The organism is Pseudomonas sp. TMB3-21, from assembly GCF_054898145.1.
This window is the reverse complement of the sequence record NZ_CM142718.1, coordinates 3,375,172-3,431,291: the sequence shown is the minus strand read 5'-3', so window position 1 is coordinate 3,431,291 and position 56,120 is coordinate 3,375,172. Positions and strand designations below refer to the sequence as shown.

The window sequence follows — 56,120 nt, the reverse complement described above, 5'->3', positions numbered from 1 at the left end:
TCGTCAGACCCCTCGATGCCGGATGGCAACACCAGTGGGTCATAGTTGATATCGCGGCACTCGCCATTCAGTTGCGGCTGGGTGCTTTCAAGAACAAGGGTCCCGGCATTCAGCACCTTGCGGTCCTGCGGCCAGGTTTTACTGGCGTCGTTGACCGGATCGCCGGCATTGGCCAACGTGAGGTTCAGTTGCCAACGCAACGGGCCGGCGCCCATTCGCTGCAACAAATCTTTCTCGAGGAAATCAGCCCCTTCTGGTGCCGTTGCACCGGCTGCATCGCGCGCCACTGGCACCATGCTCCAGCGCACCGCTTGTTTTTTCCCGGCCGCGTCGACCAGATAAAACGCGTTGACGCTGTTGTAGGTCTCCGTCACATAACTGGCCGATGGTTTGGCGGTTTTGATCCAGGCCAGAAACGGCCCGGCTTCCGGGTGCGATTTAAAGAAAGCGGGCACCGCTGCCGGGTCTGGTTTACCCGTGGCAGGATCCGGCGACTGAGCCTGTTGCAATTGATAGAACGCTTCGGGCGTGCCCACCGGAAACACCGGCATGCTGTTCATCCCGGTGCGCCACTGCTGACCATTCGCCTGAGTGAAGCGCAACGCCAGACTGCGGATCGGCACGCTGCTGTCCGGCGCATAGGGATTACCGGCCGGCAGTGCGAAACGCCCCACCACTGGTGTGCGCGCGTCGTTGAACACCTTAGCAGTGGAGTAGCTGCGGGCCTCGCCACTGCTTTCGAAATGGCCGATCACGCACACTCCTTTGGAGTGGTTGCGCCGAAAACCGGGGTGCACACCATTGTTGGTTTCCAGCACATTGATCAGTTTCGTCGGGGTCAGACGCTGTGGGTCGAATGTGCCGTTGACGTAGGCAAAAGCCCCGGCCACGCCGGCAACAACCACTGCAATGGCCGCCAGGCGCAAGGTCAGGCTCGCTGCACTCAGCGGCGGCCGGGTGGGCGGTGATGAGCGATCTACCATGAAAGACTCCAGGGCCATCGGCCACGAGTGAGAAGAAACAGGCAGACGAACCCCACGCATGTTTATTCCATCGCCGCGTATTTATTTTTTCCAGCGTGGAATAACCTCGAGCGCCGGGCGTCTCTCTAGTCCACAGCGTAGTGACTAGCCTTCATGAACGACATCGACGAACAGCTGCGAGAAATCATTCCCAGACTGCGACGCTTCGCGGTGTCGTTGACGCGCAATTCCAGCAGCGCGGACGATCTCGTGCAGGCGAGCCTTGAGCGTGCATTGACGAGTTGGGGCGACAAGCGTCCCGATGGCGATTTACGCGCCTGGCTGTTTTCGATTCTGTACCGGCAGTTTCTGGATGCGCATCGACGCTCGCGCCGATATGCACGAATGCTCGAATTTTTCACCGGTCGTGACGATGCACAGCCCTCGGTCGAGCGCACGGTGATCGCGCAATCGACCCTGCAAGCGTTCGATCAGCTCAACAGCGAACAACGTGCACTGCTGCTGTGGGTTTCAGTCGAAGGCCTGAGCTACAAAGAGGTAGCGCAAATTCTCAACGTGCCCACCGGCACCGTGATGTCGCGCCTGTCCCGTGCCCGCCAGGCTTTGCGCGAACTCAGCGATGGCGAAATCACCCGCCCTGCCCTGCGGAGACTCAAATGATCAGCATGCCCCCGAGCGAGCGTGACCTGCACGCGTACATCGACCATCAACTCAGCGACGACGACCGACGTCTGGTGGAAACTTTTCTGGCAAACAATGCCGACGTTTCTGCTCAAGTGCGCGCCTGGCAACAGGACGCTCAGCAGTTGCGAGCGGCGTTGAGCGGCGCGTTGCACCAGCCGGCCAATCCGGACCTTGATCCAGCACTGATTCGCCAGCGGCTGAAACAGCAATCGCGGCGCCATCTGGCCAGCGCGGCGATATTGCTGATCGCCGTCAGCGTCGGCGGTTTCAGCGGTTGGCAGGCGCGGGAGATGACACTGCTCAGTGCCGCGCAGCCGATGGGCGATGCGATGCAGGCTTACCGCCTGTTCGCGCAAACAGGCCTGCTGCCCGCCGACTACAAAGTTGACGGCGGCGGCGATATGCAGGGCTGGCTCGACCGCTACTTCACCCAGGCCAATCGCCTGCCGGACCTGTCCGCTGCGGGTTTCAAACCGGTCAGCGGACGGCTGCTCAGCACTGAGCAAGGGCCGGCGGCGATGGTGGTGTATGAAGACCCGCGCGGGCAAAAAATCAGTTTCTACGTGCGTCCACCCGGACCGAAAAACTTTCTGCTGCCCCGGGGCAGTCGCAGTGACGGAGAGTTGCAGGCCGAGTACTGGTCCGGCGCCGGCTACAACTATGCGATGGTCAGTCCGACAGATACACCGGCTGCGCAGATGCTTAAGCAGACCGAGCAATTTTGAACCCACTGCAAATCCCCCTGTGGGAGCGGGCTTGCTCGCGAAGAGCTCATTACATCCGACAGTGATTTCGCCTGACCCACCACTATCGAGAGCAAGCCCGCTCCCACAGGTCTGATTTTGTCAGCTATCTAGCTTTGCCCAAACACCTGCGAGGGCCTGCGCAGCAGCGGATCGAACGGGTTGATTCGCGGCCCGATCAACGCCGCTTCACGCTTGAGCATTTCCACCACGGTCGGCAGTCGATCCGGACCCAGACGATCACTGACGGTGGCGACGCTCAGTGCCGCCACCGCCCGCCCGCCCCGATCGAGAATCGGCACCGCCACCCCGGCCATGCCCTGCAACACACCCGTATTACGCCCGGCGTAACCTAGCGTGCGCACGTTCTCGACTTCCGAACGCAGGAACACTTCGTCGTACAGGTGAAAATCCTTCAGGCGTGGCAGGTTGTAGTGAATCACCGTGTCGCGCTCCTCGTCCGGCAGAAACGCCAAGATCGCCAGGCTGCCCTGCCCCACCCCCAAAGCAACGCGTCCGCCGATGTCACCCGTGAAGGTGCGAATCGGAAACGGCCCTTCACTGCGGTCCAGACAAATCGCATCGAAGCCACTGCGCGCCAGTAAAAACAACGAATCCCCCAGCGACGCCGACAAGCGCAACAAGGCCGGGCGCACCAGTTCGCGCAGATTTCCGCTGTTGCCGGCGCGCGCTGCCAGAGCAAAAAAATCCAGGCTCAAGCGATAGCGTTTGCTGCGCGCATCCTGCTCGACCATGCCCTCGTCCATCAGGCTGCGCAGCAAGCGATGGGTGGTCGGTTGCGACAAACCGACACGTTGAGCCAACTGCGTGACCCGCTCACCTTCCTCGACGGTTTCGCCGAGCGAGCGCAACACCGCAAACAGTCGGGAAACGGCGCCAACGCCCACCTCATTTTTGTTTTCATTCCGCTGAGTGGAATCAGTCATGGATTTTCCCGAAAGTAAATTTACTCAATGAATGAATATGAAAATAGTCATCTATTCAGTGAAATAGGCCATTGAGCCCATCCTAGTCTTCGTCCTAATCTGCGTCCACAGGGGCGAATCGAACAACAGCGGCAGCCGACTCCCGTCGAGCGCCAACGCACCCGCAAGACCTTTCGTATCTGCCCATACAAAAAAAGCACGGCCCTGCGCCGCGCATAACAATCTCAGGTGGAGCGCAGCTATGGCTTTTGTGCAACTTGAAGGACTTGGCAAACGTTACGGTGAAATCGACGCCGTCGTGGCCACGAATCTCTCGGTCGAAAAAGGCGAATTCGTCTCCCTGCTCGGCCCCTCCGGGTGCGGGAAAACCACCACCCTGCAAATGATCGCGGGCTTCGTCGAAGTCACCAGCGGACGCATCGTGCTCGACGGTCGCGACATTACCCACGCCAAACCCGCCAGCCGTGGTCTGGGGGTGGTATTCCAGAGCTACGCGCTGTTCCCGCACATGACCGTCAAGGACAACGTCGCTTTCGGTCTGCGTATGCGCAAAGTACCCAACGCAGAGTTGCAAACACGCGTGGACCGGGTGCTGAAACTGGTGCGCCTGGATCAACATGCCGAGCGTTACCCGCGTGAACTGTCCGGTGGCCAGCGCCAGCGTGTCGCACTGGCCCGGGCTCTGGTGATAGAACCGCCGGTATTGTTGCTCGATGAACCGTTGTCCAACCTCGATGCCAACCTGCGCGAAGAAATGCAGTTCGAGATTCGCCGCATCCAGCGCGAGGTCGGCATCACTACCTTGATGGTGACCCACGACCAGTCCGAGGCACTGTCGATCAGCGACCGTGTGGTCGTCATGCAGGCCGGACGCATCACTCAGATCGACGCGCCGTACACGCTCTACGAACATCCGCGCACCGAATTCATTTCCGGCTTTGTCGGCAAAGCCAATCTGCTGCCCGGCGAACGGGACGGCGCGGGCGTCGTGCAAGTGCTCAGCGGCGGTGACCTGACCCTGAGCCTGCGCCCGGAAAAAATCGATTTGCGCGTAGCGGGCTCGGGTCGGCTGCAAGGCAAAATCGTCAGCCGCTTCTTCCTTGGCAGCCAGTGGTTGTACGGCGTGTCGACGCCGCTGGGCGAACTCAGCGTGGTGCGCCGCAATGACGGCTCGGCACCGATGAACGAAGGCACGCTCGTGGGCCTGGATTGGGACGCGACGCTGCTGCGGGTGCTGAGTGTGGATGAGGTGGCGGTATGAGTCTGACTGACGCGATGCGCCGTGGACGCCAAGGCTATCTCTTATCGGGGCCGGCCTTGGCCTTGTATGTCGGATTACTGGTCATCCCACTGTTACTGACGCTGGTGCTTTCCTTCAACGTGTTCGACTACAGCTCGGGCATCGACAGCAACGCTTACACCACCGGGCACTACACCAGCCTGCTGGGTGATCCTTACTTTTACGAAGTTTTTTTACGCACATTCTGGATCAGCGGCCTGACCACCTTGCTGTGCGTAGTCATTGGCGTGCCCGAGGCCTACATCCTCAGCCGCATGGGCGCACCGTGGCGGTCGATTTTTCTGATTCTGATCCTCACGCCGTTGCTGATATCGGTGGTGGTGCGCGCGTTCGGCTGGAGCCTGTTGCTCGGCGCCGATGGCCTGGTCAACCAGACTCTGCAAGCACTCGGCGGCTCGCCGATCAAATTGCTCTACACCCCGTTCGCGGTGGTGATTGCCCTGGTTCACGTCATGTTGCCGTTCATGATCATTCCGGTCTGGACCTCGCTGCAAAAGCTCGACCCCGCCGCTGAACAAGCGGCGTTATCCCTCGGTGCCAGCCACCTGACAGTCATGCGCAAAGTAGTGCTGCCGCAAATCATGCCCGGAGTGTTGTCCGGGACGCTGATTGTTTTCGGCCTCGCTGCCAGCTCCTTCGCGATCCCGGGTTTGTTGGGCGGGCGCCGGTTGAAAATGGTCGCCACGCTGATCTACGACCAGTACCTGTCGGAGCTGAACTGGCCGATGGGTGCTGCCATCGCGGTCGCGCTGCTGTTGCTCAACCTGCTGATCATGCTGTCGTGGAACCGGATGATCGAAGGCCGTTACAAGAAGTCATTGGGGTAATTAGTCATGTCCAGGAACGGTCCTTTCGCCCTGTTATTTCACGCCTTGGTGGTGGTGTTCATGCTCGCGCCATTGGTGGTGGTCTGCCTGGTTGCGTTCACTCCGGAAAACACCCTGAGTCTGCCGACCAGCGAATTTTCCCTGCGCTGGTTTCGCGCTGTTTTCGAGCGGGCAGATTTCGTCGATGCGTTCTACAACAGCCTGATCCTCGCATTTTGCGCAGCCACACTGGCGACGTTGATAGCGGTGCCCGCAGCGTTGGCAATCACCCGTCTCGAATTTCCGGGACGGGACTTTTTCAATGGCCTGTTCCTGTCGCCGATCATCATTCCTCATTTGGTCCTGGGTGTAGCACTGCTGCGGTTGTTCGCGCTGATGGGCGTCAATGGCAGCTTCGCCTGGCTGATCTTCGCTCACGTGCTGGTGATCACGCCGTACGTCCTGCGACTGGTCCTGGCTTCGGCGATCGGCCTGGATCGCAGCGCGGAACACGCCGCGCAGTCGCTGGGCGCCGGGCGCTTCACGCTGTTCCGGCAGATCACCTTGCCGATGATCCTGCCGGGGGTCGCCGGCGGGTGGTTGCTGGCGTTCATCAACAGTTTCGATGAAGTCACGCTGTCCATTTTCGTCACCTCGCCGGCCACGCAGACGTTGCCTGTGCGCATGTACGTGTACGCCACTGAATCCATTGATCCGATGATGGCGGCGGTCTCGGCGCTGGTGATCGGGCTGACGGCACTGACGATGATTCTGCTTGATCGGGTGTACGGCCTGGATCGGGTTCTGGTAGGTAAACAATGAGGGCGCCATGGCTCTGCTGAAACGACTGGCCGAACACGATCGCCCGGCCCTGGACTTCACGCTCGACGGCCAACCGGCCAGCGGCCTGCTTGGCGACACCTTGCTGACCGCCGTACTGACCTGCGGCGAGCGTCTGCGCGGCAGCGATTTCAGCGCCGAACCGCGTGCCGGATTTTGTCTGATGGGCGCCTGCCAGGATTGCTGGGTGCGACTCGGCGATGGTCGCCGGGTACGGGCATGTTCGACGCCGCTGGAAGCCGGGCAAAACATCAGCCGTGAGCCGGGGCGCATCTTATGAGCACCGTTTCTACCTGTCGAAATGCGATCCCCTATGGGAGTGAGCCTGCTCGCGATGGCGGTCCGTCTGCCGGCTCATTTGTTGAAGGTATCGGCCTCATCGCGAGCAGGCTCGCTCCCACAGGGGGATGGTGGATATGAAGCCCGTGATCATCATTGGCGCCGGCCCCGCCGGGATTCGCGCTGCACAGACTTTGCTGGCGCACGGCGTGCGGCCGGTGTTGCTGGATGAGGCGACGCGCGGTGGCGGGCAGATTTATCGGCAGCAGCCGGCGAACTTCAAACGCTCGGCGGTCAAGCTTTACGGTTTTGAAGCACGCAAGGCCAGGTCGTTGCACCAGACCCTGGATGAACTGCGCGAGCAGATCGATTACCGCCCCGACACGCTGGTGTGGAACGCCGAGGACGGCGCGCTCGACACCTTGCATGATGGTCGCGCCGCCAGGTTGGCCTACTCGCGCATCATCGTCGCAACGGGTGCCACAGACCGGATTCTGCCGGTGCCAGGCTGGACGCTGCCGGGGGCGTACAGCCTCGGCGCGGCGCAGATCGCGCTGAAATCTCAGGGCTGCGCGATCGGCGAACGGGTGGTGTTCGCCGGCAGCGGGCCGTTGTTGTATCTGGTCGCTTACCAATATGCCAAGGCCGGTGCGAACGTAGTCGCTGTGCTCGACAGCTCACCCTTCAGCGCTCAGGCACTTGCGCTGCCCGGCCTGCTCGCGCAACCGGCCACGCTGGCAAAAGGGATTTATTACCGCAGCTGGCTCACCGCTAAGCGCATCGCGGTGCATCAGGGCGCTCGACTGCAAAGCGTGCAAGGCGAACGCTGCGTGCAGTCTCTGCAGTGGACCGACTCAAGCGGCGAGCATCGGCTGGCCTGCGACGCTGTCGCCTTCGCCGACGGCCTGCGCAGCGAAACGCAGCTGGCTGATCTGCTCGGGTGCGCATTCACCTGGGACGCGCTCAACCGCGCATGGTTGCCGCAATCTGACAGTGCCGGACGCAGCAGCGTGGCCGAGGTTTATCTGGCCGGTGATGGCGCCGGAATCATGGGCGCCGACGCTGCGGAAATGGCCGGTGAGCGAGCCGCACTGGCATTACTCGAAGACATCGGCTACCTGATCCCGCCACAACGCGGTGTGCAACTGGAGCAAGCGCTCAAGCGCATCAATACCTTCCGCCACGGCCTGGAACGCGCGTTCGTTTTCCCCGAGCGCTGGGCCGCCGACGCGCCTGACGAGGTGATGATCTGCCGGTGCGAAGAAGTGCGCGCCGCCGACATTCGCCAGGTCGTGCGCGAAGGGCATTGGGAAATCAATCGGGTCAAAGCGTATTGCCGGGTCGGCATGGGTCGCTGCCAGGGCCGGATGTGCGCCGCGTCCGCTGCAGAAATCATTGCCTGCGAGAGTGGGCGAGCGGTATCCGACATCGGCCGATTGCGCGCGCAGGCACCGATCAAACCGCTGCCATTTGGTCTGGAGATCGAGCCGTGATCGAGGTCGACGCTGTCATTGTGGGCGGCGGCATTGTCGGCGCCTCCTCGGCACTTTTCCTGAGCCATTCGGGCCGTCGCGTCGCGCTGCTGGAGCGTGACTTCTGCGGTTCGCACTCCAGCGGGGTGAACTACGGCGGCGTGCGGCGTCAGGGTCGGCCGCTGTCGCAATTGCCACTGTCGCAGCGGGCGCACAAGATATGGAGTCAGCTGCCGCAATTGATCGGTATTGACGGTGAATACCAGCGCAGCGGTCATCTGAAACTGGCGCGTAGTCGTGACGATTTGCGCGCACTGCAGGACTACGCCGTCAGCAGTCGGGGCTTTGGTCTGGACCTGCAAATACTCGAGCGCGATGAGTTGAGAACCCGATTCCCCTGGGTCGGCGAGGTGGCGATCGGCGCGTCATTCTGCCCGGATGACGGTCACGCCAACCCGCGCCTGGTATCCCCGGCGTTTGCCCACGCGGCACGTCAGCACGGCGCGCAGATCCATGAACAATGCGCGGTGCTCAGCGTCGATCACGACGGCTCGCACTTTCGCATCCGCACGCAAAACGGCTTGGAATTTCGTGCACCGTGGCTACTCAACTGCGCAGGGGCCTGGGCCGGAACACTCGCCGAGCAATTTGGCGAAGCCGTGCCGATGCACGCCGGCCACCCGGCGATGCTGGTCACCGAACCGCTGCCCTGGGTGATGAATGCCAGCACCGGCGTCGAGGGCGGCGGCATTTATGCCCGTCAGGTAGCGCGCGGCAATTGTGTGCTGGGCGGTGGTCAGGGCTTCGCCCTCGATGGCGCTCGTGCCCGCCCTGGTCAGAACGCAGTGATCGAGATCCTGCGCCAGGCCGTCGAGCTCTATCCGTTTCTTCAAGGCGCCCAGGCGATTCGTACCTGGAGCGGCACCGAAGGGTACTTGCCCGATCGCCAACCGGTGATCGGCCACAGTGGTACTCAACCCGGCCTGCTGCATGCGTTCGGCTTTGCCGGCGCAGGCTTTCAGATCGGTCCGGCGGTGGGCCAGGCGCTCGCAGAAATCATCTGCACCGGCGCTTGCAGCACGTCGCTGGATGCGTTTTCCATCACCCGGTTTCACTCCATCTCCGATACTTGATAGAGGAAGGTCGCGCCAATGAATAACGTCAAACGTAGTGCACTGCTCGGTTTGTCTTGCCTGGGCGCCCTGCTCACCGTCAGCCAGGCCCAGGCCGAACCAACGCTTTACCTCGGCATGAACGGCGGGACCATGGAACGGCTTTACGCCGACAAGGTGCTGCCGATTTTTGAGAAGGCCAACAACGTCAAAGTGGTAATCGTGCCCGGCACGTCCGCCGACATTCTGGCCAAGGTCCAGGCCAGTAAAGGCAACCCGCAGATGCACGTGATGTTCCTCGATGACGGCATCATGTACCGCGCCATCAACATGGGTTTGTGCGACAAACTCGAAGACAGTCCGACCCTGGCGCAGATCCCGGCCAAGGGCCGCATCAAGGACCAAGCGGTGGCGGTCAGCCTCGGTGTCACCGGGCTGGCGTACAACACGCGGCTGTTCAAGGAAAAGGGCTGGGCTGCGCCAACCTCGTGGATGGACATGGCCGATCCGAAATTCAAGGACAAGCTGGTGTTCCAGTCGATGGCGTCTTCGACCTTCGGCCTGCACGGCTTCCTGATGTTCAACCGGATTCAGGGCGGCAGCGAAACCGACGTCGAGCCAGGCTTCAAGGCTTGGCCAAAAACAGTTGGGCGCAACGTGCTGGAGTACATTCCAAGCTCGGCGAAAATTTCCGAAATGCTGCAGACCGATGAGGCAGCTCTGTTCCCGCTCACGCCGACTCAAGTCACCGCGCTCAAACTCAAGGGGATGCCGGTGGAATATGCGCAACCGAAGGAAGGCGCCGTGGTGCTGAATGTCGCCGAGTGCGCGATCGCCAATAACACTCAACCGGGCCTGGCGCAAAAACTTGCCGCGTTCCTGCTGACGCCGGATGCACAGGCCGCAGCGCTGGAAGATGGCGATCAGATCCCGTCCAACCCGAACACGCCGACCACCGACAAAACCCGTGGTCAGGTCGAAGCGATGAAAAAGTATCTGGAGACGGCGATTGCCGTTGACTGGGACCAGGTCAACGAACAGCGCCCGGCGTGGAATGCCCGCTGGAATCGCAGCATTGAACGGTAGTACTCGACTCGCCGATATGTAGCAGCCATCGAGGCTGCGAGGCTGCGCTCGACCGCGGGCCAAGCCGAACGCAGCCTCATCTTATTTTGCTGGGCCAGCACTCGTTGCATGGAAGTCTGAGCGGTGATGCGATTGATCTGGCGCGTACGCGCAGTCGATTGGGGCAGTTGGTGGACGTGAAAGCATCCTGAAGGAGGCAGCTTTCCCGCTATCATGTCGGCCATTCCCAGGCCCCGCGCCACCTCGATAATCAACAGCGAATCCGTTCATGCACACCCTCGCCCAACTACGCGCCGGCCAATTGTCAGGCATCACTCGCCTGGACCTGTCCTGCGGACTGACCGAGTTTCCCCGGGAAATTTTTGCGCTGGCCGACTCGCTGGAAGTGCTCAATCTCAGCGGCAACGCCCTGAGCAGTCTGCCCGATGATTTGTATCGGCTGACGCGCCTTCGGGTGATTTTCTGCTCGGACAACCTGTTCACCGAACTGCCGGAGTGCCTGGGTCAATGCGCGGCGCTGACCATGGTCGGCTTCAAGGCCAACAAAATCGAAACCGTGCCGGGTGCTTCCCTGCCGACGTTGTTGCAGTGGCTGATCCTCACCGATAACCGCATCCGCGAACTGCCGAGCGAGCTGGGCGAACGCCCGCATCTGCAAAAACTCATGCTGTCGGGAAATCGTCTGCAGCGTTTGCCGGAAACCCTACGTCAGTGCCATCGGCTGGAACTGATTCGCGTCGCCGCCAACCGCCTCACCGAGCTGCCGAACTGGCTGCTGACCCTGCCGAGCCTGAGCTGGCTGGCCTACGCCGGTAATCCGCTGGAAACCGAAGCCGATGCCGCCGCGCTTGACGCGACGCCCGTCATTGCCTGGTCCACGCTGAGCCTGCAGGCGCAACTGGGCGAAGGCGCCTCGGGCGTTATTTACCGGGCGGCATGGCAACGACCGGACCAACCCGTCGCTGAGGTCGCGGTCAAACTGTACAAAGGCGAGATGACCAGTGACGGCTCGCCGCTGCACGAAATGAATGCCTGCATCACCGCCGGGCTGCATGCCAATCTGATTCGGGTTGAAGGCCGTATCGCCGGGCATCCTGAGGGACAGGCGGGTCTGGTGATGGAGCTGATCGATCCAAGCTTTGGCAACCTTGCAGGACTGCCGAGCCTGGCGTCGTGCACTCGGGATGTATATGCCAACGATGCGAGCTTTGGCGCAGAGGTGGCATTGCGCATCGCCTCCGGCATCGCGTCGGTGGCCGAGCATCTGCACCGGCAAAGCATCACCCACGGCGACCTGTATGGCCACAATATTATGTGCAACGAGCGCGGTGATTGCCTGCTCGGGGACTTCGGTGCGGCGTCATTCCATGCCACGGCGGACAGCCTGGAAAGCCGTGCCTTGCAGCGCATTGAAGTGCGTGCGTTCGGGGTTCTTTTAGGGGAATTGCTGGAGCGGATTGATTCGGGGTTGAGCGATGTGGCGCGCGTTCGATTGGAGGCGTTGCAGCAGCGTTGCTGTCAGCCTGATGTGCTGGCTCGGCCGGGGTTTGGCGAGATTGAGCGGGAATTGGCTGCGTTCACGGGTTAGTAGTTGGATGCAAAATCTGTGGTGATGGTGGCAAGCCTGGCTCGTGTGACAAAGCTGGCATCTATGGCATGGCTGGCTTGTGTGGCGAGGGGATTTATCCCCGTTCGGCTGCGCAGCAGTCGTCGCTTTTGGAGGGGACGGCTTCGCCGTCCAACGGGGATAAATCCCCTCGCCACAGATAAATGATCAGGCCCAAAAAATCACCTGGCCACAGATAAACACCTTCCACTAAAGGCCCACCTCGCCACAAACTCAGTGAGACTCAGCCCGCCAGGCCAACAAACATATCCTGCACGTCATCATGGTTATCAAGGCCTTCCAGAAACGCCTCGACTTCAGCCATTTGCTCGTCACTCAAGCCGCTGACCGGGTTCTTCGGCTTGTAACCGAGCTTCGCCGACAGCACCGTGAAACCCTGCTCTGGCAAGGCTTTCTGCACGGCGTCGAGGTCAGCCGCTTCGGTGACGAACAGGGTCGCGCCATCTTCAGCCGGTTCGAAATCCTGCGCGCCCGCTTCGATCGCCGCCATTTCCGGATCGGCATCCGGGCTGTCCGGCGACGCTTCGATCATGCCGACATGGTCGAAGTCCCAGGCCACCGAACCGGAAGCGCCGAGTTGGCCCTTGCGGAATGCGACGCGGATTTCGGCAACGGTGCGGTTGATGTTGTCGGTCACGCATTCAACGATCAGCGGCACCTGATGCGGTGCAAAACCTTCATAGGTAACGCGGTGATATTGCACGGTTTCGCCGAGCTGGCCCGAGCCTTTCTTGATCGCACGTTCCAGGGTTTCACGCGGCATCGAAGCCTTTTTGGCCTGCTCGACCACCAGACGCAGGTGGGCGTTGGTGGCGGTGTCGGCACCGTTGCGCGCGGCGATGGTGAGTTCCTTCACCAGCTTGCCGAAGATTTTGCCTTTGGCGTTGGATGCCGCTTCTTTGTGTTTAACCTTCCACTGTGCGCCCATTACTCACTCTCTTGTCTGTGGCGCCGAGACATCTATTGGCCGACGCTTTGCGCAAGTTTATACGGCCTAAAGTTGGCAATCGACCAAAAATTCGAGTCGCTCACCGGCATGCCTGATCGACTTATTCACCCGAGCGTGTAGGGCGATTCTGAAATGTGCGTTCAAGGTGCCCCAAAACGCCTACGTTTTCGTACCCTCAGCGTCCGTCCCCATGGCAGAAGCGTGTTCCATGCACAATGACAAGGAAAGTTCCTACAGCCTGACCCTGCTGGACGCGGATCTGAGCCTGCAAGTCCTGCAGTTCAGCGGCCAGGAAAGGCTCAACCAGCCTTATCGATTCGAGATTGAAGTGACCGGCCAGGCCTCGGCCCTGGACCTGGAGTGCTTGCTGCATCAACCGGCGTATCTGCGGCTGGAAGGTGAATCGATCATCCATGGGATCGTACAAAGCGCCACGCGCGAACATCGCCATCAGCAACCGCACAGCTACAACCTGGTGCTGGTGCCGCACCTGCAACACCTGGACGGGATGCGCAACCGCCGGGTCTTTCATCAACTCGATGTGCCAGCGATTCTGCTTCGATTGCTGCAGGAAAACGCCCTGCCCGCCAGCAGCTACCGCTTTGAGTTACCGGCAGCGCGCTATCCGCTCCGGCCCTTTTGCATTCAGTTCGATGAGAGTGATCTGGCGTTTCTGCAACGGCTCTGCGAAGAAGAAGGCATCCATTATCACTTCGAGCACCAGCGTGACGGGCACGTGCTGGTCTTTGCCGATGACAGCCTGAGTTTTCCTCAGGAACCGCTGCTGATAGCGTTTTGCGCCGACGCGCCGCACCCGGCAAAAATCCCCGTGATCAGCGAACTGTTCCAGCGCCACACCGCTGCCCCCGTCATGGCCCACCGCGCCGCTGATTATCTTGATCGAGCGCAGTTGAGCAGACGGGTCCTTGAGCGCCTGCGCTGCGTGCATCGGCAGATCCACGGACAAAGCGAGCACAGCGAAATGCGCAGCGGCCGCATCGTGCAGATATCTGAGCATCCGATGGCGAATTTCAATGATCAGTGGCTGCTGACTGAAGTTCAGCACCATCGGGAACCGCCAGCGTTGTTTGCCGAGAACAGCACCGTGGACGCCAGAGCTTACAAAAACAGTTTCACCGCCATTCCCTGGTCCACTGAGTTCCGACCACCGTTAACCCGGCGACGGCCCGCCATCCCGGGCTATCAGCCCGCGCGGGTGCTGGGCCCCATCGGCCAGCCTGCCTGTGTGGATGAGCAAGGACGGATCGCCGTCAGATTGTGGCCCGTCGGCGCCTGCGATGGGGATGAATCCTGCGGCGTGTGGCTGCCTGTGGTCCTCGCCGCGCAGATGGATGAAATCGATCCCGCCAGACTGCCTGTCGGTGGTACCGAGGTGCTCGTCAGTTTCCTCGACAGCGACCCCGACCGCCCGGTGTTATGCGCCATGGCAAGCGCGCCGCCGCCCACTGTACGGCGAGCGGGCGGTGATGACCGTCTGTTGCTCGACTGGCTGATCAACCGCTAGCCTTTGTCGGCCTTGCCCGCCGCCGCCGCGAATTTTGCCAGACGTACGTCCAGATGGCGCGGTCGGCGCCCGTGGTCTTCGGCGCGCTCCTTGCGGCGGATGGCGTTGCGCACCATCAGCGAGCCGAGGTAACGAATCGGCTCCGGCGGGAACAGGCCCAACGGCCCGTTGACCAGCGGCGAGCGCGTCCAGGCATTGTCCAGCCCCTGCACCATCGAGGCGAGAATCTGCCCGCCCATGTGACACGGCCCGACGCCGCTGCCGGAATATCCAAAACCGTAGAACACGTTACCGCTGGTGCTCATCTGGCCGAAGAATGGCAGCCCCGTCACCGATCGATCCGAAGGCCCGTTCCAGGTTGCCTCAACCTTGGCATCGGCAAAGGCCGGAAAGAAATCGCCAAGGCTGTGCTTCAGTAATCCGGCATAGGGCGATGGCTGATCGAACACTGGCAGCATTCGTCCGCCGTAAGCGAAAGTATTGCCGCCCTTGCCAAGCATGATCCGGCCGTCCGGAGTGTTGTGGTAGTAGTGCACGAAAATCCGTGAATCGAGCACCGTGACGCCGCTGGTCAAACCGATTTCGTTGAGCAGGTCCGGCCGCGGCTCGGTGATCAGCATGTCGCTGGAAACAATCGCAACGCTGCGTTCGAACTGCGGGAAGGCGCGGGCCATCCACGCGTTCATCGCCAGCACGACGCGATCGGCGCGGATGACGCCGTGCAACGTATGAATCGCCGCCGGTTTACCCTCTTCCAGCCCGGTCATCGCTGTGTGCTCATGAATCTTCACGCCCAGCTGCAAGGCCACGCGACGCAGGCCGCGCACCAGTTTGCCCGGCTGCACGCTCGCGGCGGCTGGCGAAAACCAGCCTTCCAGATGCTTGCCGGACCCGGCCATGCGTTGCACATCCGCCAGCGGCCGCTGGGTGAACGAGTTGATGCCGTTGCGCTCGAGTGCGGCGATCACGGCGTCGGTCGAGCCGCATTGCGCGCGGTTGGTCGCGGTGTACAGCGTGCCGTCGAGACGGTAATCGGCGTCGACGCCATACTGCTCGCAGAACGCGCCGATCGCATGAATGCTGCGTTCGGATTCCTGGACCAGACGCACCGCTTCCTCGACACCAAACAACCTTTCCAGGGTGAAGAATTTCGCCGACCAGGACAGCGCACATCCGCCGTTGCGCCCGCTGGCCCCGGCACCGCAGATGTCGGCTTCGATCAGCAGCACATCCAGCTCCGGGTTCTGCTCCTTGAGCATGATCGCCGTCCACAAGCCGGTGTAGCCACCGCCGACGATGCAGACATCGGCGCGGGTATCGCCACGCTGTGCCTCGCAAGGCGCGCAGGCCTCGGCAGCCAGCGCCTGTTCCAGCCAGAAAGGTCTCATGGGGCATTCCTTATGTACGCAGGGTTTTCACGCTCATCGGCCGATTGGGCACGAACGCGGTATCGGTAAGCAGGCCAGTCGGGCGGCTGTTCCAGTGCGGGATCAACACCAGGGCCGAAAACATCGCGCAGCCGGCGAAGACGATGAACACGGTGACCGTATCGAAATAGCCGGGCAGCAAGCCGCCAAGAATCGCCCCGACCGAGCCACAGCCATTGACGAATCCAGCTGACGTGGCGCCGGCCTTGGCGGTGCCGAAATCGATGGCGGCCGCGCCGCTGATCATCGAGTCCGGGCCGTACAGGGTCAGGCCCATGACGAACAACAAAGCGACCACCAACAAAACGCTGCCAGTCTGCAAAGCGGCCATGAACAACGCCAGGGTCACGGTCAACGCCAACAGGCTGAGTACGCAGGCCGGCATGCGTCGGGCGCCGAACAGTTTGTCCGACGCCAGACCCAGCAGGATCGGCCCGAGCAGACCGGCCAGTTCAAACGCAGTCGGAATAATCGCCGCGCCAACCTTGCCCACGCTGGGCATCTGCTCGAAGACAATCACCGGGCCCCACAACAGAATCGCGTAGCGTGCCGGTTTCAACAGAAAGTACGCCAGGCCGAGCACCAGCACCGTGCGGTTACGAAGGATTTCCCGCAGCGGTGCCAGCACACTGATCTTGCTTCGGGCGTAGGTTTCTTCAGCCGTCAGTTCGGGCTCCGGCTCGACCGCAGGCAAGCCGACATCCTCCGGTTGGTTACGCTGAAAGATGAAAAACAGCACGGCCACCAGTGCGACCACCGCCGCGCTGGAAATGAATGCCGCGTGCCAGGTGCCAACGAGTGTGTACGCCCACCAACCGGCAAACGGCGACGCCACCAGACCACCAAAGGCGTAGCAGGAACTCCACAAGCCGAGCACTCGCCCGCGCTGCTCGGCGGGGAAAAAACTGCCAAGGTTCTTGCACAGTCCCGACCATCCGGTGGACTGCGCCAGGCCCTGGATCAACATGCACGTGGCGAAGATCGGCAAGGTCGCGAAACTGCCCATCACTAACGCCGCGGCTGCGGAAATGATCAACCCGCCCAGCACCACAACACGCGGGCCAAAGCGGTCGGCCAGAATGCCCCAGGTGAATTGTCCGATGGCGTAAGCGGCGAGGTAGATGGCGTCCAGGTTGGCCATGGCCATTTTGTCGAGGGTGAAATCGGGGTCTTCGGCGATCCCCAGTTTGGCCACGGAAAACGCTTTGCGGGTGAAGTAGAAAGCGGCGTAGGCGAGCCAGGTGATCGCGAAGATCTGCACGCGCCAACGCTTGATGGTGCCGATATGATTGTTCATTGTGGTTCTGACCTCAGGGTGTGAGTGTGCCGGCAGAAATTGAGAAATAACGCCTGTGTTTTTATTGTTGAGCACTGCGATACCGCTGCTTCCCTGAGGCGATACCGGTCAGATGAGGCCTGCTGTTGCACGCACAGGCTCATGGCCACCGCTGCTGTTCGACCGAGCAGTCAGCGGGGCTGAGGCCGATAAAAACAATTACTGATTAATAAGTGAAATCGATTTATCGTATTTCCAATATAAGCTCAGCTTGTTACTGGAGGTTTCGATGTCGGTTTCCCACGCCCAACTCAAAGCCTTCCACGCCGTGGCCGTACACGGAAGCTTTACCAAAGCCGCCGAGCGACTTTTTCTCACCCAACCGGCCATTTCCGACCAAGTGCGCAAGCTCGAAGAACGCTTTGGCGTGCTGCTGTTCCATCGCAATAAACGCTCGGTGCGCCTGACGGATCTGGGTGAGCGTTTGCTCAGCATTACGCAGCGGTTATTCGTCATCGAAGCCGAGGCTCAGGATCTGCTGCAGGATTCGCAAGCGATGCAGACCGGCAGCCTGATTCTGGCGGTGGATGCGCCGGTGCACGTGTTGCCGCAGATTGCGCGGTTCTGCGAGCGCTACCCGGGAATCAGCGTGAAAATCGAGACTGGCAACACCGATGAATCGCTGTTTCGACTGTTCAACTATCAGGCGGATCTGGCGTTGTTGGGGCGTGATGTCAGCGATGAACGCTTGATCTCTTTGCCGCTGCGCAATGACCCGATGGTGGCGTTCGTTTCGCGCAATCATCCCTGGGCGGATCGTGAATCGATCTGCCTGGCCGACCTGGATGACACGCCGCTGGTATTGCGCGAAATCGGCTCGGTCACGCGGCAGACGCTGGAAGAGGAAATGGCCCAGGCCGGATTTCGCATTCGCCCGGCGATCCAGGTCGAAGGCCGGGAAGCGGCGCGTGAGGCGGTGGTGGTGGGAATTGGCGTTGGCGTGGTGTCCGCCGCCGAATTCGGCGCCGATTCGCGGGTCTGCGCGTTACCAATCACCGACTGCACCCGGCGCCTGACCGAGACATTGGTGTGCTTGCGCGAACAGAGTTCGCGGCGGGTGGTGGCCACTTTTTTGCAGATGGTGCGCGAGAGCCTGGTGTAAACAGGTCCGGCCCCTTCGCGGGCAAGCCACGCCCCCACAGATTCTATGCTGGTCTTCGATGCTGAGTACGACGCAAAACCTGTGGGAGCGTGGCTTGCCCCGGGCGGCGATCCGACGAAGGCCGCACCTCGGTCTACCTATCTGGCGCCAACCCAAAAAAAGCCTGAATCAAACGCAAATCCCGCCGCCGTTCCATACACCCCATCATGTGCCGATTGACCAACCCATCACCAATAATCGGCACCGCCACCACCCGCGGGTCATGGCTGACCTCCACCGATGACACCACACCCACACCCAGTTCTGCGGCGACCGCTTCCGTCACCGCTTCCCGGCTGTCCAGTTCCAGCAGCACCCGCGGACTGACGGTGGCCTGCGCACACGCCTCATCGAAAGTGCGCCGGGTGATCGAACTCGGTTCACGCAACACCATGATCACCTGGTCCAGTTCCTTGAGCTGCACCCCCTTCGATTTCTGCGCCCAGGGATGACCGTGCGGCACCAGCGCGCAAATCCGCGACTCGCTCAGCGCCTGCAAATGCAGGCCCTTGCGCGGCTCGACTTCAGTCAGCACCGCCACATCGGCATGCTCTGACAGCAACGCCGCCAGGGTTTCCTGAGCATTGCCCAGGCGCAGATTGACGGTGATTCCCGGATAACGCGCGCGCAAACTTGCCAGCATCGGCATGACCATGTGCGGACCGTCCGCCGCCACTTCCAGCCGACCGGTCAGCAACTGTCGATTCGCTTCAAGCATCACCTGCGCCTCTTCCGCCAGGCCGAACATCGCCCGGGTGATCGCCGCCAGTTTGGTGCCCTCCTCCGTCAGCTCGACCCGACGCGCGGTGCGCCGCAGCAAAGTGATCTGGTAATGCTCCTCCAGCGCCTTAATGTGCCCGGTGACCGCCGGCTGACTGATGAACAGCCGCGCAGCCGCCCGGGTAAAGCTGCCTTCGCGCGCCACCGCGTCAAAGGCGCGCAGCTGGAACAAATTCATGAATAACCCTCACTGATGGCTGGCATAACAACAAACAATTTGATTGATAGCTCGGCAAATTGCAATTTAAGCCCCGTAGCTTCATCCCATCGATTGCGAGGACAAGAGAATGAGTACCGCCGAACCGATTCTGCTCACCCCTGGCCCGTTGACCACATCGGCGCGCACCCGGCAGGCGATGATGGTTGACTGGGGTTCATGGGATGACCGTTTCAATCAACTCACCGCCAGCCTTTGCGAGCAACTGCTGACGATCATCAACGGCGCCGCGAGTCACCACTGCGTGCCTTTGCAGGGGAGCGGCACCTTCGCGGTGGAAGCGGCAATCGGCACGTTGGTACCGCGCGACGGCAAAGTGCTCGTCCTGATTAATGGCGCTTACGGCAAACGTCTGGCGAAAATCTGCGAAGTGCTCGGCCGTCCTTTCAGCACCTTTGAAACCGCTGAGGACGAACCGACCACCGCCGCCGACGTCGACCGTTTGCTGCACGCCGATACGAGCATCACTCACGTCGCACTGATCCACTGCGAAACCAGCACCGGCATTCTCAACCCGCTGGCGGAGATCGCCGAAGTCATCGCGCAACACGGCAAACGCTTGATCATTGACGCGATGAGCTCCTTCGGTGCACTGCCAGTGGATGCGCAGAAAGTGCCATTCGATGCGCTGATCGCCGCTTCGGGCAAATGCCTGGAAGGCGTGCCGGGGATGGGTTTCGTCTTCGCTCGCAAGGAATCGCTGGCCAACGCCGCCGGCAACTCGCACTCGCTGGCGATGGACCTTTACGACCAGCACACCTACATGATGAAAACCGGGCAATGGCGCTTCACCCCGCCCACTCATGTAGTCGCGGCGTTGCACGAAGCGCTGCTGCAATACAACGAAGAAGGTGGCTTGCCGGCGCGTCATCAGCGCTACGCCGCCAACTGCAAAGTGCTGCTCGATGACATGGCGCAACTGGGCATTCGCAGCTTCCTGCCGGCCGCGATCCAGGCGCCGATCATCGTCACCTTCCACGCACCAAAAGATCCGCGTTACCAGTTCAAGGAGTTCTACGAACGCGTCAAGGCCAAGGGTTTCATTCTGTACCCCGGCAAATTGACCCAGGTTGAAACCTTCCGCGTCGGCTGCATCGGCCACGTCAACCAGAGCGAAATGCATGCAGCTGTGGCAGCAGTCGCTGAAGTGCTGCGCGAGATGGAAGTGCTGGACATTTGATTCACCGCAATCTGTAGCAGCTGCCGAGCCTGCGAGGCTGCGTCCGGGTCACGACTCGATAGCGTCGATCGCGGCGATCGCGGCGATCGCGGCGAAGCAGTCGCCATGTATTTTTCTGAAGCACCTGAAGTGAATGGCTTTACAGCTGCTTCGCTGCCAGACGCAGCCTCGCAGGCTCGACAGCTGCTACAGAGACCTCATTGATCGATAGAGGAATTTTTCAGCATGAACTACGCAAACCCAACCAGACTCCAGGCCGCTATCCTCGACTGGGCCGGCACCGTGGTCGACTTCGGTTCTTTCGCCCCGACGCAGATTTTCGTCGAAGCCTTCGCCGAATTCGACGTCCAGGTCTCCATCGAAGAAGCCCGCGGGCCGATGGGCATGGGCAAGTGGGATCACATCCGCACGCTGTGCGACCAGCCGCAAGTCGCCGAACGCTATCGCAAGGCCTTCGGCCGCACGCCGACCGATGACGACGTGACCGCCATTTATCAGCGCTTCATGCCGCTGCAGATCGAGAAAATTGCGGAGCACTCGGCACTGATTCCGGGTGCATTGGACACCATCGCCAACCTGCGTCAACAAGGCATCAAGATCGGCTCCTGCTCCGGCTACCCGAAACAGGTGATGGATAAAGTGGTGGAACTGGCCGCCACTAATGGCTACGTCGCCGACCACGTGGTCGCCACCGACGAAGTGCCTAACGGCCGCCCATGGCCGGCTCAGGCGCTGGCCAATGTGATTGCTTTGGGTATCGACGATGTCGCGGCTTGCGTGAAAATCGACGACACCTTGCCTGGCATTCTCGAAGGTCGCCGCGCCGGCATGTGGACCGTGGCGCTGATCTGTTCCGGCAATGCGCTGGGTCTGGATTACGAAGGCTATCGCGCCCTCGACAGCGATGAACTGGCCAGCGAGCGCAAGCGCATCCACGCAATGTTCGAAGGCTCGCGTCCGCACTACATGATCGACACCATCACTGATTTGCCGGATGTGATCGCCGACATCAACCAGCGACTGGCGAAAGGCGAAATGCCCCAAAGCAGCTGATTCATCGCCCTTTCGTGGTCGACATGCAGCCCCCTGTGGCGAGGGGGCTTGCCCCCGCTGGACTGCGTAGCAGTCCCAACGTCGCTGAACCCAGTGTCTCATCCGGCAAGTCCCGGATTTTGACAAACTTCAATACGCCTTTCAGGTCCGGGCGATGAACCCTCGACGCCCCTGCAATCCACCGGTGTGAACAAAGATCAGCCGCGCACCCTGTTTGAATGTGCCAGCTTCGACCTGCTGCCTCAGCGCAAAAAGCGCTTTGCCGGTATACAACGGCTCAAACAAAAGGCCACTGGCCCGTTCAGCCTGCTCAATGAATTCGAGCAACAGCGGATCGACTTTGGCAAAACCACCACGACTGGCCTCCAGCAACTCATAAGCCGGTGTGTGCAACCCCGCTTCTCGCACAATTGAATCGACACAATGCGCAACACCATGATCCCCCGGCACAGCCAACGCGCCGTACACCGAATGATCCCCCGCCTCCGCCAGTACCAATCCCGCCAATGTCGTGCCGGTGCCGCAGGCCAGCCACCAGCCGTCGTAATCGCTCCAGCCAAGATCCTTCAGCTGCTCGCCGACCATCGCCTTCAATGGCATACAACCCCGCGCGCCAGGCAAACCGCCGCCACCTTCGGGCACGGGATGAAGGTCGGGATATTGCGCCAGCCATGGCGTCCAGAAACCCGCTTCATGCCGCGCGCGATAACCGCCATAACCCAACCAGTGCAGTTGCATCCCGAACGCCTGCAAGTCCTCCACGGTGGGCGTTATCTGTGCATGTCCACGCAGCAGACCCACGGTGGTAAAACCCAAGCGCTCGCCCGCCGCCGCCAGTGCATGAAGGTGATTGGAATGCGCGCCGCCCAGGCTGATTATGCCTTTCGCTCCGGCCAGATCAGCGGCTTTGAGGTGTTCGATGAGCTTGAACCATTTGTTGCCGCTGATCAGCGGGTCAATCTGGTCCAGGCGCAGGATGGCCACTTCAATGCCTGATCGGGTGAGCCAATCGAGGTGAAGCGGTTGGAGGGGGGCTTTCGGTAGCCAACCGGAGGAGAAAGGCATCAGCTCGGCGCATTCTGCAAAGAGCGAATTCTAACAGCCAGCACACCTTGTAGCAGCCGCCGAAGCCTGCGTGCTTCTTGTAGCAGCCGCCGAAGCCCGCGTGTTTTTTGTAATTGGATGGACTCGCCCAAGCCGAGGCGTCAATGCGCCACGGTGGCAGTCTAAACAGCCATCGACAGCGAGGGCGAGTCCATGAAAAATCATAGTTCGATTGATCAATCCCTGTCTTCTTCCGATTTGCCGGCCTGCACAACTTTGGCGGTCGATCTGGCCAAGCACGTCTTTCAGGTCGCCGGTGAAGATGTCCTCGGCCAGGTGCGTTATGAGCAGCGGATCAAGTCGCGCGAGGCGTTTTATGAGTTTCTCCAACAGCTGCCGGCTCATGTCGTGGTTTTGATGGAGACCGGCCCGGGTGCTCAAGCCTGGGCCCGGCAGCTGCAAGACAAAGGCAATCTGGCGCGGATTCTTCCAGCCGGTTTGGTGGCCACACACCGCAGCGGACCTAAAAATGATCGCAACGATGCGCTGGCGATTCTGCGGGCTGGGCGCGATGAAAAAATCTGCGCAGTACCGGTCAAAAGCGTTGCGGCGCTGGCAATGCAGGCGTTGCACCGTGCTCGTCAGGGTTATGTACGTCGGCGTACGGCAGTAAGTAATCAGATGCGCGGTTTGCTACTCGAGCACGGCGTGGCCTTGGCGCAGGGCGATGTTGCGATCAACCAGAAAATTCCGCGGGTACTGGAAGATGCGACCCAGCCACTGCCCGGCCTGCTGCGTGAACTGATCGACGAACTGTTGGCCGAGTGGCGCCATTTGGGCGAGCGCATCAGCGTGCTGACGGGACGCTTGGAAGTGGCTGCCAACGCCGACATGACGGCGAAGCGACTGATGACTGTGCGCGGCATCGGCCCAGTCATTGCCACGGCAGTGGTGGCCAAGGAAACCAAGCCTGAGCGGTTTCCCAATGCGCGCAAGTTTGCCGCGTACTTTGGCATGGTGCCTGACCAGCACAGCAGCGGGCAGACGGTCCGGCTGGGTGACATGACCAAGCGAGGTGATGTTTATTTACGCAGCCTGATGATCCAGGGAGCCCATTCGGTGCTGCAACAACTACGACCCGATTCCCAGCAACCCGATGACCGCCGCTTGTTGCGCTGGATGAGCCGACTGGGCCGTAAAGAAGCTGCGATCAGGCTAGCCAACCGCAATCTGCGAATCATCTGGGTGCTTCTACAGAATGACCAGACTTATCGTCGCCACGCTGGTGATAGCCAGCAAGAAACGATAAGCCACTGAGCGACAGAGTTCTGCCACCGAGGTACAGACTGTCCGACCCTTTGCTGAAAAAAATTGACCCCAGGTAAGACCGGCGTGGATTGATGCCTAAGCTGCTAATGGCCTTCGAGGCCTGACTGTAATCGGCATGCCACGAGCTTTTCCAATTTTGGCCAGAAGCCGAAGACGGCTTCCACGAATAGGCCTAATACATAGATGCAACGGGGCGACAGTTTTTCAAAAGCGGGTAGACAGTAGGGGCGAGTCCATACATAGCAGCTGGCGCAGCCTGCGTGCTCTTGGTAGCAGTTGGCGCAGCCTGCGTCCGGTTCGAGCCTGACGCAGCACTCGCAATTCATTCACCGGGCGCGGGCCGACGCAGGCTGCGCCAGCTGCTACAAGGGTTTGCGTGATGTCAGAGTTCTGCAGCCAGCCTCGAACCCTGATTGATCGCGCGCTTCGCATCCAGCTCCGCCGCGACATCCGCGCCGCCGATCAAATGCACGTTCTGCCCCGCCGCGACCAGCCCGTCATGCAGCTCGCGCAGCGGATCCTGACCAGCGCAGATCACAATGTTGTCCACTGGCAACACTTGCGGCTCGCCGGTTTCGCCGATGCGGATGTGCAGGCCTTCGTCGTCGATTTTCAGGTATTCGACGCTGTTGAGCATCTGCACTTGCTTGTTCTTCAGTCCGGTGCGGTGAATCCAGCCGGTGGTTTTGCCGAGGCCGTCGCCGACCTTGGATTTCTTGCGCTGCAACAGGAACACTTCCCGCGCCGGCGCATGCGGCTCGGCCTTGATCCCGGCGACACCGCCACGGGCTTCAAGTTGCGTATCGATGCCCCACTCCTTCCAGAACGCTTCACGGTCCAGGCTGGTGGCCACGCCCTGGTGAACCAGATATTCAGACACATCGAAACCGATCCCGCCGGCACCGATCACCGCAACCCGTTTGCCCACCGGCTTACGCTCCAGGATCACGTCGAGATAGCTCAGCACCTTGGCATGTTCAACGCCCGGAATGTCTGGAGTCCTCGGCGCAATGCCAGTGGCCAGAATGATTTCGTCATAACCACCCTCGACCAGTTGCGCCACGTCGACGCGGGTGTTCAGACACACCTCGACATGGGTGGTCTGCAGCTTGCGGTTGAAGTAACGCAAGGTTTCGAAAAACTCTTCCTTGCCCGGCACGCGCTTGGCGATATTGAACTGGCCGCCGATCTCGCTGGCCGAGTCGAACAGGGTCACCTGATGGCCGCGCTCAGCCGCCACGGTCGCTGCGGACAAACCGGCAGGACCGGCCCCGACCACGGCGATTTTCTTGATCTGCTGCACCGGCAGGTAATTGAGTTCGGTCTCGTGACAGGCGCGCGGATTAACCAGGCAAGTGGTCAGCTTGCCGCCAAATGTATGATCGAGGCACGCCTGGTTGCAGCCGATGCAGGTATTGATTTCATCCGCGCGACCGGCCGCAGCCTTGTTAACGAAATCCGCATCGGCAAGGAACGGCCGCGCCATGGAAACCATGTCGGCATCACCTTCAGCCAGAATCTGCTCGGCAACTTCCGGGGTATTGATGCGGTTGGTGGTGATCAACGGGATGCTCACTGAACCCCGCAACTTGGCCGTCACCTTGCTGAACGCGGCACGCGGTACTTTGGTGGCAATGGTCGGGATGCGCGCTTCGTGCCAGCCAATGCCTGTATTGATGATCGTCGCACCGGCCTGCTCGATGGCTTTCGCCAGCGTGACGATTTCATCCCAGGTGCTGCCGCCTTCGACCAGATCGAGCATCGACAAGCGGAAGATGATGATGAAGTTCGGGCCTACCGCTTCGCGCACGCGGCGAACAATTTCCACCGGCAGGCGCATGCGGTTCTCGTAACTGCCGCCCCATCGGTCGGTGCGGTGGTTGGTGTGAGCCGCGAGAAACTGGTTAATGAAATAACCTTCGGAGCCCATGATCTCGACGCCGTCGTACTCGGCTTTTTGCGCCAGCGCCGAGCACGTCACGAAATCACTGATCTGCTTCTCGATGCCTTCCTCGTCCAGCTCCTTGGGCTTGAACGGGTTGATCGGTGCCTGAATGGCGCTCGGCGCGACTTGTTTCGGGCTGTAGGCATAACGCCCGGCATGGAGAATCTGCATGCAGATCTTGCCGCCCGCCTCGTGCACCGCGCGCGTGACGATCTGGTGCTTGAGCGCTTCTTCCTCGGTGGTCAGCTTGGCGGCGCCGGAGTACACGCCGCCCTCGTCGTTCGGGCCGATACCACCCGTCACCATCAGGCCGACGCCGCCGCGCGCACGTTCGGCAAAATACGCCGCCATGCGCTCGAAACCGCCAGGCTTTTCTTCGAGACCTGTGTGCATCGAACCCATCAGGGTGCGGTTGCGCAGCGTGGTAAAACCCAGGTCCAGCGGGGCCAACAGGTGCGGATAATGAGCGGCGGCCATCGGTAACTCCACAACGAACAATCACGGAAGAAAATGGGGGCACTCTGCGGCACCCCTCTGTCATGTGTTACAGACTATGAGGACAACAGCGACCGCTCAATGACCGAAACTGACAACTTATTGATCCAAATGCGCAGCGGCACTTGGCAAGCGCCGGCATGCGCCCTACCCTAGTCAGCGAATCCCGCACACGGCTGTCGACTGTTTTCCCATGCGCAAACTTTTGTACCTGACCTTTTCCATGGCATTGATTGCCGCCCTGACGACCTACGCAATGTGGGCCGCGGATCGTCCGGCGGGTCATTACCTGTCGGACCTGCGCATCGACCTCGCCGTCGACCAGGGCACGCCCGCCGATCGCGGCAACCTGCTGGGCATACAACCCGAACTGTTTCCTACTGATTATCAGAGCCCCGAGCGCCTGCATCGCAAACTCGCGGCTTATCTGCAGAAAGCTCAGCAACAGGGTTTGTTGAACGAAAAAACCATTGTGGTTCTGCCAGAACACATCGGCACCTGGCTAATGGTCAGTGGTGAGAAAGACGAGTTGTACCAGGCGGCGACCATCAAGGAGGCCATGAACTGGCTGGCCGTCAGCAACCCGTTACAGTTCGCGCGAGCGCTGATCAGTGCCGAGGGCGAAAATCGTCTGGATGATGCGCATCTGCGCATGAAGGCGAAACGCATGGCAAAGGATTACCAGGCGCTGTTCGGCGGCCTGGCAAAGGAATTCCGTGTGACCCTGGTCGCAGGCTCCATCGTGCTGCCCGAGCCTGAAGTCATCGACGGCAAACTGAAAACCGGCGGCGGTCCGTTGTACAACAGCAGCGTGGTGTTCAGTCGCGACGGGCTACCGATCGGCCAGCCGCAGCGTCAGATGCATCCGATATTTGCTGAACATGATGTCATCGAGGCCAATGGGGAGCACACGCTCAATGTCGTCGACACCCCGGCCGGGCGTCTCGGCGTAATGATCGGCAGCGACAGCTGGTACCCGGCCAACTACCGCAAACTCGATAGCCAGGGTGCGCAACTGGTTGCGGTCCCGGCGTTTGTTTCCGGGCGCGGCACCTGGGATAAACCGTGGCGTGGCTATAAAGGTTTGTCGACGCCGGGTTCCGTCAGCCTCAAGGCTGGCGAGCTCAGCGAGGGCCAGGCCTGGCATCGCCTGACATTGACCGCGCAGCCGCCCAACAGTCAGGCGATTGCTGGCATGAGCGTGTTCTTGCGCGGCCAGTTCTGGGATCAGGCCAGCGCCGGCCAGAGCTTCCTCAGCAGCAACGGGCAGCACTTTGCGGACGGTAACAGTCGCGGCGCGCGCTTGTTGAATATCTGGCTGTAAGCATGAAACCGTTGCCGATGCGCCTCGGGGATCTGTCTGTGGGTTTCGTCCACAGCCTCGCCGACGCCATGCGCAGCCATGATATCGACCCGCAGCCCCTGCTCGAACAATATGGCCTGGACCCGGCACGCCTCAGCGAAGCCGGAGCCCGCCTGTCCATCCCGCGCTACATGCGCTTGGGTCATGGCGCCATTCAGCTCACTGCGGACCCGGCACTGGGATTGCGCATGGGTCGGTTGAGCCGCTTGAGCCAGGCCGGTCTTGCCGGCGTCACCGCCGCGCAGGCGCCAACCGTGAGGGAAGCGGCCCGTTGCCTGATTCGCTTCGAAGCGTTGTATGGGTCCAATTACCGCGGACAATCGAGCTTCCACGAGGACACCCAGGGTGCATGGCTGCGGTTCTATTCCATCAGCCCCTACAACACTTACAACCGCTTCGTGGTGGATTCGATCATCGCAGGATGGTTGCAGCAATTGTCCAGCGTCAGCGCTACTGCACTGCAGGCTGAACGCGTCGATATCGAATTCGAACAGCCAAGTTACGTGGACGCGTATGCAGCGCTTGGTGACTGTCCGATTCAGTTTGGCGCCGAGCAAAATCAACTGCGCCTGAGCCTGGCGAGCCTTGCTCTTAGAAATCCGCTGCACTGCCCCAGTACCTGGCGTCACCTGCTGCAACTGTGTGAGCGGGAACTGGAGCAAATGACACGAACCCGCAGCTTGCGTGAACGTATCACACAGCTCTTGGGGCCTTTACTCAATGGTGGCCGGGAGCCCGACCTGGAAGAAGTGGCGGCACGTCTGAAGCTGCCCACCTGGACCTTGCGCCGCAAACTCGCAGAAGAAGGCACGCAATTTCGTGCGATTCTCAACGACACTCGTCGCGACCTGGCCATGACCTACATTCGCGACACCGAACTGGCATTCGGCGAAATCGCGTACCTGCTGGGCTTTGCATCTGCCGAAGCCTTCCAGCGGGCGTTCAAACGCTGGAGCGGACAGACGCCCGGCGAATTTCGCCGTAGCCATCGTCAAACTGCCTGAATTCTAGAGCTCGGTAGCGTCTTCAGCAGGCTCCAGCGGGTCCAGTTCAAATGCCTGGAACTCAAGCAGCTCTTCTTGATACTCGTCCATATTCAATCCCCCACGCCTAGAATAAATGCCTGAATTAATGACCTGTTGATTGAGCATAAAGTGCCCGCGTGAAAGAAAAATGACGCAGGCACGACAGCTCGCGGCTACTTGATAAAACGTAGCAGCGAGTCAGGGATTTATCAGAGGATTTTTTCGCTGCGGCAGAAGAACTTCTGCCGGGATTGACGCGGATCAACAGGGCAAGCCGTGCCGGGATCGTCAGGGGCCGATCCCGGCATATGGCAACCGTTTACTGAGGCATCGTCGAGATCGGTTCTGACGGCGGCGGCAGGTCGGATTGCGGTGGCGGCGTGATGGTTTCCGACGACGGGGCAGGCTCATACGATTCGTTAGGCGTAATCGGCGCTGTTTCTGCTGGCGGCGCAAAAGGCTCGGAGGCCGATGGCGTCGGGGCAGGCTCAGGCTGTATGACCGGCGTGGTCACTGGCTCAGCCATGGGAGCTGGCACAGGCGCCGGCTCAGGAGTAGCGGCTGGAGCAGGCGTCGGCGTAGAGGTCGGCGCGGGCGCCAGCGCGGCTGGGGCAGCCTGGACTTCCGGCATGCCGAGGTCGGTTTTAGGCTTCTCGGTGATGTGCGCAGCTCTTTTTGTTTCTGGTGGCAGGAACTGCTCGACCAACGCAAAAAAGCGCTCGTAGAATTTTGCGGAGGACACGGTTTCGCTGGCGACCTTGACCATCGAGTCATCGGAGGAGCCAATCGGCATCGACACCGAGCCCAACACACCCACGCCAAGGCTGGCCGAGTTGTTGGTCTTCTTCAGCGCATAGCGGTCCTGCAAGGCGTTGGCAAACACGGTGGCGTGATGCCCTTCGCTGCCATCATCGGCGCAGACCACGTTGAAGCTGATCTCCATATGAGTTTCGCCGGTTTGCTGGAAGCTTTTATGTCCGCTCACCAGTTTCGAATCACTGGCGGTGATGATATAGCCCTGACTGAGCAGCGCCCGACGGACGGCTTCGCAGGTTTGCGCATCGGTTACCGGGTAATTGCGCGAGAAGGTACCAGAGTCATCGAAGTTCTCATGCTCGTAGATCTCGGCTTTCTTCGACGAGCAACCGGCCGCAGCGGCCAGCACCAACGCCAGCCCGACAACCCGCATGGGAATTGATTTAAACATTGAACATCCTGAGGAAAACGGTTCGGGGCGTATTGTGCAACATATCAATGCTTAGCGTCGCACCCATTAGCGTCTTGAAACAGTTACCGGGTTACTGACTGCAATTTCCCGAAAAAAGTTGCCGGCGACTCTCCAGGCCGATTGACGTTCCGGGATTTTCCCGCGCGCATAAAAAAACCCCGGCGTTCAGACCGGGGTTTTTGTGCAACAGGCAGATCAATCAAACATCAGAAACGTTCGATCTTCGCCTCAGCTTCCAGCTGCTTGCGGAAGGCCGCAAAGTCTTGCTGGCCAATGCGCGAAGCGAGGAAGCGACGGTATTGCGCCTTCTCTTCTTCTGACGGCGCTGCGGCTTCGTTCACGCTGTTGAGGCGCACGATCACGAGGCTGCCATCGGCAAGCGTCACGCTGCTGAATGTCGGCTTGTCTTGCGCCGCCGGTTTCGGCATGCGGAACAGTGCTTGCAGCACAGCCGGATCAACGCCTTCCTGAGCACGCGTCGCGCCAGCTGTCACTTTCCAGCTCTGGCCATCGATGGCCTTGTCCAGCGGGGTTTTGCCCTCGCGCAGGCTGGCAATCAACTCGTCGGCCTTGGTCTTGGCGGCAGCACTGGCGTGCTCCTTGGCCAATTGACTGCGAATCGCGGCAGACACGTTTTCCAACGGCAGTTGCGCAGGCTTGAGGTGCTCTTTGGCGCGCAAGACGATCACGGTTTCCGGATCGAGCTCGAGCGCAGTGCTGTTCGCCCCTTCATCCAGCACTTCCGGGCTGAACGCGGCAGTTACCACCGCACGGTTCGCTGTCACGCCTTCGCCACCTTCACGGCCGAAAGGCTTGGAGGTGTGCACGGTCAGCTTGAGGTCCTGCGCCGGTTGAGCCAGGTCAGACGCTTCGAACGAAGAGTCTTCCAACTGCTTGGTCGCCTCGACGAAATGCTGCTCGACTTGCTGGGTTTTCAGCTCGCGGGTCAGCTTGTCCTTCAGGCTGGCCAACGTCGGCACTTCAGGCGCTTCCACGCCCAACAGCTTGATCAAGTGGAAGCCGAAATCGGTGCGAACCGGGGCAGACACCTGATCCTTGGTCAAACCGTACAGCGCGGTTTCGAACGCTGGATCGTAAACACCCGGACCGGCATAACCGAGATCACCGCCGTTGGTAGCCGAACCCGGATCCTGGGAGAACTCCTTGGCCAATGCCTCGAATTTCTCGCCCTTCTCCAGACGCGCCTGCACTTCTTCGATCTTCGCCTTGGCTTGCGCCTCGGTAACCTTGTCGTTCACTTCGATCAGAATGTGCGCGGCCCGGCGTTGCTCGGAGAGGTTCGCGATTTCTTTCTGATACGCGGCTTGCAGGTCTTCGTCCTTGACCGCTACCTGATCAAAGAAGGAAGACTTCTTCAGCTCGATGTAGTCGACGATTACCTGATCCGGCGTCATGAATTCCTTTGCATGTTCGTCGTAGTAGGCCTTGACCTCTTCGTCGGTCACGTTGACCGCCGCCGGGTCAGCCTTGACGTTCAGGGAGGCGAAATCGCGCGTCTGTTTTTCCAGACGGGCAAAAGCGAGAACCTGTGCGTCGGTGACAAAACCGCTGCCAGCCAGACCCGCGCGCAACTGACCGATGAGCATTTCCTGAGTCAGCATCTGACGGAACTGCATACGGCTATAACCCAGCTGACGAATCACCTGGTCAAACCGCTCGGCGCTAAACTTGCCGTCCACCTGGAATTCCGGCGTCTGCAGGATCACTTGATCCAGCGCGGCTTCGGAGAATGCGAATTTCGATTCTTCTGCGCCCTGAAGCAGCAGTTTGCGGTCGATCAAGCCCTTGAGAGCCGAGTCGCGTAACATTTTCTCATCAAGCAGAGAAGCATCGAAATCTTTGCCCAGCTGCTGCATGAGTTGGCGGCGTTGCATGTCAACCGCTTGGCTCAGCTCGCCCTGAGTGATTTCGTCACCATTGACTTCAGCCGCGTTCTGGCTATTGGTCGTGGCCTGAAAAATGGCCTCTACACCGGTGAAAGCCATCAGTACAACGATGATCCCGATGATGGTTTTGGCAATCCAGCCTTGTGAATTGTCCCTGATATTCTGCAGCATGCGTCCCCCAGAAACGGTTGAACTTCAAAATTAGGCAACCGTGGAGCGTGGGTAGAATCCGGATAGAAGAAAGGCGCATCCGAGGATGCGCCTTCTCGTAACTGGCGGAGCGGACCAAGGGTTCGAACGTGCGACCCCCGGTGTCTCGGACCGGCGACTCGCCGACTGGACTACCGCTCCGCTGCCAGGTCAGGTATGACCCCGACCCGGATAGGCAAAAAACCTGAATCTGACTTAGTTGACTGCTTCTTTCAGTGCTTTACCGGCTTTGAAGCCTGGTTTTTTAGCAGCTGCGATTTCCAGAGTCTTACCGGTCTGTGGGTTACGACCGATGCGAGCTGGACGATCAGTCACGGAGAAAGTACCGAAACCGACCAGAACAACGGAATCACCGGCCTTCAGAGCACCAGTAACGGATTCGATTACAGCGTCCAGCGCACGGCCAGCAGCAGCTTTCGGGATATCAGCGGATGCAGCGATAGCATCAATCAGTTCCGACTTGTTCACTCTAAGTCCCCTTATATCTATTTTGAGTATGATTCTAAGTTTTTTGGTGAAAGCAAAAACGAGTGCTGAATGGCCTACAGACACTTAAGAGCCGCTTTATAACAAGGGCTCCAAAAAGCTGTCAACAAGCCCCTCAGGCAAATGCGTATTAATGCGTGCTAATTCTTTCCTTAGAGTCAGACTCGCGTTTTTCATCCTTTGCGACGATCTCCGGGGCCACATCAGGAAGGGGCTCCGGCGCGTATTGCAGCGCAATTTGCAGGACCTCGTCAATCCATTTAACCGGTTTGATCTGAAGATCCTGCTTGATGTTGTCAGGAATTTCCTTCAAATCGCGCACGTTCTCCTCAGGAATGATCACAGTCTTGATTCCACCACGGTGAGCCGCGAGCAGTTTCTCTTTCAGACCGCCAATGGCCAGGACCTGACCACGCAGAGTGATTTCGCCGGTCATGGCGACATCAGCGCGCACCGGAATGCCGGTAAGGGCCGATACCAGCGCCGTACACATGCCCACACCGGCGCTAGGGCCGTCCTTCGGGGTAGCCCCTTCCGGCATGTGGATGTGCGTGTCGCGCTTCTCGTGGAAGTCCAGAGGGATGCCCAGGCTTTTCGCCCGGCTACGAACAACGGTGAGTGCGGCCGTGATGGATTCGACCATCACGTCACCCAGCGAACCCGTCTTGATCAACTGACCTTTGCCCGGCACAACCGCCGCTTCGATGGTCAGCAATTCGCCGCCGACCTGAGTCCACGCCAAGCCAGTCACTTGACCGATCTGGTCCTGCGACTCAGCCAGGCCGTAGCGGAATTTACGCACGCCGAGGAAGTGTTCCAGCATGTCCGCAGTGACTTTCACCGAGAAGCGTTTTTCCAGCGCATGCTCTTTGACGGCCTTGCGGCAGACCTTGGCAATCTGGCGCTCAAGCCCGCGCACACCGGCCTCGCGAGTGTAGTAACGGATGATGTCGCGGATCGCCTCAGCGTCGAATTCCAGCTCGCCCTTCTTCAGGCCGTTAGCGGTAATCTGCTTTGGCGAAAGGTATTTGACGGCGATGTTGATCTTCTCGTCTTCGGTGTAACCCGGCAGACGAATCACTTCCATCCTGTCCAGCAGTGCCGGCGGGATGTTCATCGAGTTCGAAGTGCAGAGGAACATCACATCGGACAGATCGTAGTCGACTTCCAGGTAGTGATCGTTGAAGTTGTGGTTCTGCTCGGGGTCGAGCACTTCCAGCAACGCTGACGCCGGATCGCCACGCATGTCGCTGCCCATTTTGTCGATTTCATCGAGCAGAAACAGCGGGTTGCGAACGCCCACTTTGGTCATCTTTTGAATCAATCTTCCTGGCATCGAACCGATATAAGTTCGGCGATGGCCACGAATTTCCGCTTCATCGCGCACACCGCCCAAGGCCATGCGCACGAATTTACGGTTGGTGGCATGAGCAATCGATTCCGCCAGGGAGGTTTTACCCACGCCTGGAGGACCGACCAGGCACAACACCGGACCACGAATTTTCTTCACACGCTTTTGCACGGCGAGGTATTCGAGGATCCGTTCTTTGACTTCTTCCAGACCGTAATGGTCGGCATCGAGAATGTCTTCGGCACGGGCGAGGTCCAGACGCACTTTACTCTGGGCTTTCCACGGCACCTGCACCAGCCAGTCGATGTACGACCGCACCACCGTCGCTTCTGCGGACATTGGCGACATTTGCTTGAGCTTGTTCAGCTCGCCCTGCGCTTTGGCCAGAGCGTCCTTGGGCAGACCGGCGGCATCGATGCGCTTTTTCAGCTCTTCGATTTCGTTATGGCCTTCGTCGCTATCGCCAAGTTCTTTCTGAATAGCCTTCATCTGCTCATTCAGGTAGTACTCGCGCTGACTGCGCTCCATTTGTTTTTTGACACGACCGCGAATTCGTTTTTCGACTTGCAACAAATCGATCTCGCCATCCAGCAACGCCAGGACATGCTCGACGCGGGCGGACAAATCAATGATTTCGAGAATTTCCTGCTTCTGTTCGATCTTCAACGCCATGTGCGCGGCCATGGTGTCAACCAGACGGCCTGGCTCGTCGATGCTGTTGAGCGACGACAGCACCTCAGCCGGGACTTTCTTGCCCAGCTGAACATATTGCTCGAACTGCGAGAGCAGACTGCGCACGAACACTTCCGACTCGCGCTCCGGCGCGTCGACTTCATCGATCAGGGAAACTTCTGCGCGGCAGTGGCCGTCCACTTCGCTGAAGCGCTCGACGGCGCCCCGCTGCTCACCTTCGACCAGCACCTTGACCGTGCCGTCTGGCAACTTGAGCAGTTGCAGGACAGTGGCAATCGTACCCACGCGATAAAGCGCGTCTTCACCGGGATCGTCGTCGGCTGGGTTTCTCTGAGCAATCAGCAATATCTGCTTGTCGCCCGTCATCGCTGCCTCGAGGGCTTCGATGGATTTCTCGCGCCCCACGAACAGCGGGATAACCATGTGCGGATAAACCACGACGTCGCGCAATGGCAGGAGAGGCAATTCGATGGTTGTCTTCATGATTTCGCCTCTACGGCGGCCATAAGGCCGTAAACAGATGGGAGTAAACTTGAAACCAAGATGGGGGCTGCTCTCAAAAAAAACAAGCTCAAAGCGGGCGCAAAAACTGCTTTAAAAGCAAAGGGGCCCGAAGGCCCCTTCTTTATTCCAGCTGCATGACGCTTAAGCGTCTGGTGCAGCCTTGGCAGCCGGCTCACTGTTTTCATAGATATACAGTGGCTTGGACTTGCCTTCTATCACGCTTTCGTCGATCACCACTTTACTCACCTCGGACTGCGAGGGAATTTCGTACATGGTGTCGAGCAATACACCTTCGAGAATCGAGCGCAGTCCACGGGCACCGGTTTTACGTTCCAGGGCACGCTTGGCGACCGATTTGAGTGCGTCGGCCCGGAATTCCAGGTCTACGCCTTCCATCTCGAACAGCTTGGCATACTGTTTGGTCAGAGCATTTTTCGGCTCGGTCAGGATCTGCATCAATGCAGCCTCGTCCAGCTCGTCCAACGTCGCAAGTACTGGCAGACGGCCAACGAACTCCGGGATCAAACCGAACTTGACCAAATCGTCAGGCTCGACTTCACGCAGTGATTCGCCAACTTTCTTGCCTTCTTCCTTGCTGCGCACTTCTGCGTTGAAACCGATGCCGCCTTTGGTGGAACGGTTTTGGATAACCTTTTCCAGACCAGAGAATGCACCGCCGCAAATGAACAGGATGTTACGGGTGTCGACCTGCAGGAATTCCTGCTGCGGATGCTTGCGGCCACCTTGCGGCGGAACGGAAGCGACCGTGCCTTCGATCAACTTGAGCAAAGCCTGCTGCACGCCTTCACCGGAAACGTCCCGGGTAATCGAAGGGTTGTCAGACTTGCGCGAAATCTTGTCGATTTCATCGATGTAGACAATGCCCATCTGGGCCTTTTCCACGTCGTAATCGCACTTCTGCAACAGCTTCTGAATGATGTTCTCGACATCTTCACCTACATAACCGGCCTCAGTGAGGGTGGTTGCGTCGGCGATGGTGAAAGGAACATTCAGCAAGCGAGCCAACGTCTCGGCCAGCAGGGTTTTACCCGAGCCGGTAGGGCCGATCAGCAAGATGTTGCTTTTGCCGAGCTCGACGTCGTCATTCTTTTTGTCACGCTGGTTCAGGCGCTTGTAGTGGTTGTAGACCGCTACGGCGAGAACTTTTTTTGCACGCTCCTGACCAATCACATATTGATCAAGGATGCCGCTGATTTCTTTAGGCGAAGGCAATTTATGCGCGCTGCTCTCGGCCTGGGCTTCCTGCACCTCCTCACGGATGATGTCATTGCACAGGTCGACGCACTCGTCGCAGATAAACACCGAGGGGCCGGCAATCAACTTACGCACTTCATGCTGGCTTTTGCCACAGAAGGAGCAATAGAGCAGCTTGCCGTTGTCCTCGCCGTTGCGGGTGTCAGTCATTCGTTCGATCCAAATCCGATAGGCTTGCAACACAAGATGAAGGCTCTTGCGGGCTTTTTCAAGCCCGCCGGTGATCAGACCAGCCGACCAAGCCTATTTTGAGCTGTGTATTTTAAGCTGGGCGCTGGGTGATCACTTCATCGATCAGGCCGTACTCACGCGCGGCTTCTGCACTCATAAAGTTATCGCGGTTGGTATCACGCTCGATTTCTTCAAGCGTGTGCCCGCTGTGTTTGGCCATCAGCGTGTTGAGCCGCTCACGAATGAAGAGGATTTCCTTGGCATGGATTTCGATATCCGAAGCCTGGCCCTGGAAACCGCCCAGTGGCTGGTGAATCATCACGCGAGAGTTAGGCAGGCAGTAACGCTTGCCCGTGGCACCGGCGGTCAGGAGAAACGCGCCCATGCTGCACGCTTGACCAATACAGGTGGTCGAGACGTTGGGTTTGATGAACTGCATGGTGTCATAGATCGACATGCCTGCCGTCACCGAACCGCCCGGGGAGTTGATATAGAGATGGATGTCCTTGTCCGGGTTTTCCGCTTCAAGGAACAGCAATTGCGCACAGATCAGGTTGGCCATGTAGTCCTCTACCGGACCAACCAGAAAGATCACCCGCTCCTTGAGTAGACGGGAGTAGATGTCATAGGCGCGCTCGCCACGAGCAGACTGCTCGACAACCATCGGGACCAGGCCGCCAGCGGCCTGGATATCAGAGTTCTGCTGAATATACGAATTACGGAACATGCTCTGCAGTCACTCCCAAATAGTTATGTCTTGAATACACATAAGCCAGCTCGAAGGCTGGCTTATGGTGTGTGCTTCTTACCGCAAAAACGATCAGTCGGCTTGTGGAGCTTCTACCGGCTTGACTGCTTCTTCGTAAGAGACCGATTTGTCGGTCACGCTAGCTTTCTGCAGAACAGTATCCACAACTTGTTCTTCCAGCACAACCGAACGAACCTCGTTCAACTGTTGGTCATTTTTGTAGTACCAGGACACAACCTGCTCTGGTTCCTGGTAGGCCGAAGCCATTTCCTGAATCATTTCGCGAACGCGGGCGTCGTCTGGCTTCAGGTCGAATTGCTTGACCACTTCAGCCACGATCAGACCGAGTACAACGCGACGCTTGGCTTGTTCTTCGAACAGCTCGGCCGGCAGTTGATCAGGTTTGATGTTGCCACCGAACTGCTGAACAGCCTGCACGCGCAGACGGTCAACTTCGTTGGACAGCAGCGCCTTAGGCACTTCGATCGGGTTGGTGGCCAGCAGACCGTCCATTACCTGATTCTTGACCTTGGATTTGATCGCCTGACGCAGCTCACGCTCCATGTTCTTGCGAACTTCGGCGCGGAAACCTTCCAGACCGGTTTCCTTGATACCGAACTGGGCGAAGAACTCTTCGTTCAGCTCAGGCAGTTTTGGCTCGGAAACAGTGTTCACGGTCACGGTGAACTCGGCAGTTTTACCTGCCAGGTCGAGGTTCTGATAGTCCTCTGGGAAGGTCAGGTTCAAAACACGCTCTTCGCCGGCTTTAGCGCCAACCAGACCGTCTTCGAAGCCCGGGATCATGCGGCCGGAACCCAGCACCAGCTGAGTGCCCTTGGCGGAACCACCAGCGAACACTTCACCGTCTACCCTGCCAACGAAATCGATGTTCAGTTGGTCTTCGTTCTGGGCAGCGCGATCAGTCTCTTCAAAACGGGTGTTCTGCTTGCGCAGCACGTCCAGCATCTTGTCCAGATCGGCATCCGCTACGTCAGCGCTCAGGCGCTCAACGGCAATACCTTCGAAACCAGCAACGGTGAACTCGGGGAACACTTCGAAAACTGCAACGTATTCCAGGTCTTTGCCAGCTTCCAGGGACTTCGGCTCGATGGAAGGAGCGCCAGCCGGGTTCAGCTTCTGCTCGACAACCGCTTCGTAGAACGAAGACTGGATCACATCGCCGACAGCTTCCTGACGCGCATCAGCACCGAAACGACGCTTGATTTCGCTCATTGGCACTTTGCCTGGACGGAAGCCAGCAATCTTGGCCTTTTGGGCAGTCTGCTGCAGACGCTTGTTGACCTGAGTCTCGATGCGCTCAGCCGGCACGGTGATGCTCATGCGGCGCTCAAGAGCAGAAGTATTTTCAACAGAAACTTGCATGGATATTCCTCGTTGCACAGACGTTAGCCGGCCGTTTCCGACCCCAGAATCAAGGGCATGCATTCTAGTGGGTCAAACTCAAGAAGTCACCCTACTGAAAACGGGTAAAAACGCAGCAGGCAATTTATAGGCGGGGACAAACGGTTGTGCCTCGCCCTGTTAGCAAATACAGCCTTCAAGCCAGGGCTCTGCATCCATCCTTCTATATATAGAAGACTTCGGCAATCTCTCCCTGACAGCCGACCCCGCGAGGGGACCGACGGACAAATCGGCATCATCGAGAAACACATCTGCGACTCACCGATCCATCTTTTCGACCCAAAATCTGCGGTCGCTTTGGAAATTCCGACTTATAAAACAAAAACGGCGCAGCCCTTTTCAGGTGCTGCGCCGTTCTCTGCTATTAAATAGCTGTTTGTAATGGTGCGGACGGAGAGACTCGAACTCTCACACCTTGCGGCGCTGGAACCTAAATCCAGTGTGTCTACCAATTCCACCACATCCGCATCAAGCTTCTAAAGCAAAGGCGCCAGACTGTTAATCTGGCGCCTTTTCTAAATATGGGGTGGACGAAGGGGATCGAACCCTCGACAACGGGAGTCACAATCCCGTGCTCTACCAACTGAGCTACGCCCACCATATTGCCGTGTTGCCTTACTTGTGCCAAAGCTGCCTAATGGCGCACCCGGCAGGACTCGAACCTGCGACCATCCGCTTAGAAGGCGGATGCTCTATCCAGCTGAGCTACGGGCGCCTTGTTAATCTGTATTCTTGGACGATTACAAACTAAGTGCTTTCAGTCTAACCGAATTAAACCTCAACTCTGCTCGACCTTCTTAACCAGTGCTAGGCTGTGCCCGACAAGTGCGACGAATGTTATAGGCGGCCCTGAGGGTCGTCAACTCTTTTTTAAAAAAAATTCATTTAATTAAAGGGGTTAGAGGAATTTGCAGACCAAGCGCCTTTGCCCTCATCGCATGGCATGCGAGAATGCGTTCTCTTTTTTCCCCCTCTCGATGGTTAATCACGCGCAATGACTGCACAACTAATCGACGGCAAATCGATCGCCGCCAGCCTGCGCCAGCAGATCGCCAAACGCGTCACCGAGCGTCGTCAGCAAGGCCTGCGCACTCCCGGTCTCGCGGTGATCCTGGTCGGCAGCGATCCTGCCTCTCAGGTTTATGTCTCGCACAAGCGTAAAGACTGTGAAGAGGTCGGCTTCCTGTCGCAAGCCTACGACCTGCCTCCCGAAACCACTCAGCAAGCGCTGACCGATCTGATCGATCGACTCAATGATGACCCGGCAATCGACGGCATCCTGCTTCAACTGCCTCTGCCCGAGCATCTCGATGCGTCCAGATTGCTCGAGCGCATTCGCCCGGACAAGGACGTCGACGGTTTCCACCCTTATAACGTCGGCCGGCTGGCCCAGCGTATTCCGCTGCTGCGCCCATGCACGCCGAAAGGCATCATGACCTTGCTGGAAAGCACCGGCGCCGATCTCTACGGGATGGATGCAGTGGTCGTTGGCGCCTCTAACATTGTCGGCCGGCCGATGGCGATGGAATTGCTGCTCGCAGGCTGCACCGTCACGGTCACGCATCGCTTCACCAAAGATCTTGCCGGCCACGTCGGCCGCGCCGATCTGGTAGTGGTAGCGGCCGGTAAACCAGGCCTGGTCAAAGGTGAGTGGATCAAGGAAGGCGCGATCGTGATCGACGTGGGCATCAACCGTCAGGACGATGGCAAGCTGGTCGGCGATGTGATTTACGAAACCGCCCTGCCCCGCGCCGGCTGGATCACGCCGGTGCCTGGGGGCGTTGGCCCGATGACCCGCGCCTGCCTGCTGGAAAACACCTTGTTTGCGGCAGAAACGTTGCACGTCTGAGCCGACCGTGACGTTTACGGTCGTTTAAAAAGAACCCGCCGATGGCGGGTTTTTTATTGACTTGAAAAACGTTCTGCCACGTGGCGGATTTTCCTTTAAATCAGTAGCTTTCAACGGCATTTAGATGAACATTGATCAACCATCGACAGTTATTCAGCCATACTCCAGAATGTGGCGCTTTTGAGAAATAGTCCGTTACAAAACGGCTTATCAACACTTTATGAGTCTGCCAGCGTGAAAATTCGTCTTTCCATCCTGAGTCTGTTTTTCGCATTTACAGGGACGTTCATCACGCCAACGGTCAATGCCGCCGAAACCACCTCGGCGCCCCGAGATAGCAAGCAATTGAAGATCGCTTCCGGCAGCGCATTGCTCCTGGATCTGCAAACCAACAAAGTCATTTATGCCAGCAACCCTGATGTTGTCGTGCCGATCGCTTCGGTGAGCAAGCTGATGACCGGATTGATCGTAGTGGAAGCTCGTCAGAACATGAGCGAGTACTTATCCATCAACATCAGCGACACGCCGGAAATGAAAGGGGTGTTTTCTCGGGTCAAGCTCAAGAGCGAACTACCGCGCCGGGAAATGCTGCTGATCGCACTGATGTCTTCGGAAAACCGTGCCGCTGCCAGCCTCGCACACCACTACCCGGGCGGTTATGTCGCGTTTATTGCAGCCATGAACGCCAAGGCCAAAGCGCTCGGCATGACCAGCACACATTTTGTAGAGCCCACCGGGCTTTCCCCACGTAACGTCTCCACCGCGCGGGACTTGAGCAAGTTGTTGGTCGCCGCTCACAAATATCCATTGCTGACCGAGCTGAGCACGACTAAAGAGAAAACCGTTTCTTTCCGAAAACCCAACTACACACTGGGTTTTCGTAACACCGATCATTTGGTGAATAAGCCGAATTGGGATATTTCGCTGACCAAAACCGGTTTTACCAATGCAGCGGGGCATTGCCTGGTATTGGTCACAAAGATGGGTAACCGTCCTGTTGCGATGGTGATTCTCGATGCCTTCGGCAAATACACACATTTTGCCGATGCCAGTCGAATTCGCAGTTGGGTTGAGACCGGGAAGAGCGCGGAGGTGCCTTCGGTAGCCTTGCAGTACAAATCTGACAAGAACCTCAAGCAACGCCCGAGGGGTGTAGCGGAATCGGCCAAGTAATTCGTTGCCGCAAACAAAAGCCCCGACTATTCGGGGCTTTGTCTTATCCAGCGTCAATCGTTGGGTAGCGGCATTTGATCATCATCCGGAATACCGTCCCCGGCACTTGGATCCCGCGTACCGATCGGATGCTCTGTTGGCGTCACTACAGGCCTGACCAATGGGTCCCGCAGCGGACTTTCCGGATCCATAACCGGATCAAGCTCATCGCCGGGCGTTGTAGGGACACTCTCCGGACGCTTGTCATCAAAACTCGAATCGATAGACATACGCACCTCACGCAAGCTCAGGGTTTCAAATCGCCCAGCGGATCATAAGGCTTCGCCGGTGCCTTAGAATTGTCTTCGGGCTTTTTATCCAGAGGGGCTATCGCAGGCCCGACGGGATCCACCGCAGGATCCGCTAAATCCGGCGAATCCGGGTCGAAACCCAATTCATCGTCTGTTGCATTCTCCGACGAATGCGGACCCTTGGGAGTTTTGGAATCAGCCATGTACACCTCCTGGAAATCTGACCCGGAACATCCGCGTCTGATTTTTAGAGAGGTACCGCCCCAGTCAGTGCCATATAAATGACGAATGGGCTTATTGTGCCCCCAGTGCTCTCTTCGCCCGTGCCGCTGCAGACTCATGCCCTGCCCGAGCCAGATCGCTCGCCGCGTTGAGCCAGCGCTGCTGATCTACATTCGCGGGAATCTGCTCCGGTTTCTGGATCAGCACGGCCCAGCCGCCAGCGGCCTTGAAGGCTGATTCAAACCCATCAAAACCCATTAATTCTCTGCGGTTCATTCCGGCGCGCAGCAGCACCGTCTGCTTCTGACGGTCATACCCGGCCAGAATCGCGTAACGTGGTTCCGACCAGAATGATGAGCCTTCAGTGAACCGCACCATCACCGGATGTCCGGCGGCAACCTGGGTCAACAGCGCGGACAGCTGGCTGTCGAGGGGATACACAACCATCCCGTATTCACGCGCCAGGTTTTGCATGTTCTGCTGCAACTGCGCCTCGGCACCGGGGAGGCGCAGCGGCTTTTCCAGCAAACCGGGGGTAATCACGATGCCTCTCTGGGACAAAAGACTGGCTAGCACCTGTGGGCCGCTCTGGTAGTCCTGCCCTCGGTAAAACGTGCCGCTGAGCTCCACCCGCTCCGGCAGACGCTTCACTTCTGGCGCGACACTCCCCGCGCATCCCGCGAGGCAGCCAACTACCAATGCCACAATTGCAATTCGCGTAAATACCATCATCACCCTCTGGTCAAGCGCCAGGCGTAAGGCTCCCGGCTTGAGCGTCGATCATAGGATGCCTCGCTGCAACGGTATAGCTTTTACCGGCAGTTCCATGAATTCGTTAGAGCGAAGCAGTTGGTACCGCGTGACCTTTGGTCAATAGCCTGAAACACGCCAGCGACTAGGCTGTCACTTGAGAAGCGCGTTCGCCCGATGCAGGGCGGAGAGGAGGCATTGATGAGCCTGACGATGACCATTGTGATGTTGATTGCCGGCTGGCTGGCGGTCGCCACCGCCATGTTGTGGGGCGTGCTGCGGATCACCCGCCGGCACCATCACCACCCTGCTGAGTCGACACCTGCGGTTGAATCCGACAAACCGGACGCCGGGCACGCGACCGCGCACTGACGGCCCTGTTCAACACCCAAACAAAAACGGCCGCCTGGACTCTCTCGAGCTCAGGCGGCCGTTGTTTTATCGCCGGTTACGCTTTAGCGGCAACGCGCTTTTGCTTGGCCCGTCGCGACATCATGTTCAAGCCTTCGATCGTCGCCGAGAACGCCATCGCCGCATAGACGTAGCCTTTCGGAACATGAGCGCCGAAACCTTCGGCAATCAGCGTCATGCCGATCATGATCAGGAAGCCCAGCGCCAGCATCACGACGGTCGGGTTGTCGTTGATGAACTTGGCCAGCGGATCAGCTGCCAACAACATCACCAGCACCGACACCACCACCGCAATGATCATAATCGGCAAATGCTCGGTCATGCCGACGGCGGTGATGATGCTGTCGATGGAGAACACCAGGTCGAGCATCAGGATCTGGCCGATTGCAGCGGCAAAACCGAGGGTGACGGTCGAGGTGGCCGACTTCGGATCTTCCGGCGCCGGGTCCATGCTGTGGTGGATTTCAGTGGTGGCCTTCCACAACAGGAACAGGCCGCCGGCAATCAGGATCATGTCTTTCCAGGAGAACGCGTGGCCGAGAATCTCGATCACAGGCGCCGTCAACTGGACAATGAACGCGATGGTGCTCAGCAGTGCCAGGCGCAGAATCAGCGCCATGCCGATACCGATGCGCCGTGCTTTTTGCCGATGCTGCTCAGGCAGCTTGTTGGTCAGGATCGAAATAAAGATCAGGTTATCGATGCCGAGCACGATTTCCATCACCACCAGTGTGGCCAGGGCGACCCAGGCAGTAGGGCTAACAGCTAGTTCTAAAAGGTATTCCATGGGTCAGTCCTGACTCGTTTAAGACGGTTTAGATTTCCTGGGACGAAGATTCGCGCTCGCGCTTTTCTTCGGCAGATGGTTCTTTTTTGCTGATCAGGCCGCCTGTCGCTTCGCTGATCGCCTGTTCCGCCGCTTTGTGCGTGTCGTCAATGGCCTGCTTGGCGGTTTCAGCCGCCGCGCCCATGAGTTGCTGAGCGCTTTTTTCAGCTTGCTCGCACCCTGCCAGAACCATTAAAGACGTAATGAGCAACGCGGTGGTTTTAAACTTCATGAACCTTCCTCGATAGAACGAAACGCGCCGAAACGATGGCCCGTTGATAGCGACGCATTCTAGGGAGGTGAACAGTTCAGGAAAATTCGTATTTTTACCCGGTATACTTCGGTTTTAACGAACCCAGCCCTAATGGCGCCCTCTCCTCCTGTAGGAGCTGTCGAGTGAAACGAGGCTGCAATCTTTTGACGTTGGTCTTTAAACAAGATCAAGGGATCGCAGCCTCGTTTCACTCGACAGCTCCTACAGGGATCAGAACAGCGGTCAGCGCAGCGGGCATGACGGGGGTCCTGACACGGGCCATGACGGAGGACATATGCTGAATTACCGACAGCTGCATTATTTTTGGGTGGTGGCCAAGACCGGCAGTATCGTACGCGCCTGCGAACAGTTGAACCTGACGCCGCAAACCATCAGCGGGCAGATTTCCTTGCTCGAGCAAACCTATGGCTTGGAGTTGTTTCAGCGCGTCGGCCGGCAACTGGAACTCACTGAAGCCGGGCGTCAGGCCCTGCCCTACGCCGAGCAGATGTTTCAGTTGGGGGGCGAACTGGAATTGATGCTGCGAGCGCAGCCGAACGAACAGCAGATTCTGTTTCGCGTGGGCGTCGCAGACGTGGTGCCCAAATCGATTGTGTATCGCCTGATCGCGCCGACCATGGAATTGAGCGAACCGATGCGCATCACCTGCCGCGAAGACAAGCTCGAACGCTTGCTCGCCGACCTGGCCATTCAGCGCCTCGACCTGGTTATCTCCGACAGCCCGATGCCTACCCATCTGGACATCAAAGGGTACAGCCAGAAACTCGGCGAATGCGGCATCAGTTTTTTCGCCACCGCAGCCTTGGCGGCGCAATACGGCCAGGATTTCCCGCAAAGCTTGCACGGCGCGCCGCTATTGATTCCGGGGCCGGAAACCGTGGTGCGCAGTCGTTTGCAGCGCTGGTTTGCCGAACAGCAAATTCAACCGCGCATCGTCGGCGAGTTCGATGACAGCGCGTTGATGCAGGCATTCGGGCAATCCGGCAGCGGGATTTTCATTGGTCCGAGCGTGATTGCCGACGAGGTGAAACGCCAGTACGGCGTTGAGCTGATCGGCCAGACCGACGCGGTAACCGAGTCGTTTTACGCCATTTCCGTGGAGCGCAAGGTCAAGCACCCTGGCATTGTCGCCATCACCGAGGGTGCCCGACGCGAGCTGTTTACCGGTATTTGATGACTCAGGCGCAGACTTCGCGCGGTTTGAACGTCATCAGCGCCATCGCCAGCAAAATCGAGAGCAGGATAAAACCGGCCGCCGCAAAACCCAGACCTTGCAGGCCCACGCTGTCGATCACCCGACCGCCGACCATAGCGCCCACGCCAATGCCGAGGTTGGCCCCGGCGATGTTCAACGATGCCGCAAAGGCCGGGGCTTCGGGCGCTGCTTTCATCAAGCGGACGTGACTGACCAGGAACAACGCGGCCTGGGTCACGCCCCAGATGCCCATCGCCGCCGCCAGCCCCAGCGGCGAATGGATGTTTGGCACCAACGCAACCATGCCGGCAATCATGAACGCGCAGAAGGTCATCGACGCGATCAACGGATGACGGTCCACCGCGCGGCCACCCAGGGAGTTGCCGATCAGCCCGACCGCGCCGAACCCCATCAGGCACCAGCCGACGACCGTGCCGTTGAAGCCGGCCAGGCGCTCGAGAATGTCCGCCAGGTAGGTGTAAACGGTGAACATGCCGCTGAACACCAGTACCGACAACAGCACATGGCCGATCATCAAGGGGCTGCGCAAAATCCTGAACTGCGAACGGAAGCTCACCTGATGTTGATGCAGGTCGGTTCTTGGCAGGTAGATAAACAGCAGCAACGCTTTGGCGAACGCGATGACGGCGAGAATACCGAAGGCGCTGCGCCAGCCGAGCGCATCGGAAATCAGCGTGCCAACCGGAATGCCGAACACAGTGGCGCAGACGATGCCGAAACCGATCTTGGCAATGGCGCGGCCTGCGTAATCGGGGCCAACGATGTCCACCGCTGTTTCACTGGCCAACGCCCAGAACACCGGCAGCCCCAGCGCTGGAACCAGGCGAGCGAACGCCATCACCCAGATGTTCGGTGCAAACGCTGCAAGCGTGTTGGCCAAACCAAACATGATCAGCACAGAGATAAACAGCTTTCGGCGTTCGAATCGGGCGAAGTAGGCCGTCAGAAAAGGCCCGAAAGCGGCGACGGTGAAAGCAAACAGGGTCACCAGCAAACCCGCTTGGGGAATGCTCACCGCCAGGTCTCGGGCGATGGCCGGCAACAGGCCGACGATGATGAACTCTGTGGTCAGCACGGTAAAACCGGCGGCGGACAACAGAAGAATGGGCAACAGCATGCAGAACTCCAAAAAAACGACAACACCAGCGACAGCCCGAAGGCCCACTGGCGGAACATGAAAAAGGATGCGCAATCTTAACAGAGTGTTTCCGCGCGCGGTTGCACGAACCTGCCGATCACGTTGAACACACGGGCGACAGTTCGTCACAGGTCTGAAGGAAAAAGACGACGCTGTGATAAAGTCCGCGCCCTGCGATACCCACACTATTCGCCAGCGTTGGCCTGACATCAGTCACGCCACCCGCGCACCTAATAAAATCAGAGATGCCGTTTTATGACTGCCCCATCCCCTTCGCTTCTGCACCGTTTGAAACGCTTGAGCCTGGTGACGCAAATCGTCATCGGCCTGATCGCCGGTATCGTCCTCGCACTGCTCGCGCCCGAGGTGGCCAAGTCCACTGCGTTTATCGGCAAAGTCTTCGTTTCGGCGCTGAAAGCGGTCGCGCCGATTCTGGTGTTTGTGCTGGTCATGGCCTCGATCGCCAACCATAAGCACGGTCAGGAAACTCACATTCGGCCGATTTTGTTCCTTTATCTGCTGGGCACTTTCGCGGCGGCAGTGGTGGCCGTGGTTGCCAGCATGATGTTCCCCTCGAATCTGGTACTTGCCACCCATGACGTCGCGGTGACCGCACCGGGCGGCATCAGTGAAGTGTTGCAGAGTTTGCTGCTGAGCGTCGTGGACAACCCGGTCAGCGCGCTGATAAATGCCAACTTCATCGGCATCCTGGCGTGGGCGATCGGCATGGGCATTGCGATTCGGCATGCCGGCGAAACCACACGTGAAGTGCTTGGCGACTTGTCCAACGGCGTCACACTGATCGTGCGCCTGGTGATCCGTTTCGCGCCGCTGGGGATCTTCGGCCTGGTGGCCTCGACCCTCGCGACCTCCGGTTTCGGCGCGCTGCTCGGCTACGCGCATCTGCTGGCCGTGCTGCTCGGTTGCATGGTGTTCGTGGCGCTGGTGATGAACCCTTTGATCGTGTTCTGGAAACTGCGTCGCAACCCGTATCCGCTGGTACTGACCTGCCTGCGCGAAAGTGGCATCACCGCGTTTTTCACCCGCAGCTCGGCGGCGAATATTCCGGTCAACCTGGAATTGAGCAAGCGCCTGGGCCTGCATGAGGATACGTACTCGGTGTCGATCCCGCTGGGCGCCACGATCAACATGGCCGGTGCGGCGATCACCATCACCGTGCTGTCCCTGGCCGCCGTGCATACGCTGGGCATTGCCGTGGACATTCCGACCGCGATCCTGCTGAGCGTCGTCGCCGCAATCTGCGCCTGTGGCGCGTCGGGCGTGGCGGGCGGTTCGTTGTTGCTGATCCCACTGGCCTGCAGTCTGTTCGGCATTCCGAGCGAGATCGCTATGCAAGTGGTTGCGGTCGGTTTCATCATCGGTGTGCTGCAGGATTCGGCCGAGACCGCGCTGAACTCGTCCACTGACGTGCTGTTTACGGCGGCGGCGTGCCTGGGTGAAGAAGAGAAAGCTGCGCGAGTGGCGTGACGCTCGAGAGATCGCAGCCTCGTTTCACTCGACAGCTGCTACAGGGACAGCGGCCGACGATCTTTTAGATCATCAAAAGAAAGCCCGCCAAGGCGTGAACCTTGGCGGGCTTTTTTGTGGCCGGGTGTTTAGAACGCGCCCATGTAATCGCGCTTGCCCACTTCCACACCGTTATGACGCAGCAGCGCGTAGGTGGTGGTGACGTGGAAGAAGAATTGCGGCAGGCCGTAGCTCAGCAGGTACGCCTGACCGGTGAAGCGCTTTTCTTTCGGCGTGCCTGGGCGAGTGACGATCTCGATGCCTTCCTGGCCGTTGATCTGCTCTGGCTTGATCTCGCCGATGTAGGCCAACACCTTGCTGATCAGCGCCTGCAGTTCGGCGAAAGTAGTTTCGGTGTCGTCGTACTTCGGCACTTCCAGCTCGGCCAGACGCGAGGACACACCCTTGGCGAAATCAACGGCGATCTGCACCTGACGCACCAACGGGAACATGTCCGGGTACAGGCGGGCTTGCAGGAAAGCATTCGGGTCGATGTTTTTCGCCGTGGCGTGGGCTTCGGCCTTGTTCAGCACATCGCTCAGGGCGTTGAGCATTTGCTTGAAAACCGGAACGGAGGCGTCGTACAGGGAAATGGTCATGGCAGTCTCGTGTTGTGACAGGAGGTAAACGTGGGCCGATTATAGCCATGCTCGACGCTCCTGCGGCTTGTCTTTTATCCAGCAAGGATTAGGCTAGGCGGCTTCGACTGCATGCATCAACGGCATAGGGAAAGCGCGATGAGCACTGAGCAAGAAACCACCTTCGAAGAGCCCCGGCTCAACAGCACCGAAATTCGCATTCTCGGTTCGTTGATCGAGAAACAGGCCACCAGCCCGGAAACCTATCCGCTGACCCTTAATGCCTTGGTGACCGCCTGCAATCAGAAAACCAGTCGCGAGCCAGTGATGAACCTGACCCAGGGCCAGGTTGGGCAGAGCCTGCGCGCCCTCGAAGGACGCGGCTTCACCAAGCTGGTGATGGGCAGCCGCGCCGACCGCTGGGAGCACAAGGTCGACAAGGCGCTGGAGCTGGTGCCTGCGCAAGTGATTCTGAGCGGGTTGCTGTTCTTGCGCGGTCCGCAAACGGTCAACGAATTGCTGACCCGTAGCGGTCGCATGCATGAGTTCGAAGACGCCGAACAGGTGGTGCACCAGCTGGAACGTCTTATCGCTCGCGGGTTGGCGCTGTTGATCCCGCGTCAGTCCGGGCAACGCGAAGATCGCTACATGCATGCGCTGGGGGATCCGGCGGATATCGAAGCAATCCTCGCCGCCCGGCACAATCCAGCGGAGCGCAGTGGCGTTAGCGGGGTTTCAGTAGAGCGTATTGAAGAGCTCGAAGCGCGTATTGCAGCGCTGGAAGAACGCCTGTCTCAGCTGGAGTAACCATCCGCGGTTGCTGTAGCAGCTGCCGAGCCTGCGAGGCTGCGTCCGAGTGCGCAGCAGTCGTAGTTCGGCTGACGCAGGCTACCTGATGGACTGAGGCGCTGATTTTTCACGACTGCTGCGCAGCTGGACGCAGCCTTGCGGGCTCGGCAGCTGCTATGTATGGACTCGCCCCTACTGTCTACCCGCTTTTGAAAAACTGTCGCCCCGTTGCATCTATGTATTAGGCCTATTCGTGGAAGCCGTCTTCGGCTTCTGGCCAAAATTGGAAAAGCTCGTGGCATGCCGATTACAGTCAGGCCTCGAAGGCCATTAGCAGCTTAGGCATCAATCCACGCCGGTCTTACCTGGGGTCAATTTTTTTCAGCAAAGGGTCGGACAGTCTGTACCTCGGTGGCAGAACTCTGTCGCTCAGTGGCTTATCGTTTCTTGCTGGCTATCACCAGCGTGGCGACGATAAGTCTGGTCATTCTGTAGAAGCACCCAGATGATTCGCAGATTGCGGTTGGCTAGCCTGATCGCAGCTTCTTTACGGCCCAGTCGGCTCATCCAGCGCAACAAGCGGCGGTCATCGGGTTGCTGGGAATCGGGTCGTAGTTGTTGCAGCACCGAATGGGCTCCCTGGATCATCAGGCTGCGTAAATAAACATCACCTCGCTTGGTCATGTCACCCAGCCGGACCGTCTGCCCGCTGCTGTGCTGGTCAGGCACCATGCCAAAGTACGCGGCAAACTTGCGCGCATTGGGAAACCGCTCAGGCTTGGTTTCCTTGGCCACCACTGCCGTGGCAATGACTGGGCCGATGCCGCGCACAGTCATCAGTCGCTTCGCCGTCATGTCGGCGTTGGCAGCCACTTCCAAGCGTCCCGTCAGCACGCTGATGCGCTCGCCCAAATGGCGCCACTCGGCCAACAGTTCGTCGATCAGTTCACGCAGCAGGCCGGGCAGTGGCTGGGTCGCATCTTCCAGTACCCGCGGAATTTTCTGGTTGATCGCAACATCGCCCTGCGCCAAGGCCACGCCGTGCTCGAGTAGCAAACCGCGCATCTGATTACTTACTGCCGTACGCCGACGTACATAACCCTGACGAGCACGGTGCAACGCCTGCATTGCCAGCGCCGCAACGCTTTTGACCGGTACTGCGCAGATTTTTTCATCGCGCCCAGCCCGCAGAATCGCCAGCGCATCGTTGCGATCATTTTTAGGTCCGCTGCGGTGTGTGGCCACCAAACCGGCTGGAAGAATCCGCGCCAGATTGCCTTTGTCTTGCAGCTGCCGGGCCCAGGCTTGAGCACCCGGGCCGGTCTCCATCAAAACCACGACATGAGCCGGCAGCTGTTGGAGAAACTCATAAAACGCCTCGCGCGACTTGATCCGCTGCTCATAACGCACCTGGCCGAGGACATCTTCACCGGCGACCTGAAAGACGTGCTTGGCCAGATCGACCGCCAAAGTTGTGCAGGCCGGCAAATCGGAAGAAGACAGGGATTGATCAATCGAACTATGATTTTTCATGGACTCGCCCTCGCTGTCGATGGCTGTTTAGACTGCCACCGTGGCGCATTGACGCCTCGGCTTGGGCGAGTCCATCCAATTACAGGAATCGATGTGGCTGCCGTGCCGCTACTCGCCGTCCCAATAGTCCACGCCGTCGGCTGGGCGGGCGATGGCGAGGAAGCCTGTGGCGTTGCCGTCGGCGTCGATCTTGAAATCGTCCATCACCGCGTACTTGCCGGAGTCGGGGTACTCACAAATTTCCGGCGACTGCTGCGTGCTGACTGCCAGATAACGCAATTCGCCGGCGCTGGTGTTGATGATCTGATGCGCCGCCTCCTGACCGCCGGGCGGGCAAGCGATCACGTCACCTGCGCGGATCGCAAATCGCTCGGCGCCGAGGCGAATGTGCCCTTCCCCGGCCACCACGTAAAACATTTCCTCGTTGACCCGATGGCTGTGGAACGGACTGCCGCGCATGCCCGGTTCCAGCACGTACAGCCGATAACCCAGCTTCTGCGCTCCGAGCTGCTGGCCTACGCGTGCCAGTCGCTGTTGATAGCGAGCGGCGGTTTCACCGTCGGGGGCCAAAGCTTCAGGAAGTGGCTCCAGTTCGACTTGATCCAGATTGAGAATGGGCGGATGCATGGGGAAAGCCTCGATCAGGATTGTTTGGAACGCAAGTTTTCGCTTACGGTGCAGCAGCATAGCTTGCTCGCGATAGCGGTGAATCAGCACCTGCAGTGCTGGATGCACCGGCGCATCGCGAGCAGGCTCGCTCCCACATGGGATTGTCGTTGGGCGCGAGAACTGCGGCGGATTTTCTCCAGCCTGAGAGCGAGCCTGCTCGCTAAGAGGTCATCCCCGCCACCACCCGCTCAAGGTTCACGCCCGAGCGAATGCCACCGCTTTCTGAAACTGCTCATCCGTCGGGCGCACGCCGGTATACAGGACGAACTGCTCCAGCGCCTGGATCGCAATGACTTCCAACCCCGTAATAACCCGCTTGTCTGCGGCACGCCCCTGCACGATCAGCGGTGTTTCCGAGGGAATGGCCACTACATCGAATACCGTTTCTGCGGCGGCAATGGTCTCGGCATCGAAGGCCAATTGATCTGCCTCAGGTCCGCCGCTCATGCCGATCGGCGTGACGTTGATCAACATCTGCGGACGGCGCGCGCCCAATTCCGCTTGCCATTCATAGCCAAGCGATTGCGCCAGCGCACGACCGGCCTGCTCGTTTCGGGCCACAATCAATCCATTGCTGTAACCGCCATCACGCAAGGCGCTGGCCACAGCCTTGGCCATACCGCCACTGCCGCGCAGGGCAAACGTCGATGCCTTCGGCACCTTATGCGTGTCCAGCAATTGTGCAATGGCGATGTAATCGGTGTTATAGGCCTTGAGGTGACCATCAGTGTTGACGATGGTGTTGATTGATTGAATAGCCGCCGCCGACGCGTCCAGTTCATCGACCAGAGCAATGCTGGCTTCCTTGAATGGCATCGACACGCCGCAGCCGCGAATACCCAGTGCGCGAATGCCACCGACGGCACCCGACAGGTCCTGACTGCTAAATGCCTTGTAGTAAAAATTCAGACCCAACTGTTCATAAAGATGATTATGAAAGCGCAGACCAAAATTCCCGGGACGCCCCGATAGGGACATGCACAGCTGGGTGTCTTTGTTGGGGTTCATCTGCATGTGAAGCTCCTTCAAATAGCACGATCCGATGGACGGGATTAGCCAGTCCACCGCGTTCAGATCGATCATATCGGCGTACGCCTGCGGGCTCCGCTCGACGGTAAAGAGACCGGTACAGACCTTACACAAAATTTACCCGGCGGCCGTGCTGAATTTTTTAAAAACGCTGTCTTAGAGGTATCCCCGCGACGATCCCTGGGTCTATCGCAGACGCAAGCGCCGGGGCGAAGAATCGAGGAATTATCATGATCCGTAACATTCCCACAGTGGCCTTGCTGATTGGTGCACTGGCTGTCGCCGGGCAGGCAGAGGCTGGCGGCGGTCACGGCTGGCAAGGGCCGGCCGTGTTCGGTGCGATCGTCGGCTCGGCGATTGTCGGTTCGGCCATCATTAACAGCAACCGGCCGGTGTATGTGCAACAACCGGTTTACGTGCAGCAGCCGGTTTATGCTCAGCCGCAGCCGGTCTATCTGCAACAGCCGCCGCCGGTTTATTACCAGCCTGCACCGGTTTATGTGCAGCAACCGGTCTACTACGGGCCGCCGCCGGTTTATTACGGACCACCACGTGGGTATTACGGGCCGCCCCGTGGTTATTACGGGCCGCCCCGTGGTTATTACGGTCCGCCGCGTGGGCATGGGCGCTGGTAAGCGCGCCAAGTGGCTCAGATACTTGCGAGGCGCTGATCCAGACGAGTCATGGCCTGCTGCAACTGATCGACGGCGGCATCAATCGACGCGGTCTCACGCTCGCCGCAGGCCTGTTCCAGTGCTTCGCAACAGTGGATCAGGCCCGCCGCCCGGACCATCAACGCACCACCCTTGATGCGGTGAGCCAAGGCGCGCAACTGCGGTTGATTGCCGCTGGCATGCGCCATGAGCAGTGCTTGTCGGTCACTGCGGTTAGTCACGGCCAGGTCGCTCAACAACTGATTGATCAGCTCACGATCCTCACCGACGTAGCGCTCCAGCGCGCTCAGATCGATTTCGGCAAAAGCCAACGCGTCCACGCTTGCTTCACTTGCGAAGTGATCGGCCAACCAGGCACTGAGGTCCGCCAGGCGAATCGGCTTGAACAGGCAATCGTCCATGCCAGCCTCCAGGCAGCGGGTCTTTTCCTCGGGCCGGGCATTGGCAGTGAAGCCCAGAATCGGTGTGGGCGGCAGGCCCTGCGCGCGTTCTTCATCTCGAATTGTGCCCGCCAACTCATAACCGCTGAGCACGGGCATGTTGCAGTCAGTAATGACCACGTCGAATTCATATTCGCGCCACTTTTCCAACCCTTGCAGGCCATCGTCGGCGTCCATCACGCTGTGCCCCAGATAGCTCAATTGCCGCGAGAGCAACAGTCGATTGGCCGGGTAATCATCGACCACCAGGATCGTCAACTGTCGCGATGGCACTTCGGGCGATGCGACCCGCTCGCTCGGCGGCAGTGCTTGCAGGGTGGGCAGATCCAGGCTGAGTTCGATGCGCGTGCCTTGCCCCAGAACGCTGTCGAGCTGCAACGTGCCGCCCATCATTTCGCACAGCGTGCGGCTGATCACCAGCCCCAGACCGGAGCCGTGTCGGGCTGAGTCAGGATTATTCCCGGCCTGCACGAACGAGCTGAACAAACGCTGCTGATCAAATGTGCTGATGCCGATACCGGTATCTTCGATCCACACTCGAATCTGCAGATGCCCCGGCACAGTGGATTCGGTATGCAGCGTCAAGCTCACTTCACCTGAACGAGTGAATTTGATGGCGTTGCTCAGCAGATTGGAAAGCACCTGCTTGAATCGCGTGGGATCGACCAGCACTGCCTGGTCGCTGCGCTCGTCCAGCTCGACACGCCAGTCGAGGTCCTTCTGACGCGCCAGACCTTCGAACACCCGGCATACCGATTCGGTCAGTGAGCGCAGATTGGCTCGCTCCGGAGCCAGCGACAGGTGCCCGGATTCGATCCGCGCGATATCCAGAATATCCCCGATCAACCCCAGAAGTTGTTGGCCGGCATTGGCGGCCACCTCGATCGCCGGACGGTCAACAAGCCCCTCGTCGGCGCGTTTCAAGGCCAATTCGAGCATCCCCAGCAAGGCATTCATTGGCGTCCGGATTTCATGGCTCATGGTAGCCAGAAACGTGGTTTTAGCCCGGTTGGCGTCGTCGGCCGCGTCCTTGGCGTCCTGCAGCTGGCTGAGCAACTGCTGGCGCAGACGAATCTGCCGGCGCTGCCATGCGATCCACACCAACGCCAGCAACAGCAATGTGCCGGCAGCGGCGAACGCCTGGAAAATATCCTCGCGATGCCGCAGCCAGAAACTCTGCTCCACCATCTGATCGTTGCGCCAAAACAGCGTGAGCGCATCGATTTCTTCCGGGGCGATGCTCAGCAGCGCCTTGTCTAGAATCGCGTGCAGCTCGACAGCTTCGCGACTGGTGGCCAGCGTGGCGCGGGCCGGATCGGTCCCGACAGTGCTGGTGACCTGCAGCTTGTCCCGGTATAGCCGGGAAATCATATAGCGTGCGCCGATCAATGAGTTGATGCCGCCATCCGCCTCGCCCGAGGCAACCATTGCCATGACGTCCCCGGTCAGTGGCGCGTCGACCAGTCTGATCGCCGGGAAGTGCTGACGAATGAATTCGCCGACACTGTTGCCCTGGGTGATGGCGAGCGTTTTGCCAGCCATGTCGTCGAGCGTCGCCGGATTATGAGGGCCGATGCGCGTGACCAGCACGCTGGGGCTGGTAAGAAATGGCCGGGTGAAACGCAACTGGGTTTCACGCTCAATGCTGGGGCTGATGCCCGCTACCAGATCGACTTGGCCGGTGCTGATCCAGTCGAGCATTTCGGCCACTGATTTTGTTGGCCGTATATCAAAGTGCAGCCCGGTGCGCAGGCTGATCTTCGCCAGAACATCGGCGGCGATACCGAGCAGCTTGCCTTCGCTGTCGAAGAATGAGATCGGCATGAGGTTAGGGTTGATGGCCACGCGCAAGCGTGCGTGCCGGTCCAGCCATTTTTGCTCGGCGATGCTGAACTTCATCGTCTTCGTTGCCGCAATGGAAGCCCCGCTTGCCCCCCAGCGACGCAGGATATTCAAGCGCTCGTTGGTCGGCACCGATGCCAGTGCCTTGTTGACGATTCGCTGCAGCTGGCGGTTGCCGTCCCTCATCGCAAAGGCGAAGCCGCCCGG

General features: G+C 59.2%; 50 protein-coding genes, 3 tRNA genes and 1 pseudogene (2 of these 54 only partly in view). 25 read left to right on the top strand and 29 right to left on the bottom strand.

Features of this window, described 5'->3' with window-relative positions:
- On the bottom strand, window positions 1-983 hold the 5' portion of the coding sequence (locus tag ACYZTS_RS15740; protein WP_461990323.1) for a catalase family peroxidase. It extends 103 nt beyond the left edge of the window; 983 of the gene's 1,086 nt are visible here — the first part of the coding sequence; its start codon is at window positions 981-983; its stop codon lies beyond the left edge, outside the window.
- Between the two features lie 153 nt (window positions 984-1,136).
- Here ACYZTS_RS15740 and ACYZTS_RS15735 point away from each other — a divergent pair, with 153 nt between their 5' ends.
- Window positions 1,137-1,643 (top strand): sigma-70 family RNA polymerase sigma factor, encoded by a 507-nt coding sequence (locus tag ACYZTS_RS15735; RefSeq protein ID WP_461990321.1) that lies wholly within the window; start codon window positions 1,137-1,139, stop codon window positions 1,641-1,643.
- Entirely contained in the window at window positions 1,640-2,392 is a 753-nt protein-coding gene (locus ACYZTS_RS15730) for an anti-sigma factor family protein (RefSeq protein WP_461990319.1), read from the top strand. Before ACYZTS_RS15735 ends, ACYZTS_RS15730 begins: the two co-directional genes overlap by 4 nt.
- 128 nt (window positions 2,393-2,520) lie before the next feature.
- Here the strand turns inward: ACYZTS_RS15730 and ACYZTS_RS15725 are convergent, their stop codons facing one another.
- Complete coding sequence (locus tag ACYZTS_RS15725; protein WP_461990317.1) at window positions 2,521-3,357, bottom strand: IclR family transcriptional regulator; 837 nt, start codon at window positions 3,355-3,357, stop codon at window positions 2,521-2,523.
- 241 nt (window positions 3,358-3,598) lie between these two features.
- Between ACYZTS_RS15725 and ACYZTS_RS15720 the strand changes: the two genes are divergently transcribed.
- From ACYZTS_RS15720 to ACYZTS_RS15680, 9 genes and pseudogenes are all read left to right on the top strand, one after another.
- Window positions 3,599-4,618 carry an ABC transporter ATP-binding protein gene (locus tag ACYZTS_RS15720; protein WP_461990315.1) on the top strand — a complete coding sequence of 340 codons (1,020 nt, stop codon included), beginning with the start codon at window positions 3,599-3,601 and terminating at the stop codon, window positions 4,616-4,618.
- Window positions 4,615-5,484, top strand: a complete 870-nt coding sequence (locus tag ACYZTS_RS15715; protein WP_461990313.1) for an ABC transporter permease — start codon at window positions 4,615-4,617, stop codon at window positions 5,482-5,484. The genes ACYZTS_RS15720 and ACYZTS_RS15715 overlap by 4 nt, the downstream gene beginning before the upstream one ends.
- A 6-nt stretch (window positions 5,485-5,490) precedes the next feature.
- Complete coding sequence (locus ACYZTS_RS15710; RefSeq protein ID WP_461990311.1) at window positions 5,491-6,285, top strand: ABC transporter permease; 795 nt, start codon at window positions 5,491-5,493, stop codon at window positions 6,283-6,285.
- Between the two features lie 7 nt (window positions 6,286-6,292).
- The gene (locus tag ACYZTS_RS15705; protein WP_461990309.1) at window positions 6,293-6,583 is read left to right on the top strand and encodes a (2Fe-2S)-binding protein; all 291 of its coding nucleotides are present in this window, start codon (window positions 6,293-6,295) and stop codon (window positions 6,581-6,583) included.
- A gap of 136 nt (window positions 6,584-6,719) precedes the next feature.
- Entirely contained in the window at window positions 6,720-8,075 is a 1,356-nt protein-coding gene (locus tag ACYZTS_RS15700; protein WP_461990307.1) for an FAD/NAD(P)-dependent oxidoreductase, read from the top strand.
- The gene (locus ACYZTS_RS15695; protein ID WP_461990305.1) at window positions 8,072-9,187 is read left to right on the top strand and encodes an NAD(P)/FAD-dependent oxidoreductase; all 1,116 of its coding nucleotides are present in this window, start codon (window positions 8,072-8,074) and stop codon (window positions 9,185-9,187) included. Before ACYZTS_RS15700 ends, ACYZTS_RS15695 begins: the two co-directional genes overlap by 4 nt.
- Window positions 9,188-9,205: 18 nt before the next feature.
- On the top strand, window positions 9,206-10,252 hold the full coding sequence (locus tag ACYZTS_RS15690; protein ID WP_461990303.1) for an ABC transporter substrate-binding protein: 1,047 nt from the start codon (window positions 9,206-9,208) through the stop codon (window positions 10,250-10,252).
- A 77-nt stretch (window positions 10,253-10,329) separates the two neighbouring features.
- A pseudogene (locus ACYZTS_RS15685) lies at window positions 10,330-10,443 on the top strand (cell division protein ZapE); the annotation flags it as partial.
- Between the two features lie 77 nt (window positions 10,444-10,520).
- The gene (locus ACYZTS_RS15680) at window positions 10,521-11,840 is read left to right on the top strand and encodes a leucine-rich repeat-containing protein kinase family protein (RefSeq protein WP_461990301.1); all 1,320 of its coding nucleotides are present in this window, start codon (window positions 10,521-10,523) and stop codon (window positions 11,838-11,840) included.
- Window positions 11,841-12,102: 262 nt separating this feature from the next.
- On the opposite strand, the gene ACYZTS_RS15675 is transcribed toward ACYZTS_RS15680, so the two are convergent.
- Window positions 12,103-12,807 carry a YebC/PmpR family DNA-binding transcriptional regulator gene (locus ACYZTS_RS15675; RefSeq protein WP_461990300.1) on the bottom strand — a complete coding sequence of 235 codons (705 nt, stop codon included), beginning with the start codon at window positions 12,805-12,807 and terminating at the stop codon, window positions 12,103-12,105.
- 229 nt (window positions 12,808-13,036) lie between these two features.
- On the opposite strand from ACYZTS_RS15675, the gene ACYZTS_RS15670 reads away from it, so the two are divergent.
- Window positions 13,037-14,353 carry a type VI secretion system Vgr family protein gene (locus tag ACYZTS_RS15670; protein WP_461990298.1) on the top strand — a complete coding sequence of 439 codons (1,317 nt, stop codon included), beginning with the start codon at window positions 13,037-13,039 and terminating at the stop codon, window positions 14,351-14,353.
- Here the strand turns inward: ACYZTS_RS15670 and ACYZTS_RS15665 are convergent.
- Window positions 14,350-15,741, bottom strand: a complete 1,392-nt coding sequence (locus tag ACYZTS_RS15665; RefSeq protein WP_461990296.1) for an FAD-dependent oxidoreductase — start codon at window positions 15,739-15,741, stop codon at window positions 14,350-14,352. The two genes, ACYZTS_RS15670 and ACYZTS_RS15665, sit on opposite strands and share 4 nt — an antisense overlap.
- 10 nt (window positions 15,742-15,751) lie before the next feature.
- A complete protein-coding gene (locus ACYZTS_RS15660) occupies window positions 15,752-17,077 on the bottom strand; it encodes an MFS transporter (protein WP_461990294.1) in 1,326 nt (441 codons plus the stop codon).
- Window positions 17,078-17,345: 268 nt separating this feature from the next.
- On the opposite strand from ACYZTS_RS15660, the gene ACYZTS_RS15655 reads away from it, so the two are divergent.
- Window positions 17,346-18,218, top strand: coding sequence for a LysR family transcriptional regulator (locus ACYZTS_RS15655; RefSeq protein ID WP_461990292.1), 873 nt, complete (start codon window positions 17,346-17,348; stop codon window positions 18,216-18,218).
- Between the two features lie 133 nt (window positions 18,219-18,351).
- On the opposite strand, the gene ACYZTS_RS15650 is transcribed toward ACYZTS_RS15655, so the two are convergent.
- On the bottom strand, window positions 18,352-19,215 hold the full coding sequence (locus tag ACYZTS_RS15650) for a LysR substrate-binding domain-containing protein (RefSeq protein ID WP_461990290.1): 864 nt from the start codon (window positions 19,213-19,215) through the stop codon (window positions 18,352-18,354).
- Window positions 19,216-19,324: 109 nt separating this feature from the next.
- On the opposite strand from ACYZTS_RS15650, the gene ACYZTS_RS15645 reads away from it, so the two are divergent.
- Window positions 19,325-20,434: a 2-aminoethylphosphonate--pyruvate transaminase gene (locus ACYZTS_RS15645; RefSeq protein WP_461990288.1), complete on the top strand. Its 1,110-nt coding sequence runs from the start codon at window positions 19,325-19,327 to the stop codon at window positions 20,432-20,434.
- A 225-nt stretch (window positions 20,435-20,659) separates the two neighbouring features.
- Entirely contained in the window at window positions 20,660-21,487 is an 828-nt protein-coding gene (gene phnX / locus ACYZTS_RS15640; protein ID WP_461990286.1) for a phosphonoacetaldehyde hydrolase, read from the top strand.
- Window positions 21,488-21,628: 141 nt separating this feature from the next.
- Here phnX and ACYZTS_RS15635 read toward each other — a convergent pair whose 3' ends face one another.
- A complete protein-coding gene (locus tag ACYZTS_RS15635; protein ID WP_461990284.1) occupies window positions 21,629-22,552 on the bottom strand; it encodes a 1-aminocyclopropane-1-carboxylate deaminase/D-cysteine desulfhydrase in 924 nt (307 codons plus the stop codon).
- A gap of 192 nt (window positions 22,553-22,744) precedes the next feature.
- Here ACYZTS_RS15635 and ACYZTS_RS15630 point away from each other — a divergent pair, with 192 nt between their 5' ends.
- Window positions 22,745-23,848, top strand: coding sequence for an IS110 family RNA-guided transposase (locus tag ACYZTS_RS15630; protein WP_461990253.1), 1,104 nt, complete (start codon window positions 22,745-22,747; stop codon window positions 23,846-23,848).
- 394 nt (window positions 23,849-24,242) lie between these two features.
- Here ACYZTS_RS15630 and ACYZTS_RS15625 read toward each other — a convergent pair whose 3' ends face one another.
- Complete coding sequence (locus tag ACYZTS_RS15625; protein WP_461990282.1) at window positions 24,243-26,282, bottom strand: oxidoreductase; 2,040 nt, start codon at window positions 26,280-26,282, stop codon at window positions 24,243-24,245.
- Between the two features lie 211 nt (window positions 26,283-26,493).
- On the opposite strand from ACYZTS_RS15625, the gene ACYZTS_RS15620 reads away from it, so the two are divergent.
- Both ACYZTS_RS15620 and ACYZTS_RS15615 read left to right on the top strand, forming a co-directional pair.
- Complete coding sequence (locus tag ACYZTS_RS15620; RefSeq protein ID WP_461990280.1) at window positions 26,494-27,624, top strand: carbon-nitrogen hydrolase family protein; 1,131 nt, start codon at window positions 26,494-26,496, stop codon at window positions 27,622-27,624.
- Window positions 27,625-27,626: 2 nt separating this feature from the next.
- A complete protein-coding gene (locus tag ACYZTS_RS15615; RefSeq protein ID WP_461990278.1) occupies window positions 27,627-28,667 on the top strand; it encodes an AraC family transcriptional regulator in 1,041 nt (346 codons plus the stop codon).
- Window positions 28,668-29,007: 340 nt separating this feature from the next.
- Here the strand turns inward: ACYZTS_RS15615 and ACYZTS_RS15610 are convergent, their stop codons facing one another.
- From ACYZTS_RS15610 to ACYZTS_RS15565, 10 genes are all read right to left on the bottom strand, one after another.
- The gene (locus ACYZTS_RS15610; RefSeq protein WP_461990276.1) at window positions 29,008-29,895 is read right to left on the bottom strand and encodes a DUF2242 domain-containing protein; all 888 of its coding nucleotides are present in this window, start codon (window positions 29,893-29,895) and stop codon (window positions 29,008-29,010) included.
- Between the two features lie 227 nt (window positions 29,896-30,122).
- Window positions 30,123-31,994, bottom strand: a complete 1,872-nt coding sequence (locus tag ACYZTS_RS15605) for a SurA N-terminal domain-containing protein (protein WP_028623748.1) — start codon at window positions 31,992-31,994, stop codon at window positions 30,123-30,125.
- 234 nt (window positions 31,995-32,228) lie between these two features.
- Entirely contained in the window at window positions 32,229-32,501 is a 273-nt protein-coding gene (locus ACYZTS_RS15600) for an HU family DNA-binding protein (protein ID WP_002552737.1), read from the bottom strand.
- A 148-nt stretch (window positions 32,502-32,649) separates the two neighbouring features.
- Window positions 32,650-35,046, bottom strand: coding sequence for an endopeptidase La (gene lon, locus ACYZTS_RS15595; protein WP_028623747.1), 2,397 nt, complete (start codon window positions 35,044-35,046; stop codon window positions 32,650-32,652).
- Window positions 35,047-35,208: 162 nt separating this feature from the next.
- Entirely contained in the window at window positions 35,209-36,492 is a 1,284-nt protein-coding gene (clpX, locus tag ACYZTS_RS15590) for an ATP-dependent Clp protease ATP-binding subunit ClpX (RefSeq protein WP_007946893.1), read from the bottom strand.
- A gap of 112 nt (window positions 36,493-36,604) precedes the next feature.
- Window positions 36,605-37,240 (bottom strand): ATP-dependent Clp endopeptidase proteolytic subunit ClpP, encoded by a 636-nt coding sequence (gene clpP / locus ACYZTS_RS15585; protein WP_028623746.1) that lies wholly within the window; start codon window positions 37,238-37,240, stop codon window positions 36,605-36,607.
- Window positions 37,241-37,333: 93 nt separating this feature from the next.
- Window positions 37,334-38,644: a trigger factor gene (gene tig, locus ACYZTS_RS15580; protein WP_461990273.1), complete on the bottom strand. Its 1,311-nt coding sequence runs from the start codon at window positions 38,642-38,644 to the stop codon at window positions 37,334-37,336.
- Window positions 38,645-39,065: 421 nt separating this feature from the next.
- Window positions 39,066-39,150 (bottom strand) — tRNA-Leu (locus ACYZTS_RS15575).
- 55 nt (window positions 39,151-39,205) lie between these two features.
- Window positions 39,206-39,281 (bottom strand) — tRNA-His (locus tag ACYZTS_RS15570).
- 40 nt (window positions 39,282-39,321) lie between these two features.
- A tRNA-Arg gene (locus ACYZTS_RS15565) sits at window positions 39,322-39,398 on the bottom strand.
- 279 nt (window positions 39,399-39,677) lie between these two features.
- Here ACYZTS_RS15565 and folD point away from each other — a divergent pair.
- Together folD and pbpG are read left to right on the top strand one after the other, a co-directional pair.
- A complete protein-coding gene (gene folD, locus ACYZTS_RS15560; protein ID WP_461990271.1) occupies window positions 39,678-40,532 on the top strand; it encodes a bifunctional methylenetetrahydrofolate dehydrogenase/methenyltetrahydrofolate cyclohydrolase FolD in 855 nt (284 codons plus the stop codon).
- Between the two features lie 234 nt (window positions 40,533-40,766).
- The gene (gene pbpG, locus ACYZTS_RS15555) at window positions 40,767-41,705 is read left to right on the top strand and encodes a D-alanyl-D-alanine endopeptidase (protein WP_461990270.1); all 939 of its coding nucleotides are present in this window, start codon (window positions 40,767-40,769) and stop codon (window positions 41,703-41,705) included.
- A gap of 53 nt (window positions 41,706-41,758) precedes the next feature.
- Here the strand turns inward: pbpG and ACYZTS_RS15550 are convergent, their stop codons facing one another.
- The 3 genes from ACYZTS_RS15550 to ACYZTS_RS15540 all read right to left on the bottom strand — a co-directional run bounded on the left by ACYZTS_RS15550 (window position 41,759) and on the right by ACYZTS_RS15540 (window position 42,949).
- Window positions 41,759-41,974 carry a hypothetical protein gene (locus tag ACYZTS_RS15550; RefSeq protein WP_461990267.1) on the bottom strand — a complete coding sequence of 72 codons (216 nt, stop codon included), beginning with the start codon at window positions 41,972-41,974 and terminating at the stop codon, window positions 41,759-41,761.
- Between the two features lie 17 nt (window positions 41,975-41,991).
- Window positions 41,992-42,198, bottom strand: a complete 207-nt coding sequence (locus tag ACYZTS_RS15545; protein WP_461990265.1) for a DUF6021 family protein — start codon at window positions 42,196-42,198, stop codon at window positions 41,992-41,994.
- Between the two features lie 91 nt (window positions 42,199-42,289).
- Window positions 42,290-42,949, bottom strand: coding sequence for a peptidase C39 family protein (locus ACYZTS_RS15540; RefSeq protein WP_461990264.1), 660 nt, complete (start codon window positions 42,947-42,949; stop codon window positions 42,290-42,292).
- A gap of 219 nt (window positions 42,950-43,168) precedes the next feature.
- Here ACYZTS_RS15540 and ACYZTS_RS15535 point away from each other — a divergent pair, with 219 nt between their 5' ends.
- Window positions 43,169-43,339 carry a hypothetical protein gene (locus ACYZTS_RS15535; protein ID WP_177326979.1) on the top strand — a complete coding sequence of 57 codons (171 nt, stop codon included), beginning with the start codon at window positions 43,169-43,171 and terminating at the stop codon, window positions 43,337-43,339.
- Between the two features lie 76 nt (window positions 43,340-43,415).
- Here ACYZTS_RS15535 and ACYZTS_RS15530 read toward each other — a convergent pair whose 3' ends face one another.
- Entirely contained in the window at window positions 43,416-44,165 is a 750-nt protein-coding gene (locus tag ACYZTS_RS15530; RefSeq protein WP_028623740.1) for a TerC family protein, read from the bottom strand.
- Between the two features lie 28 nt (window positions 44,166-44,193).
- Window positions 44,194-44,436, bottom strand: coding sequence for a hypothetical protein (locus tag ACYZTS_RS15525; RefSeq protein WP_028623739.1), 243 nt, complete (start codon window positions 44,434-44,436; stop codon window positions 44,194-44,196).
- Between the two features lie 316 nt (window positions 44,437-44,752).
- Here ACYZTS_RS15525 and nhaR point away from each other — a divergent pair, with 316 nt between their 5' ends.
- Window positions 44,753-45,652, top strand: coding sequence for a transcriptional activator NhaR (gene nhaR, locus ACYZTS_RS15520; protein WP_461990261.1), 900 nt, complete (start codon window positions 44,753-44,755; stop codon window positions 45,650-45,652).
- A 4-nt stretch (window positions 45,653-45,656) separates the two neighbouring features.
- Here nhaR and ACYZTS_RS15515 read toward each other — a convergent pair whose 3' ends face one another.
- A complete protein-coding gene (locus ACYZTS_RS15515; protein WP_461990259.1) occupies window positions 45,657-46,811 on the bottom strand; it encodes an MFS transporter in 1,155 nt (384 codons plus the stop codon).
- Window positions 46,812-47,087: 276 nt separating this feature from the next.
- Between ACYZTS_RS15515 and sstT the strand changes: the two genes are divergently transcribed.
- Window positions 47,088-48,320: a serine/threonine transporter SstT gene (gene sstT, locus ACYZTS_RS15510; RefSeq protein WP_461990257.1), complete on the top strand. Its 1,233-nt coding sequence runs from the start codon at window positions 47,088-47,090 to the stop codon at window positions 48,318-48,320.
- 128 nt (window positions 48,321-48,448) lie between these two features.
- Here sstT and ACYZTS_RS15505 read toward each other — a convergent pair whose 3' ends face one another.
- Window positions 48,449-48,958, bottom strand: a complete 510-nt coding sequence (locus tag ACYZTS_RS15505; RefSeq protein WP_028623735.1) for a DUF1993 domain-containing protein — start codon at window positions 48,956-48,958, stop codon at window positions 48,449-48,451.
- A gap of 138 nt (window positions 48,959-49,096) precedes the next feature.
- Between ACYZTS_RS15505 and ACYZTS_RS15500 the strand changes: the two genes are divergently transcribed.
- On the top strand, window positions 49,097-49,744 hold the full coding sequence (locus tag ACYZTS_RS15500; RefSeq protein ID WP_461990255.1) for a YceH family protein: 648 nt from the start codon (window positions 49,097-49,099) through the stop codon (window positions 49,742-49,744).
- 411 nt (window positions 49,745-50,155) lie between these two features.
- Here ACYZTS_RS15500 and ACYZTS_RS15495 read toward each other — a convergent pair whose 3' ends face one another.
- From ACYZTS_RS15495 to ACYZTS_RS15485, 3 genes are all read right to left on the bottom strand, one after another.
- On the bottom strand, window positions 50,156-51,259 hold the full coding sequence (locus ACYZTS_RS15495; RefSeq protein ID WP_461990253.1) for an IS110 family RNA-guided transposase: 1,104 nt from the start codon (window positions 51,257-51,259) through the stop codon (window positions 50,156-50,158).
- A 108-nt stretch (window positions 51,260-51,367) separates the two neighbouring features.
- On the bottom strand, window positions 51,368-51,886 hold the full coding sequence (locus ACYZTS_RS15490) for a cupin domain-containing protein (RefSeq protein WP_461990251.1): 519 nt from the start codon (window positions 51,884-51,886) through the stop codon (window positions 51,368-51,370).
- Between the two features lie 237 nt (window positions 51,887-52,123).
- Window positions 52,124-52,942 carry a shikimate 5-dehydrogenase gene (locus tag ACYZTS_RS15485; RefSeq protein ID WP_028623732.1) on the bottom strand — a complete coding sequence of 273 codons (819 nt, stop codon included), beginning with the start codon at window positions 52,940-52,942 and terminating at the stop codon, window positions 52,124-52,126.
- A gap of 245 nt (window positions 52,943-53,187) precedes the next feature.
- On the opposite strand from ACYZTS_RS15485, the gene ACYZTS_RS15480 reads away from it, so the two are divergent.
- Window positions 53,188-53,592: a hypothetical protein gene (locus tag ACYZTS_RS15480; RefSeq protein ID WP_461990249.1), complete on the top strand. Its 405-nt coding sequence runs from the start codon at window positions 53,188-53,190 to the stop codon at window positions 53,590-53,592.
- A gap of 14 nt (window positions 53,593-53,606) precedes the next feature.
- Here the strand turns inward: ACYZTS_RS15480 and ACYZTS_RS15475 are convergent, their stop codons facing one another.
- Window positions 53,607-56,120, bottom strand: the 3' portion of a protein-coding gene (locus tag ACYZTS_RS15475) for a transporter substrate-binding domain-containing protein (RefSeq protein WP_461996454.1). It continues 705 nt past the right edge of the window; 2,514 of the gene's 3,219 nt are visible here — the last part of the coding sequence; its start codon lies beyond the right edge, outside the window; the stop codon is at window positions 53,607-53,609.

Excerpts from the sequence above, each read along its gene's own strand:
- ACYZTS_RS15735 (WP_461990321.1), top strand. The coding sequence starts at position 1,137 with ATGAACGACATCGACGAACAGCTGCGAGAAATCATTCCCAGACTGCGA.
- ACYZTS_RS15730 (WP_461990319.1), top strand. The coding sequence starts at position 1,640 with ATGATCAGCATGCCCCCGAGCGAGCGTGACCTGCACGCGTACATCGAC.
- ACYZTS_RS15725 (WP_461990317.1), bottom strand. The coding sequence starts at position 3,357 with ATGACTGATTCCACTCAGCGGAATGAAAACAAAAATGAGGTGGGCGTT.
- ACYZTS_RS15720 (WP_461990315.1), top strand. The coding sequence starts at position 3,599 with ATGGCTTTTGTGCAACTTGAAGGACTTGGCAAACGTTACGGTGAAATC.
- ACYZTS_RS15715 (WP_461990313.1), top strand. The coding sequence starts at position 4,615 with ATGAGTCTGACTGACGCGATGCGCCGTGGACGCCAAGGCTATCTCTTA.
- ACYZTS_RS15710 (WP_461990311.1), top strand. The coding sequence starts at position 5,491 with ATGTCCAGGAACGGTCCTTTCGCCCTGTTATTTCACGCCTTGGTGGTG.
- ACYZTS_RS15705 (WP_461990309.1), top strand. The coding sequence starts at position 6,293 with ATGGCTCTGCTGAAACGACTGGCCGAACACGATCGCCCGGCCCTGGAC.
- ACYZTS_RS15700 (WP_461990307.1), top strand. The coding sequence starts at position 6,720 with ATGAAGCCCGTGATCATCATTGGCGCCGGCCCCGCCGGGATTCGCGCT.
- ACYZTS_RS15690 (WP_461990303.1), top strand. The coding sequence starts at position 9,206 with ATGAATAACGTCAAACGTAGTGCACTGCTCGGTTTGTCTTGCCTGGGC.
- ACYZTS_RS15680 (WP_461990301.1), top strand. The coding sequence starts at position 10,521 with ATGCACACCCTCGCCCAACTACGCGCCGGCCAATTGTCAGGCATCACT.
- ACYZTS_RS15675 (WP_461990300.1), bottom strand. The coding sequence starts at position 12,807 with ATGGGCGCACAGTGGAAGGTTAAACACAAAGAAGCGGCATCCAACGCC.
- ACYZTS_RS15670 (WP_461990298.1), top strand. The coding sequence starts at position 13,037 with ATGCACAATGACAAGGAAAGTTCCTACAGCCTGACCCTGCTGGACGCG.
- ACYZTS_RS15665 (WP_461990296.1), bottom strand. The coding sequence starts at position 15,741 with ATGAGACCTTTCTGGCTGGAACAGGCGCTGGCTGCCGAGGCCTGCGCG.
- ACYZTS_RS15660 (WP_461990294.1), bottom strand. The coding sequence starts at position 17,077 with ATGAACAATCATATCGGCACCATCAAGCGTTGGCGCGTGCAGATCTTC.
- ACYZTS_RS15655 (WP_461990292.1), top strand. The coding sequence starts at position 17,346 with ATGTCGGTTTCCCACGCCCAACTCAAAGCCTTCCACGCCGTGGCCGTA.
- ACYZTS_RS15650 (WP_461990290.1), bottom strand. The coding sequence starts at position 19,215 with ATGAATTTGTTCCAGCTGCGCGCCTTTGACGCGGTGGCGCGCGAAGGC.
- ACYZTS_RS15645 (WP_461990288.1), top strand. The coding sequence starts at position 19,325 with ATGAGTACCGCCGAACCGATTCTGCTCACCCCTGGCCCGTTGACCACA.
- phnX (WP_461990286.1), top strand. The coding sequence starts at position 20,660 with ATGAACTACGCAAACCCAACCAGACTCCAGGCCGCTATCCTCGACTGG.
- ACYZTS_RS15635 (WP_461990284.1), bottom strand. The coding sequence starts at position 22,552 with ATGCCTTTCTCCTCCGGTTGGCTACCGAAAGCCCCCCTCCAACCGCTT.
- ACYZTS_RS15630 (WP_461990253.1), top strand. The coding sequence starts at position 22,745 with ATGAAAAATCATAGTTCGATTGATCAATCCCTGTCTTCTTCCGATTTG.
- ACYZTS_RS15625 (WP_461990282.1), bottom strand. The coding sequence starts at position 26,282 with ATGGCCGCCGCTCATTATCCGCACCTGTTGGCCCCGCTGGACCTGGGT.
- ACYZTS_RS15620 (WP_461990280.1), top strand. The coding sequence starts at position 26,494 with ATGCGCAAACTTTTGTACCTGACCTTTTCCATGGCATTGATTGCCGCC.
- ACYZTS_RS15615 (WP_461990278.1), top strand. The coding sequence starts at position 27,627 with ATGAAACCGTTGCCGATGCGCCTCGGGGATCTGTCTGTGGGTTTCGTC.
- ACYZTS_RS15610 (WP_461990276.1), bottom strand. The coding sequence starts at position 29,895 with ATGTTTAAATCAATTCCCATGCGGGTTGTCGGGCTGGCGTTGGTGCTG.
- ACYZTS_RS15605 (WP_028623748.1), bottom strand. The coding sequence starts at position 31,994 with ATGCTGCAGAATATCAGGGACAATTCACAAGGCTGGATTGCCAAAACC.
- lon (WP_028623747.1), bottom strand. The coding sequence starts at position 35,046 with ATGAAGACAACCATCGAATTGCCTCTCCTGCCATTGCGCGACGTCGTG.
- clpX (WP_007946893.1), bottom strand. The coding sequence starts at position 36,492 with ATGACTGACACCCGCAACGGCGAGGACAACGGCAAGCTGCTCTATTGC.
- clpP (WP_028623746.1), bottom strand. The coding sequence starts at position 37,240 with ATGTTCCGTAATTCGTATATTCAGCAGAACTCTGATATCCAGGCCGCT.
- tig (WP_461990273.1), bottom strand. The coding sequence starts at position 38,644 with ATGCAAGTTTCTGTTGAAAATACTTCTGCTCTTGAGCGCCGCATGAGC.
- folD (WP_461990271.1), top strand. The coding sequence starts at position 39,678 with ATGACTGCACAACTAATCGACGGCAAATCGATCGCCGCCAGCCTGCGC.
- ACYZTS_RS15550 (WP_461990267.1), bottom strand. The coding sequence starts at position 41,974 with ATGTCTATCGATTCGAGTTTTGATGACAAGCGTCCGGAGAGTGTCCCT.
- ACYZTS_RS15545 (WP_461990265.1), bottom strand. The coding sequence starts at position 42,198 with ATGGCTGATTCCAAAACTCCCAAGGGTCCGCATTCGTCGGAGAATGCA.
- ACYZTS_RS15540 (WP_461990264.1), bottom strand. The coding sequence starts at position 42,949 with ATGATGGTATTTACGCGAATTGCAATTGTGGCATTGGTAGTTGGCTGC.
- ACYZTS_RS15535 (WP_177326979.1), top strand. The coding sequence starts at position 43,169 with ATGAGCCTGACGATGACCATTGTGATGTTGATTGCCGGCTGGCTGGCG.
- ACYZTS_RS15530 (WP_028623740.1), bottom strand. The coding sequence starts at position 44,165 with ATGGAATACCTTTTAGAACTAGCTGTTAGCCCTACTGCCTGGGTCGCC.
- ACYZTS_RS15525 (WP_028623739.1), bottom strand. The coding sequence starts at position 44,436 with ATGAAGTTTAAAACCACCGCGTTGCTCATTACGTCTTTAATGGTTCTG.
- nhaR (WP_461990261.1), top strand. The coding sequence starts at position 44,753 with ATGCTGAATTACCGACAGCTGCATTATTTTTGGGTGGTGGCCAAGACC.
- ACYZTS_RS15515 (WP_461990259.1), bottom strand. The coding sequence starts at position 46,811 with ATGCTGTTGCCCATTCTTCTGTTGTCCGCCGCCGGTTTTACCGTGCTG.
- sstT (WP_461990257.1), top strand. The coding sequence starts at position 47,088 with ATGACTGCCCCATCCCCTTCGCTTCTGCACCGTTTGAAACGCTTGAGC.
- ACYZTS_RS15505 (WP_028623735.1), bottom strand. The coding sequence starts at position 48,958 with ATGACCATTTCCCTGTACGACGCCTCCGTTCCGGTTTTCAAGCAAATG.
- ACYZTS_RS15500 (WP_461990255.1), top strand. The coding sequence starts at position 49,097 with ATGAGCACTGAGCAAGAAACCACCTTCGAAGAGCCCCGGCTCAACAGC.
- ACYZTS_RS15495 (WP_461990253.1), bottom strand. The coding sequence starts at position 51,259 with ATGAAAAATCATAGTTCGATTGATCAATCCCTGTCTTCTTCCGATTTG.
- ACYZTS_RS15490 (WP_461990251.1), bottom strand. The coding sequence starts at position 51,886 with ATGCATCCGCCCATTCTCAATCTGGATCAAGTCGAACTGGAGCCACTT.
- ACYZTS_RS15485 (WP_028623732.1), bottom strand. The coding sequence starts at position 52,942 with ATGCAGATGAACCCCAACAAAGACACCCAGCTGTGCATGTCCCTATCG.
- ACYZTS_RS15480 (WP_461990249.1), top strand. The coding sequence starts at position 53,188 with ATGATCCGTAACATTCCCACAGTGGCCTTGCTGATTGGTGCACTGGCT.